The 42,934-nt window shown below is 35.5% G+C and carries 37 protein-coding genes (1 of these 37 running past the window's edge); 18 read left to right on the top strand and 19 right to left on the bottom strand.

Features of this window, described 5'->3' with window-relative positions; all coding sequences use genetic code 11:
* Positions 1-114: 114 nt before the first annotated feature.
* Positions 115-906 (top strand): hypothetical protein, encoded by a 792-nt coding sequence (locus E4661_RS13775; RefSeq protein WP_136468030.1) that lies wholly within the window; start codon positions 115-117, stop codon positions 904-906.
* A gap of 59 nt (positions 907-965) precedes the next feature.
* Here E4661_RS13775 and mobB read toward each other — a convergent pair whose 3' ends face one another.
* Complete coding sequence (mobB, locus tag E4661_RS13770) at positions 966-1,985, bottom strand: MobB family relaxase (protein WP_136468029.1); 1,020 nt, start codon at positions 1,983-1,985, stop codon at positions 966-968.
* A gap of 3 nt (positions 1,986-1,988) precedes the next feature.
* Complete coding sequence (locus E4661_RS13765) at positions 1,989-2,531, bottom strand: BfmA/BtgA family mobilization protein (RefSeq protein WP_136468028.1); 543 nt, start codon at positions 2,529-2,531, stop codon at positions 1,989-1,991.
* A gap of 407 nt (positions 2,532-2,938) precedes the next feature.
* Here E4661_RS13765 and E4661_RS19085 point away from each other — a divergent pair, with 407 nt between their 5' ends.
* Complete coding sequence (locus E4661_RS19085; protein ID WP_168796376.1) at positions 2,939-3,100, top strand: hypothetical protein; 162 nt, start codon at positions 2,939-2,941, stop codon at positions 3,098-3,100.
* 99 nt (positions 3,101-3,199) lie between these two features.
* Here E4661_RS19085 and E4661_RS13760 read toward each other — a convergent pair whose 3' ends face one another.
* Positions 3,200-3,487 (bottom strand): hypothetical protein, encoded by a 288-nt coding sequence (locus tag E4661_RS13760; protein WP_136468027.1) that lies wholly within the window; start codon positions 3,485-3,487, stop codon positions 3,200-3,202.
* Between the two features lie 118 nt (positions 3,488-3,605).
* On the opposite strand from E4661_RS13760, the gene E4661_RS13755 reads away from it, so the two are divergent.
* Positions 3,606-3,836, top strand: coding sequence for a helix-turn-helix domain-containing protein (locus tag E4661_RS13755; RefSeq protein WP_136468026.1), 231 nt, complete (start codon positions 3,606-3,608; stop codon positions 3,834-3,836).
* 56 nt (positions 3,837-3,892) lie between these two features.
* Here the strand turns inward: E4661_RS13755 and E4661_RS13750 are convergent, their stop codons facing one another.
* The 8 genes from E4661_RS13750 to E4661_RS13715 form a co-directional block, all read right to left on the bottom strand.
* Positions 3,893-5,092 carry a site-specific integrase gene (locus E4661_RS13750; RefSeq protein WP_136468025.1) on the bottom strand — a complete coding sequence of 400 codons (1,200 nt, stop codon included), beginning with the start codon at positions 5,090-5,092 and terminating at the stop codon, positions 3,893-3,895.
* 517 nt (positions 5,093-5,609) lie between these two features.
* On the bottom strand, positions 5,610-7,772 hold the full coding sequence (locus E4661_RS13745; protein ID WP_136468024.1) for a peptidase domain-containing ABC transporter: 2,163 nt from the start codon (positions 7,770-7,772) through the stop codon (positions 5,610-5,612).
* 5 nt (positions 7,773-7,777) lie between these two features.
* Positions 7,778-9,058 (bottom strand): HlyD family secretion protein, encoded by a 1,281-nt coding sequence (locus E4661_RS13740; protein WP_136468023.1) that lies wholly within the window; start codon positions 9,056-9,058, stop codon positions 7,778-7,780.
* A gap of 4 nt (positions 9,059-9,062) precedes the next feature.
* The gene (locus E4661_RS13735) at positions 9,063-10,667 is read right to left on the bottom strand and encodes a nucleotidyltransferase domain-containing protein (RefSeq protein WP_136468022.1); all 1,605 of its coding nucleotides are present in this window, start codon (positions 10,665-10,667) and stop codon (positions 9,063-9,065) included.
* A 37-nt stretch (positions 10,668-10,704) separates the two neighbouring features.
* Positions 10,705-12,309 carry a vitamin K epoxide reductase family protein gene (locus tag E4661_RS13730; RefSeq protein WP_136468021.1) on the bottom strand — a complete coding sequence of 535 codons (1,605 nt, stop codon included), beginning with the start codon at positions 12,307-12,309 and terminating at the stop codon, positions 10,705-10,707.
* Between the two features lie 112 nt (positions 12,310-12,421).
* Positions 12,422-13,189 carry a CPBP family intramembrane glutamic endopeptidase gene (locus E4661_RS13725; RefSeq protein WP_168796375.1) on the bottom strand — a complete coding sequence of 256 codons (768 nt, stop codon included), beginning with the start codon at positions 13,187-13,189 and terminating at the stop codon, positions 12,422-12,424.
* Between the two features lie 119 nt (positions 13,190-13,308).
* Positions 13,309-13,746 (bottom strand): hypothetical protein, encoded by a 438-nt coding sequence (locus E4661_RS13720; RefSeq protein ID WP_136468019.1) that lies wholly within the window; start codon positions 13,744-13,746, stop codon positions 13,309-13,311.
* A gap of 201 nt (positions 13,747-13,947) precedes the next feature.
* Positions 13,948-14,259 carry an HTH domain-containing protein gene (locus tag E4661_RS13715; protein WP_136468018.1) on the bottom strand — a complete coding sequence of 104 codons (312 nt, stop codon included), beginning with the start codon at positions 14,257-14,259 and terminating at the stop codon, positions 13,948-13,950.
* A gap of 503 nt (positions 14,260-14,762) precedes the next feature.
* Here E4661_RS13715 and E4661_RS13710 point away from each other — a divergent pair.
* Positions 14,763-15,575 (top strand): RteC domain-containing protein, encoded by an 813-nt coding sequence (locus E4661_RS13710; RefSeq protein ID WP_136468017.1) that lies wholly within the window; start codon positions 14,763-14,765, stop codon positions 15,573-15,575.
* Positions 15,576-15,803: 228 nt separating this feature from the next.
* On the opposite strand, the gene E4661_RS13705 is transcribed toward E4661_RS13710, so the two are convergent.
* The 5 genes from E4661_RS13705 to E4661_RS13690 all read right to left on the bottom strand — a co-directional run bounded on the left by E4661_RS13705 (position 15,804) and on the right by E4661_RS13690 (position 23,346).
* Complete coding sequence (locus E4661_RS13705) at positions 15,804-17,747, bottom strand: prolyl oligopeptidase family serine peptidase (protein WP_168796374.1); 1,944 nt, start codon at positions 17,745-17,747, stop codon at positions 15,804-15,806.
* Between the two features lie 212 nt (positions 17,748-17,959).
* On the bottom strand, positions 17,960-18,085 hold the full coding sequence (locus E4661_RS19580) for a hypothetical protein (protein WP_262709925.1): 126 nt from the start codon (positions 18,083-18,085) through the stop codon (positions 17,960-17,962).
* A 74-nt stretch (positions 18,086-18,159) separates the two neighbouring features.
* On the bottom strand, positions 18,160-19,860 hold the full coding sequence (locus E4661_RS13700) for a helix-turn-helix domain-containing protein (RefSeq protein WP_136468015.1): 1,701 nt from the start codon (positions 19,858-19,860) through the stop codon (positions 18,160-18,162).
* A 13-nt stretch (positions 19,861-19,873) separates the two neighbouring features.
* Positions 19,874-21,106 carry an HlyD family secretion protein gene (locus E4661_RS13695; RefSeq protein WP_168796373.1) on the bottom strand — a complete coding sequence of 411 codons (1,233 nt, stop codon included), beginning with the start codon at positions 21,104-21,106 and terminating at the stop codon, positions 19,874-19,876.
* Positions 21,107-21,159: 53 nt separating this feature from the next.
* Positions 21,160-23,346 (bottom strand): peptidase domain-containing ABC transporter, encoded by a 2,187-nt coding sequence (locus E4661_RS13690; RefSeq protein WP_136468013.1) that lies wholly within the window; start codon positions 23,344-23,346, stop codon positions 21,160-21,162.
* Between the two features lie 183 nt (positions 23,347-23,529).
* Here E4661_RS13690 and E4661_RS13685 point away from each other — a divergent pair, with 183 nt between their 5' ends.
* The 4 genes from E4661_RS13685 to E4661_RS13670 are packed head-to-tail and all read left to right on the top strand — an operon-like array spanning position 23,530 to position 26,286.
* On the top strand, positions 23,530-23,817 hold the full coding sequence (locus E4661_RS13685; protein WP_136468012.1) for a helix-turn-helix domain-containing protein: 288 nt from the start codon (positions 23,530-23,532) through the stop codon (positions 23,815-23,817).
* Positions 23,814-24,953, top strand: a complete 1,140-nt coding sequence (locus E4661_RS13680; protein WP_136468011.1) for a hypothetical protein — start codon at positions 23,814-23,816, stop codon at positions 24,951-24,953. The genes E4661_RS13685 and E4661_RS13680 overlap by 4 nt, the downstream gene beginning before the upstream one ends.
* Positions 24,953-25,975, top strand: a complete 1,023-nt coding sequence (locus tag E4661_RS13675) for an ORF6N domain-containing protein (RefSeq protein ID WP_136468010.1) — start codon at positions 24,953-24,955, stop codon at positions 25,973-25,975. Before E4661_RS13680 ends, E4661_RS13675 begins: the two co-directional genes overlap by 1 nt.
* Complete coding sequence (locus E4661_RS13670) at positions 25,975-26,286, top strand: hypothetical protein (protein ID WP_136468009.1); 312 nt, start codon at positions 25,975-25,977, stop codon at positions 26,284-26,286. The genes E4661_RS13675 and E4661_RS13670 overlap by 1 nt, the downstream gene beginning before the upstream one ends.
* A 114-nt stretch (positions 26,287-26,400) precedes the next feature.
* Here E4661_RS13670 and E4661_RS13665 read toward each other — a convergent pair whose 3' ends face one another.
* Together E4661_RS13665 and E4661_RS13660 are read right to left on the bottom strand one after the other, a co-directional pair.
* Positions 26,401-26,838 (bottom strand): hypothetical protein, encoded by a 438-nt coding sequence (locus E4661_RS13665; RefSeq protein WP_136468008.1) that lies wholly within the window; start codon positions 26,836-26,838, stop codon positions 26,401-26,403.
* Positions 26,839-26,973: 135 nt separating this feature from the next.
* Positions 26,974-27,603: an N-acetylmuramoyl-L-alanine amidase family protein gene (locus E4661_RS13660; RefSeq protein WP_240751484.1), complete on the bottom strand. Its 630-nt coding sequence runs from the start codon at positions 27,601-27,603 to the stop codon at positions 26,974-26,976.
* Positions 27,604-27,806: 203 nt separating this feature from the next.
* On the opposite strand from E4661_RS13660, the gene E4661_RS13655 reads away from it, so the two are divergent.
* From E4661_RS13655 to E4661_RS13615, 8 genes are all read left to right on the top strand, one after another.
* Complete coding sequence (locus E4661_RS13655; protein WP_136468007.1) at positions 27,807-28,094, top strand: hypothetical protein; 288 nt, start codon at positions 27,807-27,809, stop codon at positions 28,092-28,094.
* Between the two features lie 270 nt (positions 28,095-28,364).
* Positions 28,365-30,776, top strand: a complete 2,412-nt coding sequence (locus E4661_RS13645) for a TraG family conjugative transposon ATPase (RefSeq protein WP_136468005.1) — start codon at positions 28,365-28,367, stop codon at positions 30,774-30,776.
* A gap of 1 nt (position 30,777) precedes the next feature.
* The gene (locus tag E4661_RS13640; RefSeq protein WP_136468004.1) at positions 30,778-31,347 is read left to right on the top strand and encodes a conjugal transfer protein; all 570 of its coding nucleotides are present in this window, start codon (positions 30,778-30,780) and stop codon (positions 31,345-31,347) included.
* A gap of 3 nt (positions 31,348-31,350) precedes the next feature.
* Complete coding sequence (locus E4661_RS13635) at positions 31,351-32,190, top strand: hypothetical protein (protein WP_136468003.1); 840 nt, start codon at positions 31,351-31,353, stop codon at positions 32,188-32,190.
* On the top strand, positions 32,190-32,807 hold the full coding sequence (locus E4661_RS13630) for a conjugal transfer protein TraK (protein ID WP_136468002.1): 618 nt from the start codon (positions 32,190-32,192) through the stop codon (positions 32,805-32,807). The genes E4661_RS13635 and E4661_RS13630 overlap by 1 nt, the downstream gene beginning before the upstream one ends.
* On the top strand, positions 32,797-33,756 hold the full coding sequence (gene traM / locus E4661_RS13625) for a conjugative transposon protein TraM (RefSeq protein WP_136468001.1): 960 nt from the start codon (positions 32,797-32,799) through the stop codon (positions 33,754-33,756). The genes E4661_RS13630 and traM overlap by 11 nt, the downstream gene beginning before the upstream one ends.
* 12 nt (positions 33,757-33,768) lie before the next feature.
* Positions 33,769-34,572, top strand: coding sequence for a DUF4138 domain-containing protein (locus tag E4661_RS13620; protein ID WP_136468000.1), 804 nt, complete (start codon positions 33,769-33,771; stop codon positions 34,570-34,572).
* A gap of 476 nt (positions 34,573-35,048) precedes the next feature.
* The gene (locus tag E4661_RS13615; RefSeq protein WP_136467999.1) at positions 35,049-35,396 is read left to right on the top strand and encodes a hypothetical protein; all 348 of its coding nucleotides are present in this window, start codon (positions 35,049-35,051) and stop codon (positions 35,394-35,396) included.
* A 439-nt stretch (positions 35,397-35,835) separates the two neighbouring features.
* Here E4661_RS13615 and E4661_RS13610 read toward each other — a convergent pair whose 3' ends face one another.
* Positions 35,836-40,662: a RecQ family ATP-dependent DNA helicase gene (locus E4661_RS13610; protein ID WP_136467998.1), complete on the bottom strand. Its 4,827-nt coding sequence runs from the start codon at positions 40,660-40,662 to the stop codon at positions 35,836-35,838.
* 1,334 nt (positions 40,663-41,996) lie between these two features.
* Between E4661_RS13610 and E4661_RS13605 the strand changes: the two genes are divergently transcribed.
* Both E4661_RS13605 and E4661_RS13600 read left to right on the top strand, forming a co-directional pair.
* A complete protein-coding gene (locus tag E4661_RS13605) occupies positions 41,997-42,512 on the top strand; it encodes a single-stranded DNA-binding protein (RefSeq protein ID WP_136467997.1) in 516 nt (171 codons plus the stop codon).
* Between the two features lie 77 nt (positions 42,513-42,589).
* Positions 42,590-42,934: the 5' portion of a JAB domain-containing protein gene (locus E4661_RS13600; protein ID WP_136467996.1), read on the top strand. Its footprint extends 96 nt past the window's final position; only the first 345 of its 441 coding nucleotides appear in the window; its start codon is at positions 42,590-42,592; its stop codon lies beyond the right edge, outside the window.

Below are 42,934 nucleotides of genomic sequence, written 5' to 3'. Positions count from 1 at the left end.
CCTTTGCAGACTTTTGAGGATTCCATACTTTTAGCAAAAGAAAAGCTCATCGAATACAATGAGCTTAAAGGTTCTTTTCAAGTGTCAGATTAACCACAACTGTCAGGTTAAGTAGTGGCTAGTACATTTAAACTTATATCTAATAATTGGGATTTTGTTGCTTATACAACAGGAGGAGATGCCACAACAGTAACTTCTATTGAAGAGTTTTATAAATGGGCTAAAAACGCGAAATGGAACCCAAATGTTGCCCAAAAGCCAATTGGCTATAAATTAAAATATTTGAAAGATAATTCATCTGCTTACATTGTTAAGAATACAACATTTACCAAAAGAGAATGTCGCCCACAACAAGCGTATAGGTTAACTTTTTTAGGTATAGGTTATACACCTCATAATGGTGAAGATTGCTCAAGGATTTATTCGTACATATCTGCTAGTCTAAAAGAGGTTGATAATTCTGGAGGTGTAAGAAGAACTTACAATGCTAAAAACTCAGCAAACAACAAATTAGTGGAGTGGGGAAACTATAAAAGTAAAGAATGGCCAAAAAGACATCATGAAGCTGTTAGCAATAGCTTTAAAGTAACGGAATTCAATGAAGGTAAACTGCTCTCACAAAGAGAATCACTTACTTTTTATATAGACCCAAATTCTGAAAACAATAATTTACTAGAGCTAGACCTAAATCTATATTTTAAATCATGCCATAAGAATGATGGCATTTCTGGTTGGAATTGTAATGTAAGAATGCCCAATGATAAACCCACAAACAAATATTTTAAAATTAAAAGTGATTTATTTAATAACAGCTTTGATAAAAAGTCTGCATACTTTGATTCTGGTTATATAAATGGGTCTCAAAATCATAAATGGAAGGCATATTTTAAAATTGAAAAGCTATAGCAGTATCATTATACATAGACTGTAATAGTTAAGATTTAATTTGACAATTTTGATTACAATTATATTTCTATTCCGCCAGAACTTATTCCCTTTTCAATAACTCTTTTAAGCTTCTTAAATGCCTTGAATGCCAATTGTGCCTTATTGGTAGGAATGTTGGGAATATGAATCCCTGATTTGTGCAACAGTTTAAAGGCGACCTGCTTTTGTGATGTGGATAATCCTGCCATGATAGCAAAAAACTTCTTTGGGTCTTTTACAAATAGGTTTTTGCCCCGATAGCTCTCCACAAAATTTCGGTCATAGCCAAACTTCTTGTCAAAGGTCTTTTCTGCTGTTTTAAAGAACTTGTCTCTATCAAATCCCCGCTTTATATCCTTACCGTTCAGTTCCGTTTCTGATGCCTTGTACTTAGAACCAGGGGAAAGGCTGTAGGAATTGGTCATATCCCTTCTGCTTACTATGATATGGATATGGGTCTGGTGCCCTTCCTTTTTCATACCATTTACAATACGCTTACCGTTTTGTTGGTACGGGGCTTCCCTTTCCAATTTGGCTATCCTCAATTTCAATCTATCCACATTTCCTTTTTGCTCACCCCGTTCTATTTGCCGTATCTCATTTTTAAGTTCCAATATCTTATTGGCATAAGGTTGGTTTTCTTGTATTTTTTTGTCCGTTTCCTTATAAAATCGTTCGTGTTCAATCTTGGCATAATACTTAATATCATCAACGGTCTTTTTAGGTTCCCTGTTAAAAGAATCCGCATAGGCTTTCATAAGCTCTCGTGTGTATTCACGTAGTTTTTCAGGGTCGTTGCCAATTTGCTTTATTTCCCTTTGAGTGGGACTGACCACCATTGAATAAAATTTGGGGTCATCCTTCCCAAGTTTAGCGGTGTTACCATCTATCTCCCGTACCACTTCTTCAAGCTGTACGCTATCTTCGGTCTGGTTAAAAAAATACTCTTGTTCCTCTGGAGTCTTGCCCTCGTTTTCTTTTTCAAGATAGTTGGCCAAATTGCGAACACTACCCTTAAAGCCTCCTCCCTGATATTGTGCGGATATAGCGATGTACATAATTTATAGATTTCTTATTTCTCTTTTGAATTTTTCGATTTCTCCCTCGGTAAGCTCCAAACGGAAATAGTTTTTTCCGAAGCTGCTTTTTATAAGCTTTACATTGTCCAGAACATATCCAAAGTCTTTTTTTATTAAACCCATTTTATCTTCCAACCGTTCATAGCGAATTTTAGGTACTGTGGTCTCGATATGCACCTCATCCCCTAAAGGTTTACATTCAATCTTTTCAATCCATTTTACCATCTCGTCTTCCTCCTCTGATTGCCCCTCAAACAAGGACAATAGCATAGCATTAGTGGGCTTGGTCTGGTTCTTTTCTATGTCTTTGATAATGGCTATCATGGCTTCGGTACGTTTTCGGTTCTTTAGGATTTCCTGTACCATGCTTTTTCCAAACCTGTCATCTGGTAAAAACCCGTGCCACTCGAAAAAATCCATGACCATATCCAAAGTCCTAGAATAACTTTTACTTACCTTGATTGAAAAGCTTTTGAACCTTGATAGGGTCTTGTTTTTTATCCGTACCGTTTTAAATGCGTCCATATTGTGACAATTTTTTTCTGTGTTTTTAAGGGTTTCCAAAGGTTTTGTTACAATCATTTTATTACATCCAAATCCTCTAAAAACCTTAATCCCTTATAAACAAGGGCTTTGCGAAGCAAATAGATACGTAACGGGGCGTCAGCCCGTTACCCTCTTGCTCTACAAATTCTGCCCCGAAACCTCGGGGCAAAATTCTCCGACAACTGATTTTCTCATCAGTTGCTTTTTTTACGGAATCAAAAATTCCGTTATCTGTTTTCGATGGGTACGGTCATTAGGAAAGTCAAATCAATAATGGATTGACCGTACTTAAAACTGCTGAAATTCAGCTTTATAAATGTAGTCTATAATTTTCTGAAATCGAAATGACATTTGGTTTCAAATGAATCGTTTTGATACTAAAAAATATGGATTCCATAATTATCAATTGTTCCAACCTCAAATTGCTAATCGTGGATAAAAAAATCATTAAAAAAAATAATGATGGTGTAACGCTTGTTGAACTGGAAACAACTCGACCACCGGAAGAGTTGTTCTATTTCAACAATGCCCAATCAACCAACTTGTAAAATGCAGATATATTCTAATGACACTCATACTCAATCAATCTTCTACATTGGATTGGAAAATTAGTATGGTTAAATACACTTGGGCATTAAAATAATAAGTTATCCACCGTTGTCCTTTTTATGATCAGGTTGTTGTGCAGAACTTTGGCGAAGCTTTTCTCTGTATTTAAAACAAAGATTATGATGTAATTCACGGTAGGTTTCATAATCGACAACCCTATAGTCTTCCCATTCACCAGTATGTTTTTTTTCATCCCAATTCAGTGGTACATGTTCCATATGGAAATCCATGCATTTTGAATCCAATAACTTATTCAATGATTCATCATACAGCCTAAGAGCTTCATCATTAGCAAGGAACAAGAAAATATTATCACTTCTTGACATAAGTATATTCAATTTTAAACATAGAAAAATTACTACAATACAAAGTTAGCAATTGCAAGCAACAATACCGCCGTATACGGCGTAATTAATTTAATTGCTTTTGTGTTTCTTCCCAACTATGTCAAAAAACGAAAACATTGAGCGTAGAAAACGTATCGCAAAGCGTATCAAAGAATTGCGCTTAAAAGCCAATTATACAAGTCATGAAACTTTTGCAACCGATAACGGTTTGTCCAGAAGAAACTATTGGGCAATTGAAAATGGCAATGATTTTAAAATGTCCACACTTTTAAAACTCACCAAAATTTTTGATGTTTCACTGGAAGAGTTTTTTAAAGATTTAGACTAGCCCTCAAACTTTGGATAACTTGCTTTGGATTTTCTGTCCAATAAGATCATTGAATTTCACAAATACCTCTCTAATCGATGCATATCCTCGCTTACCTTTCTTTCTATAACCCTAGCATAAATTTGAGTGGTCGTTATCTTGGAGTGCCCCAACAGTTTTGAAACGGTCTCAATGGGTACACCATTACTTAAGGTAACCGTGGTGGCAAAGGTGTGCCTTGCTATATGGAAAGTGAGGTTTTTGTTGATATGGCATACATCAGCTATCTCCTTTAAATAGGAATTCAGTTTCTGGTTTGAAATCGGCGGGAATATTCTTTTAACCCCTCCTTTATTCGGATGGTCTTTATAGCTATTTACAATATCCAGAGCCTTTGGCAATAATGGAATCCTAACGGGAATACTTGTTTTTTGCCGATAGGAGCTTATCCATTGTTTCCCATCTATTCCAATACAGATACTATCTGTTGTAAGGTTCATCACATCGCCATAGGATAATCCCGTGTAACAACTGAACACAAACAAGTTCTTAATGAGTTGTAGCCTTTCAATAGTAAACTGCTTCTGCTCAATGGCCTGTAACTCATCTAATGTAAGGTATGCCCTTTCCTTTCGTACATACTTTGCCTTGAACTTTATAAATGGGTCTTTATCAAGCCATTCCATCTTATGGGCCAAATTTACAAGCTTCCTAAGCCGTTCTATGTGTTTCATGACGGTATTGTTGCCCATATCTTTTTGATGGCGTAAAAAACGCTCAAAATCTATGATGAACTTGTAATTGAGTTCTGAAAGGTATACATCTGTAGTCCTGTGTTTTTGTTTTAGAAAACGGAAGATATACTTATGGGTGGTGAAATAGTTCTTTTGTGTTCCCCATCGCAACGTATCCTTCATATGCTCTTTATGATATTCGATGATGTCGGATATGGCATACCTGTTTTCTCCGTTACCTAGAAAATGGGTCTTGATAAGTTGAGGGGAAACCAATTTGTTTGCACTCTTTAATTGTTGGTAACATTCAAAAAGTCGGGAATGTACCCCATCAAGATAGTTGTTCACTTGCTTGGCTTCAATTCCAAAACCTTTCAACCTGCTTTTTGTAGTGTCCCAATCTGTAACGGTCACTTTTCGTTTAAGGGAAATTTCGGCACGTCTACCGCTAACAGTTACACGTGCGTAAAGTGGGGCTTTGTTGTTCTTTTTATTGGCCAGTTTCAGCCAAAAAAGAACACTGAATGTGTGAATAGTCTGCATACTTTCATTTTTAAAAATTAAACATCTCAAAACGAAAGTCAAATCAAAGAAGCTCGGTTACCATTTTTAACCATTTTAGAACAAGGTAACCGAATAGGTAACTTATTTTACCATAACAATTCAAATTAAATGATTGCCTTAAAACGACAAAAACTTGGTAATCATACGATTACCAAGTTTTTGTCACTAATTGATTTTCTAAAAAGTCGGGGTGGCAGGATGACAACCTATCCTCCCTATCCCTTTAAAACCGAAGCTTTATCTGTTTTTAACAAATATTGTTCCCGATTTGTTTCCTTTTTAACTGGATTAACTTGTGTTAATATGATTTAAAGATACAAAAATCAAAGGCCAAAAGCAATGGGAAACATTAATAAATAAAGGTGGCTCCAAGTCTTTACAAATAGGTTTAGTTATCCGAAATAGAAAGGAACTCTGTTCAATTAGAAACACTGAAATCCATCTAGAGGATTTTGATAATGGAGTACCAGATCAAGTAAATGGATAGATTACAAGCTCAAAGTAACTGATTGTTAACCAGATTATAGTAGTGCCCTTTCTGACCAAGTAAATCTGTATGAGTACCTTCTTCAAGAACAACACCATTATCTAAAACTACAATTTTGTCAGCGTTCTTAATTGTACTAAGCCGGTGGGCTATTACCACAACAGTTTTATTTTTAGTCGCAGAAATTAAGTTGTTTATTATGATTCGCTCATTTTCTGAATCCAACGAATTTGTAGCCTCGTCGAAAAATATAAAAGAGGGATCTTTATATAAGGCCCTGGCGATCAGCAATCTCTGTTTTTGCCCTTGACTCAAGCCTTTTCCCTGATTACCTATCTTGGTTTGATAATTTAAAGCCTGACCTTCAATCCATTCTTTAATATTCGCTATATCAACAACTTCATGCAATCTCTTTATGTCCACTTTACCTTGTGTCTTAAGAATGATATTGTTGAGTATGGTGTCATCAAATATATAGTTGTCCTGCATTACCACACCACAATTCTCCCTCCAATAATAATCTCCAATAGATTGCAGGTCAATACCTCCAACTTTTATTTGACCTTCAGTTGGCGGATATAGTTTAAGTAATAATTTCAATAATGTTGTTTTACCGCTACCACTGGCCCCGACAATCGCTGTGGTAGATTTATGGGGGATTTTCAAATTGATCCCGTTTAAAACTTTATCGGAAAACTCTTTTTCATACTGAAAACTCACATTCTCAAATACCAATTCTCCGTTGTGTGGAATCCTTTGGCTTTTTAAAGAAGTTTCTTCCTCCTTGTTGTTGACCACCTCGCTTAATCGTTCCAGACTTATTTTAGCATCTTGATAAGAGTGCGTCATTTTTAGAAATACACCTAATGGTGCTTGAATTTGCCCCATAATAAATTGAATGGAAAGCATCATTCCGAAAGTAATTGAGCCTTCTATAACAGCGGTTGCAACCATAATACTGACCAAAATTCCAAATAGGGAATTGATTATCGTAGCACCAGTTGATTGAAACTGACCCAAAAGCAGAATCTTTTTACTTAGGCGATAGGCCTTAGATTGTACTTTTTCCCATTCCCATCGTTTTTCTTTCTGGATATTGTTAAGTATAATCTCTCTCGAACCATAAACCAGTTGTAATAGTTTGTTTTCACTTTCCGCACTTATCTCAAAACTCTCATAATCGAACTTCCTCCTTTTCTTTAAAAACAGTAAAATCCATCCTATATAGGCAAGATTCCCTAATAGAAAGACCAAGAATAACTTATAATCATAATAAGCGAGTATAAAAGAATAGATAATAAAGTTAAATACGGAAATGGCAATTGAAAAAAACATCTGGTTGATAAAACTTTCAATCCGTGAATTATCCCCTATTCTTTTTAATATATCGCCTGTACTTTTAAGCTCAAAAAAACTTAAAGGCATTGTCAGCAATTTTGCAACATAGCCAATTACAAAAGATAAACTAATTCTGATGCTTAGATGAAGGGATATCCAAGCCTGAATAAAACTAACAAATACCGTACCCGCAGTTAGCATAAACTGCGAGGCAAGAATCAAGTATATGAAATTTATGTTTTTGCCAAGTATTCCAATATCCACAACTGATTGTGTGATAAACGGCGATAATAAGCTGACCAAACTGGAAAAGATGATCGCAAAAAAAAGTTGGACCAACAAATTTTTATGAGGAATAAAATACTTGATGAAATATGAGAATGTGGCTCTTTCTTCTTCCTCATCGTCAACGTAGAATTTGGGTGTTGGATTTAGCAAAACAACGGTTCCCTTGCCATTCTCGGCACACCATTTGTCTTTAATCTCATGGTGGTTTAACTTTTTAAACCCCGCACCTGGATCGGCCAGATATACGTACTTTTTGTTTGCTTTGTAAAGTACCACCAGGTGATTGTTGTTCCATGTTATTATGCATGGTAAAGGAGCTTTTTTAGTTAAAGTCTCTAAATCCACTTCTGAAGTGAAGGTTTTCAATCCCAAGCTTTCAGAAGCATGGGTCAAACCCATCAGGGTAACCCCATCTTTAGTGATATAGCTCAGTTTTCTGATTTTTTCCAATGATATTTCCTTGCCATAATACTTGGCTATCATGCGCAAACAAGTCGGGCCACAATCCTTAACATCAAACTGTTGGTAAAATTTGAACCTAGGCATTGGATTTAATTTTTAAAAATGTTTTCAAATTGAAAGAACATTCGTTTCAAAAGACTTTGGTCTTTGGTAATTATGCTGGCCGTTGCATCTAATCTTTGCTTGAATTCAATTTTATTCTTGTAGTTTGTTTCCAATTTATTCGGGAGTTCAATGATAATATTATAGCTGTTATTCATAGGAATTTCTGAAATTCTATTTACCCTTCCATTAATGGTTCCATATTCATGATATGGAAATGCATTGAGCTTTATTATTGCATCTTGACCAACCTTTACTTTTCCGATATTTGTTGATGGAAACACACCTATGGCCTGGAGTTTATCTTCTTGAACAGGTATGATTGTAAATAACCTTTCCCCAACAGCCACAAAATCTCCTTTATTTAAATCACTAAAAAAAGATAGACGGCCTCTAATTGTGGAAACTATAAGGTATTGGGATTCCCATGACTTCAAGACACTTTTGAGTTCATTCAAAGCACCATAATATTCCAGTTTTAGTTTTTCCTCATACTCATTTTTTTGAATCTCCAATTCAATAATTTTTCCTTCAAGGTTATTTATTGATTGACTTTCCGAATGGTAATTTTTAAAATTATTTGTATGGTTCATTTGGAGTTGAAGAAGAGACTGTTTGTGATTTTCATATTCTAATTCTGAAATCACTCCTTTTTCAAATAGACTTTGGTATCGTTTAAACTTTTTTCTTTGATATTCATAGTTCTCTTTACTGCTGCCAACCAAAATCTCCGAATATTGAACTCCTTTATTGCTGCCAGCTATTGAGCTCTTAAGATTTTTAAGTCTCTTATCATAAGGTTTTTCGTTATTATAGTTTATTAGATTAAGTTTTGATAACTTATAACTATTATAAATCGATTGTATACCACCTAAACTATCTAACCATTGCCTATTGTCAGGAATACTATCTATCGATGAGGACAGCAAAAGTTCTTCTTGCAATAATTTGATCTGATGATAGGAGGCTGTATTTTCTAAAAGGAATATTGGATCACCAGGATTAATAATGTCATTTTCAGTTCGTCCGAAATCTATTTCAATAGTAGAATTGGATTTTGAGATTATGTCTATTGGTGGTTTTGGAGTCACGATACTAACATTTCCCTCTACCAAATCTGGATACTTTACAATCCAGGCAATCAATAGAATAATTAATAGACAGCATAAAATTGAACCTATACCGTACCGAACAAGCCAATTCGGCTTTCTTTCAATGATTTCATTAATATCCGAGCTTATCGTGTAGTTCAATGAGTCCTCTTCCAATCTCTTAATTTTTACTGAATTGATACAATTGGTTAAGAGCGAATGGGAAGTAGCTTTTATGTACTTCTTCAATTAAAAGTGAGCCCAGTATCGAATCCAAACAAACTTTTAACCTATACCAACCCTTTTTTTCAGAATGGGAAATGTTATTTCCAAAACCGGTCAAATGAAAAGGATGTATCGTCTCCTGGTCATAATCCAATTTGTGAAAACTATGGATGGTATCCTTTAAACTCTTATCGAGGAGGAAACCATCCACATTCTGTAATTCATTGAAAAAATTGGAAAAACTTTCCTTCTGAGAATGAAACGTTTTTGTAAATTCCTTATACTTTTTCTTTTTTGAAATCAAAAGTGCCTCAACATTTGAATGGGTTCCCATATCAAAACTTGAAGGAAACCAGCATTCAAATAAATAATTGTTGAATTCTATAAATTTTGTTGATAACGAAGCCATATAATGGTTCACTTCCAAAGCCATCAAAATGGATGTTGATTTACTAGCATTTTTCTGTAAAAGCAGCTTCTTGCACACCTGATGGATAAGATCTCTAAACGTAAAAGAAGAAAAGCATGGACTAAATATTAGTGAAATATCCAAATTAAGAGGACCATAATAACTTGTCGAGTTATCACTAATCTCAGCTAATCTTTTAGAAATAAAAGAGGTGTTTTTATTTAGTAAACCTTGATCCTGGAAGATGATTAGATATATTTGATTTATTAAACTCTCACCTTTGATCAAGTTATTCGGAACAAAGAACCAATACGTTTCAGGATTGCCAAGAAGCTTTAAAAGCTTATTTATTTGGCTCTTTAGTTTATCCATTGTAACAAAGATGTCATCATCTTGACCCAACACTTTCAGTACAAAATAATCTTCGTTTATGTAGTTTCCTGTAGCTCCTGATATGTTTAAAGTCTTTTGCGACCCGTATTTATACATTTGCTGTTTAATAGTTTCTACTATTAAACTCTTATCACCTAGACAAAAGAATTTTGAAATAGCTTCTTGAAGTTTAAAATTGAAATTGGGTTCAATTCTTTCGAGTTGCCTATAATTGATTTTGCTATTTCCCTTCCACAATCCATGGTAATAAAGAACAAAATCCATATACTTGGTAACCAGATTCAATATTATCAGATATGCCCCATCATTTGTTAAAGAGACTCCCTCCAAATCATCCAAGTAGTCCTGAACTTGAATTTTAAGTTTATGAAGAAAATCCATATTCCATTTTACCACTCCATTGTCAAATCTTTTTCTGCTAAGTGAAATTAATGAGCTGGCCACATCATCATGATCAATAACCACAACTCCTTTAGATAGCATTCCGGTGAAAATCCCATGCCCATCTTTATGGTCTAGAAGTACGATGTCATCTATTTTTTCAATAGGAATTACCATTACATCAAATAACCTGGATGAATAGATTATTCTCTCACTCTTAAACTTGTCTATATCTTTTTCCAGTATGATAATATCATAATCGGAATTTTCTGATTGTTTATTTGTTGCTTGGCTTCCCGATAATATTACATGCTTGGCCGAAGGGAAATAGTCGTTAATAAAATCAACACATATCTTATGAGTTTTTTGATTGAGCATACTTCTAATTTTAATATTATCGCTTGGCATGGCAACCTTACAAAAAGTACTTTAAATCTTGCACTGTATAACCCTTGGGTAAAATCAGGTTATTGAATGCCACTAGCGGTGTAATATCTAGTTTTTGATTTTCACACCAAGATCTATGCTGGGTTAGTATTTTCTCCGATTTTGGATTCCGGAGATTTTTGTTCCAGTATTTTTTTATCCACTTTTTTGGCGAGTCTGAGTAGTTTTTATAATAATCCCCAATCGCCTTAAGGAAATAATTTTTAGATTCATATAAATAGATATCCATCATTTTTAGGGCTATTTTATATGCGTTGCTATCATTATCAATGGGCACAAAAAATACTTCCCTGACATGTATGTCATTGAACCTTTCCATAATTTTTAATAGTGAATTATGAGCAGTTATACAGTGTTTACAGGTTGGGTTTATAATAATACAGATGTTCTTTTCGCTATTGTTCTTGCCATAGGAAATCATATTCCCTTCCAACGAATCATAGGAGATTGCTCTTTCATTTTTCCAGTACATTGAAAATACCCTTGGATCATATTTGAAAGTTCCAAGCACCTGAATTTTGTTTTTCACAGCATGAATTCCTTTTATTAAAGGGAGTACATAGCTGACACCAATCGCAGTTATAAGTAGAATACAGAGAGTATGGAAAAGCGCGGCAAGATTGACTGATATATCATCAAGTTGGGCCAAAAAAAGTATACTGTTCAGAAATAAATATGTCAATGCCGATTGTACAAACAAGCATAGCTTGCACCACTTTTTAGCTACTTTCCATTGGTAATAAATTGAGTAAAATGTATAAATGAAAGCTAATATGGAAAATATTGAGACAACGGTTAAAGAGGTTGTCGAAATCTTGAAAACGAGCAATATGCCTAAAAGTGACAAAAAGTAGGTAATGCCCACCTGACTCCATGAAACCAATCCATAAAAAGTTGCTCCTTTTGAATTCAATACCCCTGAGCAATTGATTTTTTTGTTTTTTAGGGAAGAGCAAATATTGTTTATATAGGTATTATTCTGATCAATTTCTAAAATGAGTATAAGGATGTTACACACAACACCGAACAAAATACCGACTGTGAATAAAATGCCAAAGAAATTAATGGGTGGTTGGAACAAATGAATACATAGAAGACCAAGAAACATAAGAGCTAAGGCTGGCACCCTAAATTTTGCAAATATTCTTTCAATGGTATTTATCGAATAATTCTCTTCTCTTACCTTGTCTGTTCCATCTGTGCTTGCCATTAAGATATATCCACTCCATTTCTTTAAAAACTCCTCTTTTGATTGTGTCTCGTATTGGTTGTTCCCAATAGCAAAAACAACGCGGCTATCAGTAACCGCTTTTACGACCAAAAGTAAGCCGTCATAATCCGTAAGGTGTACGATAAACGGAGCGGGTACAGTTTCTTTAATTTTTTCATATGAAGTTTTGAATATGACATTTTTGACCCCTAAATCATCAAGACCGTATCCGATTGAATCAATATACGGGAAGTATGGCTCTTGCTTAAGTTTATCAATTGTGGCATTGGTATACTTAATGCCAAGTTCATCCAATAGAATTCTGAACACCACAGGGGTGTTGTCATTAATCAATCGTTCCATAATAATTCATTATTTTATCAAAATCTCAAGTAAGCAAACAAGGATTCAGACATCTCTAAAGTATCCTTTTACACTGCATTTTTTTTGCAGTGTAAACATTTTATAAAGAAAATTAACTTGTTAAAACTTTAATCTTTTTTAAGGATAGATAAATTCCGATTACACAAGTGATATAGATAAGAATTCCTATAAGGAAGAATGAATTTGTTGATTGATACGTAGTTATTGCAGTTACACTTACAAATAGATTGTATAATCCATGAACTAAAATATTAAGCCAAAGTGACCTGGTCAAATGATATAGGTATGTATAAATGAGGCCAACAAAGAAATAAGCTAATAATCCTTCCAAATCCAAATGAGCTAAAGCAAATAGCAAGGATGTTATTATAATGCTAGTTGGCGCATTATATTTTACAAGTAGTTTTCTAAAAATAATACGCCTATACAAGACTTCTTCTAGTAACGGGGCTGTAAATATTGAAATAACTGTAAAAGTCCCTGTATAAAAATCAGAATCAAAAGGGTTCTTTAAAGCTAGGAATTTTAGTTCATTTTTTACTAAAGAATCCCAAAAAGGTTTATCAATTGAAACTTGTATTATATAAAGAAACAATACTAGAGCAAATGCGTTTAAGACAATATTAAGCTTGCATTTTTCAAATTTGAACTGTAAGTGTATATTGAACCATTTCAGTGTGAAAAGAATTCCTAGAACAAAAATCAACTGATGACTGACTAATAAAATTATGCCCTCTTGTTCATATGATAAGAAGTTAAATTGGGTTAATGCAAAAAGAACTAAAAGGTGCAATACTTGCATTGAAACATATAATCCGGCAAAATAGAATAAATCTTTATGTTTTTTAATTAAGTTCATTTTCATCTGAGGTTAGGAAGTTTAAAACAAAATTATAAACTAATTATCTTTTAAAATGTTAAGTCGTTCACAAGCAAAATGAACGACCTAACGTATTATTATTTTTTTAATCAAAAAAATTATCGACAGTTATCATTATAACTTTTCCAAACCTTATGTCTAAGCTCGGGACGATATTGTCCACCGCATCCAGACCGATGCAAATATTTATCTCTCAAATAAGTTCCCCATCCAGGTTGCACAACACCTCTGGGAGATTCAGCTTCTGAACAGGCAGCACATTGCTGATCAACCCACTCACCAGTTTTTGGACCTACTTGTGCTCCACCTCCACTACCACGATCGTCTCCAGGGCCACCGGATCCTCCAGTTGGAAAAGCAATACCGCCACCGCTATCGTTGTTGTTTCTTCTACTTCCAACAACCACTACTTCCCGCATATCATTACAGCCTCCAAATCCGTCATCACCGTATGGGCAATTTCCATAACGAGTCTTTTTTTCATTCAAATTAATTTCGGGTAAATCCAAAATAATTTCATCAAAAACTTTCTTCATTTTAATAAGTTTTAAATTTATATTTCCGGTATAATTTTGATTATACCTTGTTTTAATAATCATTTATTGCGCACCTAAATGATTTTATCTTCGCTAAGGTAATTGTGCCTACTGCATAAAGCTTGCAGTGTGAAATCGGATTCAATTATTATATTGAATATTACCGATTTTCATTGATCTATAGTGAAAGGAAATGATTTATCATCCGTAAAAAGAGGACTTAGTGTTTTTTTCAAAATAGCTGCCACCAAAAACTTCTGTAACTTCTTCGTCGCTTATAATCGATACTGAAATACTTACTTGCAATTGAAAATCATTAAGATAATAATATGTCTTTCTACTTCTATCATAACAGATATTGGCGTTGAAATCTTTTAGTTGTTCGATTAAGTTGTAAATAAGTCGTTCGCTGACTCCCATTTGATTTGCCAACTCATATGGAGATCCCGTATTTTCATTTTCAATTAAAAGATGTATTTGTTGTAGGCGCTCTAGGTTCTTAACAGTTTTCATGGGCTTAATTTTGAATCGTCCAAATATTATGTTGATTCCTTCAATTGTATTATCGGTGAATTTCAGAAGAAAGCAAATGCAGCCTCCTATATTAAGCCCACAGAGATGAATGATTATAATTCGATATTCTTGTAGGCTTATCGTGATAAATTTTTGGAGAAATCATGAAGTAAATTTGCTTTCTCTAGGCAAGTTTTGCAACTAAGGGTTATTGCGATTTATAAAATCCAGACTTGATTTATAAATTGCCCATATTTTTTGTCCTTTTTTGATTCCATTTGATATAACTGTTTGAATATGATTGTTCGTTAAGTGAGTTATATCTTGAATTGTAAATAAGGTTTCAAAATCAGCTCGATTTATAAAGTGCTTACATTCAATTTTTTATTTAGGCTCTACTTTTCTCATATTTGATTTGCACAAAACTTTAGAGAAGAAACGTAAACTTCGATATTCGGATACCTCAAAATCATCAGGCCTTCTTATGTGCTAATATTTAGGATATGGAAAGAAAAAAGCATGATGACTATCTGAAAAGCCAAATCATGGAAATTGAATCCAGACACATCAATATATTTGATGCTTGTAAGGAGATTATTCCTGTTTGTAGAAAGTATCTATTAACGCTAAGAGATAGGGTAGCTAGCGAAGGATTTCAAGATGAAAGTGAGGAAATATATTTCTTTAAGTTCACAAAACAAATTCCAATGATAAATCTTATCTATTATTCTGAGGTACAGGACTTTGAAACCTATTTTCCAATGAATAGTCCTAAGGAACAAAAAAGACTCATCAAAGAGAAATCCAGGGAGTTAAATCAGTTTTTTCGAATGCATTCGGAGCTTGTCAAATATGTTAGATTGGAACAAACCCATTTCGATAAACAATTCTTTACTAGAAATTGTGCTGATTTTCATTCTGGCCAGACCAAACCATTTTATATCCTTGATCCAGTCTTTAATACTTCTCACGATTATCTATTGGCAAAAATAAAGGCATTTCAACGTATATCGCTTTATTTTCAAAACAGATGCAAAAATAATGAAAAGACCATAAGAATGGATAATTTGCGATGGACTTCAACCAAGGTGTCTTTGACTGAATTGGTCTATGCTTTATATCATTCAGGGGCTGTAAATAATGGAAAAGCCGATATTAAGCAAATTGCAAATGCTTTTGAAAAAGTTTTCAATTTCAGTTTAGGAGATTTTTATCGTACGTATATTGAAATACGTTCGAGAAAAAAGGACAGAATGAAATTCTTAGATGAAATCAATTACATAATGTCCAGGAAAATGGAACAAGGAGACGCCTAGTTTCAGTTCTTCAATAGAAGACTTCACAACCAGCTAAAGTTCCACATCAAAGCAGATATATTGAAAGGTTCAAGGAAGAATCTTAAAGGTATGTCCCTTTAAAACATTATTTATTTAAACCACTAAACGAAAAGGGGTAAGTCTTCAGAACGGGTAAGATTTCTCAATGCATTGAAAAAATCTTTAATTTTTCATTTGAGAGTTGATAATTAATTTTAAGAATTAATCTTACTTAGAGAGCTCTTGGTTTAAAAAGAAAATTGCTTTTCCAAAATCTACTGTATAGTCATCATAATCATGACCTACACCAAAATTTACATTCAGCAAAATAGGTTTCGATTTATCTACTTGAATTGATTGAAGAATGGCTATATATTTGGAGGGCTCACTGATAGGAATTAACTCATCCTCATCTCCACACATTAAGTAGGTTGCAGGATAATCTGCCGTTTTATCTATGTTTAGAACAGGATCTAAAGCTAAGAGAGATTTAAAGCCTTCTTTTGTTTCCGTAGTTCCAAAATCATATGCATTATCATCCTCAGTATAATTGGGATTATCGGCTATTCTAATTGGGTTTAAGGTCAGATTAATTCCAGAAATTGCTTTAAATAAATCAGGTCTTTCATTTATTGCCATAGCTGCACTTATACCTCCGGCGCTTTCCACTAAGATACCTAATTTTTCATTATTAATAATCTGGGACTTAGTATATTCGGAACAGGCAATCAAATCTTTCCAAGAATTAATTTTTTTGTCCATTATGCCTTCTTCATACCACTTGTGGCCTTTTTCACCACCACCTCTTATGTGTGCTACCACTAATACATTATTCTGTGATACAAAATCTAAAAGCATTGAATCGTAATAAGCATCCAAAGAATAGCCATATGCTCCATACGCTAAAATGATTGCTTTAGAATCCCTTGATGGAGTATAATTTTTTGGCTTGACTACAGACATCGGAACAAGAGTCCCATCGTAACTTTCAACCTGAAGTACATCAACTTCTATGTCACTCAGTTCCTCTATATTTTTTCGTCCAAATTTCCCAATAATGTGGTAGTTGTTCATGCTTCCATTGACGATGGCTTCCGTTTTATTTATATTCCATCCTTCGTAAACTATACTGATTGAATCTGAAACTCCCCAAGAAGACTTGAAATTAATACTTCCTATAGGGTAATTCAATGGAATCTTGGAAATCTCAGACTTATTTTTCTTTAAAAACATTTCTTCTGTAATCCCATTTGATAAAGTATAAAAAATCCCTTGGGCACTAACCGAAAAATCATCAATAGATTTTCCCTCTTCAGCTTTGACAATAATATTGGGATTTTTTATGTCTAAATTATCAACGGGAGAACTGGCTAAAACTATTTGGCCATTTTTTACCTGCTTATAAAAAGCACTTGATTCATCAAATTCTGCATAATAGATGATACTGTCGTTTTTGTCGAATAATTTTTCCCAATCGAATTTTCCGACTTTAGCCAAAGAGGTAATATCAAGAGAGAAGCAATTATAGTGTTCAGATGCATCCGCTTCATAGACGAAGAGCTTATTGGGTTGCTTTGGGTATGTGTAAGAAACTGGTATGCCGTTGGGATTTACTTTATTTATATTTACTTTATCAGAATAGACAATCTTATTGCTATTATTTGCTATATTATGAATCCTGACATACGCATCATTAAAAGAATCTGATTCTGGGAATCCGGTATACGTGAAGCTATTGTTGGGTAACCACTGAACCCAATCCAATAAATCAGAGTGAAAATCCTTTAATCCAGTATTGACTAATTTTTGTTTGATTACATTATAAACGAAAATAGTTTCCTCTTGATTCTCAAAATGAGTTATCATTATGTATTTGCCATCTGGCGAGGGATTGTAATAACTTAGAGATATTTTTTCTTGGGATTTTGAAGGGTCGAAAACTACATTTTCCAAGTTTGTCCTTAAATCATATGAATAGAGGATTGAAATCGAGTCACTGTCTTTCGTGTAATAGTATAGTCCATTATCTGCCGTTTTCACCATTTGAGGTCGAGCACTCCCAACTGAATTTAATTTCTTGTGACGGTTAATAAAGTCAGAGAATTCATTTCTTTTAAAATATTTTTCGGATATGGAATCTTGTTTCCGTAACCAAAAGTTGTTTTCCTTCAAATCTTCAAAATTCTCAAGGTTGCTGAACTCATTCTGATAGTTCAAACCAAACTTTTCTACTTTTTCAGTTCTGTTGGTTATGGTTGGGTATTCATAGTTGTGTTCTCCACTTCTACAACAGATAAAGACGGTTAAGGCAAGTAAGTATACGATTTTTTCTCTCATAAATATAATTTACCCCGCAAGATAGCGGGGTTAATAAAAATAATATTTTAGTGGCGCATCTTTACCATTTTTTTCTTTTTAATGACAGGGCCACCACTTCCTCCTTTGATTAAATGTAAGCTTTCAATTTTTTTAGTTTTCAATTCATTTGCCACTTTACTTAAATTTTTCATGTCATTCAATTTTAATTAATATTCGGTTAAACTATTAAAGATATTGGGCAATTCATAAAATCAAAAAATGCATTTTATAAATTGCTTGTTTTTAATTCTTTCAAAAATTTTGCAGGAGATACATTTAATTTTTTGTGCATTACCCTTCTTAGTACGTCCACCGAATTAAACCCGTACATTTCAGCTATTTGAATTTGGGATTTATTTTCAACTTTTGAAGGGTTTTTTCTAAGGTCGTTTATCAAGTAAGTAATTCTAAGATCTTTTAAATAGTCGGGGAAACTCTGATTCTTATACTTATTTACCACTTGCGACAAATAGGTGTCGTTTGTCCATAATTTTTTGGCAAGTGTTTGTTGTGTAATTGAATTGTCTAGAAACCCATTTTCAGACTCCCAACTATTTAAATTATTGAGTACATCTTCCAATCTCTCATCAATTAAATTTACTTTATGGTTTGAAGCTTTTGGTACAACTCCCTTTCGAATCACTTCTTTTAACCTTCTTTTTGTTGCTCGAAATCTGTAGATAACAATTGCTAACGCTAATACTGTAATAATTAACAAAACCAGAGAAACCTTTGTGAAGTAGACCTTTTTCTTTATTTCTTTTTGGAGAACTTGTTTATCATTTAACAGCCTGCTCACACTGAAGTCATCGCTTGATAGAAATTGCAGCTTTATTTCATTTGAGTTTTCAATGCTGTCAACTATTTTTTTTCTTTTAACCAAGTTTTTTTGGAAAGGTTTATCCTCATTTTCTATAGCCCTTTCTAATAAATATTGATAAACATTTCCAAGGTTTTGAGTGTAAGCATATTTATTATCAAATAATCCATAAATGATCTTGAAAATCGAATCTTTTTTCTTTGAATTTCCCAAATAGCCCTCAGACATTCCTATGTAATATAGTCTCTCTGAATAGTCATGATTACTTTCTTCTAAATCGATTTCATACAGAATTTCTTTTGATTTAAAATAATTTCCCATATAATAATTAATCTGACCTTCTAAGGAATTAAAATCAATCTTCCAGCTTTCTTTATCAACAGATTTCTCTATAAAAGGCTGTGCCCTTTTCACATAATACAGAGATGAATCCGTATCTCCATATTCCAAATGATGAATTGCAATGTTATCGATACAGATTAAAAGTTGCTCAACAAAGTCGTCCCCAAAAGCATCTTCATTTTGCTCCATAAGTTTCAATGCTTGATTATTTAACAGGACAGCCTCATAATCTTTTGAGTATGTGCCCTTGACACTTCCCATCGCGTTAAGAAAGTTAACCGTCAAGACTATATCACTTATTCTCTTGGCCCTTTTATAGCCATTGATAAAAGCTCGCATTGAATTAATTGGATCTTCAACGTTATAATAAGCAACCCCTTTTGTATAGTATTGCTTTGCATAGAGGGGATGTTCTGAATTGTTGTCTACTAATTTTAAAACGCTGTCTGAAAAATGAACATTTTTTGGGTAGTCACTTACCAAGGATAGTAATCTGTATACTTTAATTTTTAATTTTTCACTATTAGATTCATTTAACCTATTGTGTAGCTCTTTTAAAATTATAGGATTGCAGAATCTTTCAGTAAAATACAAATTACTTTCGTCAAATTGCAGTAATCTCTCATTTTCAAATGATTGCAAAAGTTCAATCGTATTTTGACAGTTATCTTGGGCTATAGTAGACCCAAAACCCATGAGAAAAATGGCAAAAAAGAAAATCCTTCTCAAAAATTCAGAATTCATGGTTCTTACGATTATTCTCATTTAGATAATTCAATTACGTTTTTAAATCGTTCCATAAAGCTTTGAACTGATAAAATATCCTCTCAATCAAAGAGGACTCTCGCAAAATTATTTTTGCATTTCCAAACATTTCCTGTTTGAACTCTATTTCTTTTCCATAAGTTGTAACCAGTTCAGGAATACTAATGTATGCTGAATAGTACAGTTCGTCGCCTTTTTTTGGGGTTTCTGAAATACTTGCCATTTTACCCGTCAATAGACCCCACTCATGATAAGGATAATTATCAAGTTTGATTATAACATTTTGCCCTACTTCAATTTTTCCTGAATTCTTTATGGGAACCTTACATTTTCCTATTAGATGATTGTTGTTTTCCGGAACAATTGTCAGAATATGTTCGCCCTCCTCTACATGTTGGTAGTTATTCCAGATATCAAAAACAGTTACCCCACCAGTTATTGGACTTTTTATGGCATAGTCATTTTCCCACTGTTCTATGGATGCTCTTAATCGTTGTTTTGCTAACTGCAAATCAGATAAGTAGGACGAAGCATTACTTATATTCTTGTTTTGGGATTTTGAACTCATGTCATTCAACTTTAAAGTGTCAACATGCAATACCTCCAACTCTTCCTGAATTTTGTTTACATCATTTTGTACAATCAACAACTCTTGTTCAATACCATCAAATTCTTGTCTTGAAACTACCCCTTTTTCTAATAATGTCTTTTGCCTGTCTCTTTTCTTTTTTGACAACAAGTAATTCCGTTGAGCGACTTGTAGTTGCCTTTCTTTTATATTGATTTGTCTTTTTAATCTTGCAATTCTAGAGTTTAAATTGTCACTTTCATTTGTTTCTTCATTTAAATTCAGATATAACAAATAGGCTTGATAAGCCTTTAGGAATTCTTGGTAGGATTGATGGATTTCAACGTCCACTTCCAAAGTGCTAGGGTAATTCTGGAATAGATTGTCTAAAGTTGAAATAGATTGTTTATTGTCACTCAAACGCTTCTTAAGAAAATAAACATCTTCATATTTTGAAGAACTTTCGATTATCGCAAGGACATCTCCTTCTTCAACATTTTTGCCTGATTCAAAATTTTGAAAAACAAGTTTGCCACTTTTCTTGCAATACAAATCAACTGGAGGATAATCACTGGTTATCAGAATTTCTGCTTGTACAACTTCATTATATTTTAAAATAAATGACAAAAAAACCATCAGAACAAAAAATAAGAAAACCACCAATGAACCTCGTCTCATTGCCCAGTTTGGTGGACGGTTTATAAATGATTCAAAAAATAATGGTTGTTTTTTCATCCCTTGAATAGATCTAATTGATTTTGCACCAATTGCCAATACCCACCCTTTTTTTGAACAAGTTCGAGATGGGTACCTTGTTCTACAATACTTCCTCGATCCAACACGACAATGTTGTCGGCATTTTTTATAGTTGAGAGTCTATGGGCAATGATTACTACAGTTCTGTCTTTATAGAATGATTCAAGACTCTTTAAAATGTTCTTTTCATTCATCGTATCTAAAGAGCTGGTAGCTTCATCAAGAAAAAAGTATTTCGGGTTTTTATAAATTGCCCTTGCAATCAAAATGCGCTGTTTTTCTCCTCCGCTTAATCGAGTTCCATTTTCACCGATTTTGGTTTTTAATTTATGGGGCTGTTCATCTACAAACTCTTTCAACATTGAAAACTGAATAGCATTTTTAAGTCTCTTTATGTTCGTTTCGGCATTGGATTTAGATTCTGTTATATTTCTCTCAATGGTGTCGTCAAACAATTTTCCATCCTGTAAAACCACACCGCATATTTTTCGCCATTCATTTGGGTCAATAGACTCTAGATTTGTTTTTCCAAGACTAATCGTTCCATTGGTGGGCTTATAAAAGCTTAACAAAAGTTTGACCAAAGTGGATTTTCCTGATCCACTATGACCGACGATTGCTGTGACTTTTCCTTTTGGAATTTTAATCGAAATATTTTTTAAGGCCTCATTTGTCCCTGGTGGCCCATATCTAAATGAAACGTTTTCTAGAATAATGGCAGATTCAGAAATAGGTTCCGGAAAATCAATTTCCACTCCTTCTTTTTTCTCTCGTTGAACTTCAAAAAGTCTTCTAGTTGCTAATTCGGCTCTTTGAAAATCAAGCATAAACTCCATCATTTTAGAAAGTGGCACATTAAGTTGACCTATTATGAATTGAATCGCCAACATCGCTCCAAGCGTAAGTGTCCCCTCAATAACGGCATACGCAGACATAAAAATTATTAGGATATTTTTCAGTTCATTGATTAACTGACCGCCATTTATCTGAAGTTGATGCGTTTTTAAATTTTTTGAACTTACATCAAATAACTCCAGTTGATTTTCATACCATTCATTTTTTCTTCTTTCTTGTGAGCCGTTAATTTTTATGTCCTCTATATTGTAGATTAACTGTAGAATCTTGGACTGACTTTTGGCACTGGCACTGAAATGGGCTCTATCAAGTTGTTCTTTCTTTTTCATAAATGATAACGACCACATGAGATAAATGGAGGAGCCAATCAAAAAAACAAGGAATATTTTTAGACTATAATATGCTAGTACAATTCCTAAAAGGAAAATATTAAAAATGTCAAATAAAAATGCCAATGACCCATTGGTAAAGAATTCCTCTATTCTTTCGTTATCATTTATGCGTCTTACCAAATCTCCAATACCTCTCCGCGAAAAAAAGGAAACCGGTAGCTGAAGAAGCTTTGACAAATAGTCGGACATCATCCGTAAGTTTACCCGCATTGAAATATGCAGCAAAATCCAATCCCTTAAAATCTCAATGATTCCCTTAGAAATAATGAAAAACAATTGTCCGATAAGAATTATTTGAATGAAACCAAGGTCTTGGTTTTCTATTCCATAATCAACGATACTTTGAGTAAAAAAAGGTAAGGCAAGCTGCACAAAAGAAGAAAGCAACAAACCTATAAGTAGTTGCTTTAATAAACTCTTATAATTCAGGATGTACTTAAACAGGTATTTGAATTCATTTTTTGAATTACCTTCACTTCTAGTCTTATAAAAGCTCTTGGTAGGTTCTAGAAGCATGGCCACGCCTTCTTCATCCTGTGACAGCCAATGTTTTTTGAATTCAGAAAATGATATGGAATACTTGCCTTTCGCCGGATCCGAAACATATACTTTGGAATTTGAGATACGGTGTACCACAACAAAATGATTATTCTCCCAATGAACAATACAGGGCAATGGTACTTTCCGCTTCAAATCCTCCCAAGAAATCATTATTGAAAAAGTCTCTAAACCTACACTCTCAGCAGCAGATTTTATCCCAGCAAGTGATACGCCATCCCTGTCTATAAACGATTTGCTCCTTAACTCTTCTAAAGAGATTACTTTTCCATAATGTTTTGCAATTATTTTTAGACAGGTTGGCCCGCAATCCATCTTGTCTAATTGCCTATAATTGGGAAAAGAAGTACGAAACATAGTTAGTGCAACAAAGCCTAAATATAAACCTTACCCACATTATAATCCAAATACTACCATTATCCACTCATTACTTCGACATAAGGTCTAAAACGTTAAAATTTGACCCAACTGGGGTACAACTTGTGAATTTATCATTTCAAATCAATTCATATTTGCTCTGAACAACTAAAACTTAGGAATATGCCAGCAAATATTTTGACACAAGAAGATCTGGAGGAATTCAAGAAGTCACTTCTAGAAGAAATCAAGAAAATTCTGCTGAAGTACGACCGTATCACCTTGGATAGATGGATAAAATCCAATGTGGTCATGAACAAGTTAGGGATAAGCCCTGGAACCCTTCAAAACTTTAGGATCAATAAAACCATCCCTTTTTCCAAATTGGGAGGTATTATCTACTATGATGAAGAGGAAATCCATAAAATCCTTATGGAAAACAAGAATTTCTTTCTAAAGGATCGATCATGAAAATAGCTCTATTCAACATACAGAACATCTTCCACCGTCACATTGGTTTGGTAGAGCGATACGCCGATAAAAACAAGGTCCGATGGACTGAGGAGTTCGAAGCTTTGATGTTACAGCAACATCGTTCCCAAAAGGACTATGATAGGATGCGAGTACTTTCCCATTTTTTGGGATTTGACAAAGAAATGCACCCTCCCTGTTTTACTATTAAAAATACTATGGGACAGCTAATACTCAAAAGAGGAGTGGACAAGCAAATACCCAAAGCTTCCCATTTGACCAATTGGGAAGGGTGGGCAAAAGTCGATTCCATACCGATCAATAAAGTGGCCACACTTAACAAAGCCAAGGTCATCAAAAGGGTAGACCCAGATATTCTCGTTCTCATAGAGGTTGAGGACAGGGCCTCGCTTCTTGAGTTCAACGGTAATTTCCTGGTCTCAGAACAAATTTCTCCTTACAAGCAAATAGTTTTTCTAGGTACCAATGATCCATATAGGCGTGGTATCGGGGTACTGGCCAAAGAAGGATTCAATCTTGAGTCAATAAAGACCCATGTCAACGATTTTGACTGTAGCGGTAAACCAATATTTGATATGGATTTGCAGCAATACAAGTTTAAAACCATATATGGCCCAGACCTTGAGGTTCTTTGTACCCACTTTTCAAACAATACTGGCAATCCGGATTTTTTCGTAAATCGTCAAAGAATACAATCAGAGTATATTTCGAGCCTTTTTGCCAATCAACAAATCAATCCCGCTAAGCATTTAATATTGATGGGAACCTTGAATGCTCCAGCTTATAGCAATGCCATTGCTCCCATAATCAAACAAACTGGTTTAAAGGACGTTGCCAAACACCCCTATTTTATGGGTGACTTGGACAAGGGTAAAGATGCGGACTATTTCAGGTTGGGAGCCTATAAAATGGGCATTAATATCAAACAAAGGGATTATTTAATGTTGTCCAATGCCCTTTTCGATGCTGTTGAAGACTGTGGATTGGTCAGAAAAGGAATGTGGCACAAACAACAGCCACAGTGGAAAATGCTCAAATCGCTCAAAAATGAAACCCATGTTGCCAGTGAACATCCTTTGGTATGGTCAAAGCTCAACATACAAAATATGCTATAATGGAATTGCAGGAGATACAAGATCGCATCTACGAAATACGAGGACATAAAGTACTGTTGGATTTTGATTTAGCTCTGTTGTATGAAACACAGACCAAGCGTTTAAAAGAAGTTGTAGGACGTAATAGAAATCGTTTTCCCAATGATTTTATGTTTGAATTGACAAGGAATGAGTACAACGCTTTAAGGACGCAAATTGCGACCTTAGACACCCAAGGTCGGGGCAAGTATAGCAAATACACTCCTTTTGCCTTTACAGAGCAGGGCGTGGCAATGCTTGCAAGTGTCCTTAGAAATGACAAAGCCATTAAAGTGAACATACAGATTGTACGTGCTTTTGTCTTTCTTAGAAGGTATGCCCTATCCCACAATGAGCTGACCTTACAGTTAACGGCTTTGGAGAAAAAATACAACAAGCAGTTCAGTGATATTTTCGAGATATTGAATTGTAAGGTTCAGCCAAAAGTTATCTTGATTATATTGCTGACTACAATACTTTTCTATATTACAAATAGGAAAAATGATACAAAGAAAGTTTTGAACCCTGCCAATTTAGCTGTTTGGCTTGGTTTTTCACTACTTTCTACTTCCTTCTTTTTTCATGATATAATTACGGACAGGCAAGGAGAAACAAACCCCTTGATTCCCAACCTGGGGATTGAGAACCTTTTGGCAAATGAGGATAGTACAATCAAGGATTTTGGCAATTATAGGATTTTCCTTTTCTTTTTAATGTTGCATGTATCTCCTCATATTCCTTGGGTAGGTTCTTTTTTGGATGCTGTTTCAAAATTGTACCGACCTTTTATACTCGTACCTGTCATTTCCACTTTTTATACCGTTGTCCTTATTATTCTTGGAGCAAGAGAAACAGGGTACAACGAACCTGATATAAAACTTTATATAGCTATTGGTGTCGCTTTTTTAGTGGCGGTCAATTTCTTTTACAATAATGTTCAATTATCCAAATCGCCACAAAGGTCAAAGCCCCCCGAATCTTTTGAGCATAAAATCAACTTGTAATGTACAACAATGGAACTGAGTTTAGTTTTTTTAAAGCAGTAGGAGATAAATTAGGTGATGCTCTCCAACGTTTGAACAGTATTTTGTTTGGCGTCGTAGAGGCCAAACAAAATACCTTCAATTGGGATTATATTATTCTTGAATACAATGAGCGTTGTGCTGGTGGAGATTTGGACGAATTTTGCTCATGTTATGTAACCGGATACTCAATGATGTTTGATTTTTCCCATGATAAAGTAGCTCAAGAAGCTATGTATTTGGAATTGCGGGCACATCTTTTAGTAAAAAGGATAAAAGGAGAAGTAAAGTAATTGTATATACAGTCCATACTTTTAGCATTTAGGTAAAGAATAGAAAAAAATCAACTATTCTTTACCCTTACTATTTTAAGATTGCCAATAGCTTTTCCGAGTATTTTTATTAAATCAACCTATCAGCTCATAAGTGAATTTGCTTTTCGCATCACCTATTTTTTGACTTAGTTCCAATTTTATAGGCATTATTATACTAGGTATTCTTTCCAATCCCTGTAAATATTCACCAAGCTCCTTTTTATCTCTGAATATAGCTTCACCACTATTCTTATTGGACTCTTGTAAAAAATAATCTGAACCATTCCCTACCCAAGCAATTGAACTTAAGGGAATATCAAAGAAAACATCACACCGTATATCGATATGGTCGTGGTCTGATGAGCTAAAATCTTTTCCAATAGTTTTATGTAATAAATCACATTGAATAAGCAATGTATCCAAGAACTTACCATCTTTATCCGTTTTAATCGGTTTCAATACAGTTTTTAGTTGTTTAATGTTATCCAATTGTCTGAGTGGACTCGGCTTTGATTCAATTTTAAATTTCATAATCATTTATATTAAGTTTATTATTAATTACTCTATGAGAGTTGTTGTCTTATCCAAAAGAACAATTCTTTGCTTACCGCTATAATAATTTCTTTCAATGTTCTCACAAGGCTTAAAAATATTGCTGCCATAATCTTATAATTTAATTGCCATTAGAATAGCCAATGCCAATGCGTTAATAGTATTTTTTGACTCCAAATGTCCGGCTTCATCTGAATTGGATAAAAATCCCAGTTCCACCAAAATTGCGGGACAGGTTGCAACGGTTTCCCGTAGTACTTGAAAATTTGCTTGTTTTATACCCCTGCTTCGATAACCCAATTTTTCAGTAAGAACCTCATTTATTGAAACGGCAATATCATTTCCTTTTTTTTGATTTGTTTTTATTAAGGATGTACCACGATGTAGATATATCTCTATACCCGTTGCCCTTTTATTTTTGGCATGGTTACAGTGCAACGAAATAAATAGGTCTGGTTTTAATACTCTTGCAAGTTTGGCTCTATGGTTTAAGGAAATTAGAGTATCTGTATATCTGGTCAGATAGATTTCATAGACATCGTTTAACAATGCTTTGTTCAATTGTGCCATACTAAGGGCAAGGGCTAGTGTTATATCCTTTTCTTTTATCTGATTGGTTCCGATTGCGCCTAAGTCTGTTCCCCCATGTCCCGCATCTATGACAACTACCCTTTTTTCTTGCCCGATTGCACCATTTACCCATAGAATAAAGAGCATTAAACATGTAATAAATATCCGTTTCATAATGCTGTTTAGTTTAAAATTTCTGTTTATGCAATTTTCAAAGTTTAGGAACATTCGTTGATTATTCTTCAAAATTTAACGCCATAACCAGTTAATATTTGCGGATTTCAATCCTTTCAGCCTTATCGCTTATAGATTTCTCAAAAACAAATTTTTAACAGGTTTTCCGCTTTGTAATTCGGGAAGCCACAAAATCCAGTTTTATGAGAAAAACTATTAAACTAACGTGGGCTATGCTCCTGATGAGCCTACCCACATTTGCACAAATTGGAGGTATCGAAGATTCTGTCAATGATGTTTCCGATACCATTAGGGCTATTTTCCCTTTACTCTTAGGAGTAATCTTCCTTATAGGATTCCTGTTCAATGCGGGTCATTTTTTCGGGGAAAATGCAGACCTCAAAAAAGGGATTACCAGAGTACTTGTCTTTGTCCTTATTGCAGGAGCGGTAGTGGGCATCTTTACTTATCTCATTGGAATTGTAGTGTAATGAGAAAGTACGGGGTATATAAAAACATTCGCAGGAGGGCAATGATATGGGGGCTACCCATATCCCTCTTTGCAATGCTAATGCTCTCCATTTTGGCATCGCTACTGATTATCATTTTTTCATTCAGTTTTTTGGTGATTATAGGAGCCCTTCTTTGGAACGGGTCGCTTTATATCATACTTACCAAAATTGCCAGAAAGCCACTCACGCTAAACTTAGGTAGCGTTTTTCCAAAAATTATTAGCAACAAACGAAATAACATACTACAATATGTCAACTATTAATATTGCCACATATAATCCAATTATTGAAATAAGGGACAATCTGATTTTTGCCAACAATGGCAACATTGTAGCCTGTTACGACGTAGAACTTCCTGAAATTTATTCGCAGTCCGAAAAGGATTTTGAGGACTTGCACGGTGCTTGGTTCCAAGCGTTCAAGTCCTTACCCGTAGGTACGGTAATCCACAAACAGGACATCTACACAAAAAAGTCCTTTACTTCAGAATATTTGCCCACAGATACGTTTTTGGCAAAAGCTACCCATGACCATTTTAAGGGACGGGAATATATAGCCCATAAATGTTATCTGTTCGTCACTCTTGTTAAGAACAAAGCACTTAACAATCCTAGATATGTAAATCCATTTAGAAAGGTAAGCAAAGGGATTTACGGAGAATTGAATCAAAACGCCCATAGCTTTTTAGGGTCTGTAAATGATTCTATTACCTATATCAACAATAGTCGTAAAGTTCGATTATTGCCTTTACAGGAATCTGAAATATTAGAACTTTCCAATGACTTTTTCAACGGTTTCAATTTGGGCTACGATACCGATATGGTACTGGAAAAATCCAAAGTCACCATAGGCAACAATCATTTCGATGTATTGGCGGTCAATAGTGAATCCTGCTTTGGCGATAGTGTACAGACTAGTAAAATCAACGAACGCTTTACCTCGGATGATTTTGTTTTTCACCAGGGTTTTATTGATGGGCTTGGGTTGTCACTTGATGAAAACCATATCATCAACCAAATTATTTACTTGGATGATAAACAGAAATGGCGAAAGCTGCTTGACAAGAAAATTGAGGAACTGAAGAAGAGTTCAAATTTTGGCACACAGAACAAGGTCATTCTTAAAAAGATTGAGCATATACAAAATCAAATCAACAATGATGATAATGCACGAATCATAAGGGGGCATCTCAATATTATTTATTGGGATAGTAACATCAATAATTTAGAGCGTATAGGTTCTCGGATAAAATCAGAATTTAAAGAACTTGATATAGTACCATTTTATCCAAGAGCCGAACAGCGCAAGAATTATATCCTTAACAGTTACCCCTGTTTTTCATCCAATTTCTCCAATGAAGATGTATATGTAACAGATTTGAAACATGCTCTTTGCCTTTTTGTAAATAATACCAATTACAGAAGTGATGCAAAAGGTATCATCTTTAATGACAGGCAGAATAATATCCCCATTCTAAAGGATGTTTGGGACGAGGAAAAAAAGCATATCAAGGCTAAGAACTTTGCCATTTTTGCCCCGACAGGTGAAGGAAAATCATTTTTGGCGAACAATATTTTACGTCAATTTTTTGAAACTGGGGTTCGCTTGGTCATTATTGATTTAGGAGGCTCATATACAAAATTTGCTAGCCTCTATCCTGAACAATTTACGGTGCTACGATATGAAAGTGGTAAAACATTAGGAATCAACCCTTTTTATATTTCAGGAGAGAATGATTTTACTGCCGAAAGAATTGAGGACTTAACGGTTTTTCTACTTGAATTATTTGGAGAAGGAATAACAGATTCCAATAAAGGTAAACAAGTAGCACTTAAAAAAATATTAGTCCACTATTACAAAGAGGTACGGTTACGACATTCATTGCAGGGTTTCTTTGATTTTGTTTCCCACAAAAAAGATGCACTTCTTGAAGATTTACTCATACCTAAAAAAGTAATAGACCTCGATAACTTCTTATTAATCCTTTCTGAATATGTTGATGATGGCATTTATAGTTTTCTTTTTGAACAAAGGGAAGACCAATCCTATAGACTAGAGGACAAACGACTCATAGTATTTGAGTTAGACGAGGTAAAGGACAACAAGGAAATCCTTTCCGTTATGCTCAAACTTATCAAGACCGCTATCCAACGTACCATTTGGCAGAACAAAGAAGAAAAAGGGATTATCCTGTTTGATGAGTTTGCCAAACAATTGAAGTTTGAAAATGTACTTGAGTCGGTAGAATTCTACTATCAGGCAATCCGAAAGCAAAACGGGGCAGTCGGGGTTATTCTACAATCCATCAATCAATTGCCGAACAATTCCACTTCGGCAAGCATATTGGAAAATACACAGGTCATCTATAGCCTGAACAATGAAAAGGGTTATGACGAGCTTGTAAAACGATTGAACCTTTCTTCCCACGACCTTAATCAGCTTAAATCTATCAAGAACAACCTTTCCGGAAAGCGCAAGTACACCGAGATTTTTATAAAAATCGGAAAGGAGAGCAACATATTTCGATTGGAAGTTCCCAAAGAGGTTTTTGCTGCATACTTGACCGATGGAGCAGATAACCAAACCATTTTAAAGCTTTTCCATAAGCACGGAACTATGGAAAAAGCAATTCAGCAATTCATTCATTTAAAACAATATTAATATGAGAAAATTAATTTTTATGTGCCTATTGGCACTCGCAAGTTTTGGGCAAATAAAAGCCCAGGGAATGCCCGTTTATGATAACACCAATTTTATCACATTGGGCAAACAGATATTGGAATCGGCAAAACAGACCGCCGAACTGTTAAAGACCGTCGAATTTCTAAGAGAACAAAAAGAGCGTATCGAAAAGGTAAGCAATATCGTAAAACAGTTAAAGGCGGTTCGTGAACTTACCCGTAACAATCAACGTCTTTTTAATGTGGTTCGGGATGACTTACGGGACATTTTAAGTTCTCCCTATATCAAACCAGAAGAAATCACAAGGGTTTCGCAATCTTTTGATGTCATCATAGAAAACTCCTTGGAAGATTTGGAGTTTGTGGAGCAGATTCTGTCCAGTGATTTTCTGAAAATGACAGATGCAGAGCGTGCAAGCGTACTCAAAGAAAAGGAAACACGCTCCAAAGAAATGGTCGCCGAGATTGAGCGCAAGACAAAGCGGTACAACGACATCATTTCTTTTCGGAAAATGCAGGACAGGATAAACAACAGGGAAACCAATTTTTAAGCCATGCAACTTGCAATTCCACTTATAGCGGGTCTGGAATATGTGGATGCCGTGTTCCAGACCATAAAGGACAGCGACTTTTTGCAGTACACCATTGTAGGGATGAAAGCCCTTGCCATTCTTTTTTTTCTGATAAACATCTTGAAAAAATATAATGAAGGGGTTGCCAGTAGGGATGGTTATACATGGGGGCTTACTCCTACTGAACTAGTAAAGAATTTTGTGGTGGTCATACTGGTTATATTCTCCACAGAGGTCTTGGCAGTGTTCGATACCATTTTGGTAGCTATTGAAACAGGGTATCGTAATACCGCTCCTACCCTGCTCCCTTTGCAGTTACAGGATATTCCTTTGGAAGAAGATGCCGGAGTACTCAATGCTACGGTAAGGGGGATGACCTTATTATATGAGTTTCTTGCTTCTCCCCTGCTTGGGTTAAGGATGCTTGCATTTATAATAAGCGTATTTCTTTGGTTGATTGAACTTCTTATTTACCCTCTTTTCTTGGCAGAGCGGTTTTTCTTGCTTGGAATTATGCAAGCCTTTTTTCCATTGATTATAAGCCTTGCCGTATTTGAAAAATTCAGGTCAATGGCCTATACATTTTTCAAACTGTATGCAGCAGTTTATATGTTGGTTCCAGCATTCTTCTTGGTCAACATTTTTATAAATGAGCTATACGCCCAATTCACTAACAATTTTTGGGTCAATCTAATTGGGATAGAATTTGGAAGCTTGGTCTTTGCTCCAATCATTGAAATGGGAACAATAAGTTTCATTGTCTTTTTAAAGTTCAAGCTCTACAAAAGGGCAACCTCGTTCACTTTTAAATTATTTACATAATGAAAACACCCTATAAAAACATATACGAAGTATTAAGACTAAATCGGTTCATTGTTTTGACCATTGTTATAGCTTGTTCCCTTTCAACAGTGATTTCAAGCCTAGTTTCTGTCAAGATGTTCAACAAAGCCGTTAATGGGGCTTTTGCCATTGGAAGAAACGGCGAGGTAATGCCCTTAAAATGGATGGAGCAAATAGAAGGTTTACAGGTTGAAGCGTTGAACCATTTAGACCTGTTCCATTCTTATTTCTACGGAATTGATGCCACCAATTTTGAAAACAATATTGAAAAATCCCTTTGGCTTGGTGATGAGTCCGTGGACAACGTGTACCGTCAGAAAAAAGCCGATGGGGTTTATAACAGGTTGGTACAATATTCTTTGGTACAAAAGGTAATCGATATTGATTCACAAATTGACCTTACAGCAGAACCATACCCCTTTAAGACCGTGACCGTATTTCAAATCAACAGGGGGTCGATAATCGACACTTATGAATTGGTCACTACCGGTAAGCTGATTCACTTGGAAAAAAGAAACTTTCCCAAGAATACTAACGCACTTCTAATAACAGATTATTTCGAGAATTCATTAAAAAAAATAGATTATGAAAATTGATAAGAAAAAAACCACTTTCGCAGTGGTTATAGGCGCAGTGCTTATTTTCATTATCGCTTATTCGGTAATGACCTTTGGCGATAATGATTCACCTGAAGATGAACTTTTACAACCTTTAGTCCCTACTTTGGAGGCCGGACAAGAGCAATATTCATCCAGATTGGATGCCGTGAACGATTTAAAGGAAATCAGGCAGACCAACGCCCCAAGCATCTATGATGAAAAACTATTGGATTCAACAGGACTTTTTGACCCTGATTTGATTGAAAAAGAAAAAGCTCGTCTGGTAGATAGTATATACAATAACGGTAAGATAAATTACAGTATAGGAGAATACCGAAATAACGTAAAGGACAGTATTGTAAATGCCATAACACAGAAGCAAAAGAAACAAAAAGAGGTAAAGGATATTGCTCTCAAAGAGCAAAAACCCATTGTTGAACTTGAAATCAAAACAAAGGAGATAGGCTTACAGCAGCAATTGTTCTTTGCTTCTAATCCACTACCAGATACAAAAACAGAATCCCCTCTTAACATAAGAGTAACTACTGATATAAAAAAGGTCATCAAAGCAAATGACCGTTTGGAAATGCGTACTCTGGATGATGTTGTAATAGGCGACAAATTTATACCAAAGAATACACCTCTTTTCGGTATTGTCAGCTTTAAGCCGAACAGGGTGCTATTAAAAATAGAGAATATTGACGGTCATCCAGTTTCATTTAAGGCGTGTGATATTCGGGATGGTTTGGATGGTATCTATATTGAAAACAGTTTTAGGGAAGAATTAAAAAGGCAGCTCGTGGGTGATGCAATCGATGATATTAACGTACCCGGTGTTCCGCAGGTCAGGGGGATTAAAAAAATATTTCAACGTTCCAATCGTCTTGTAAAGTCAACAGTATATAAAAATTATAAACTCATTTTAAAAGTCGATAATCGACAATAAAAAATTTATATCATGAAAAAAAAATTGATAATAGTGTGTTTGGGATTGGTTTTCTCAGCTCATGCAAAAAAAAATGAACAATTGGACACTATTTACGCCAACGAGCGTATGACAATGGCACTTTTTTTCCCATCCAACATCAAACAAGGGTTAACAGGTTCGGACAATTTTGTTTTTACTTATAACAGGGAAAAACAGCAGAATTTAGGGCTTTTAAAAGCCATTAAGGGTACGGACAGTAATCTACTGGTCATTACAACTGATGGCAAGGTATATTCCTATATCCTGAAGTATTCGGAAAACCTGAAAAACCCAAATCGTTTTATCCATCAAGATGAGAGTATTGGAACTACCAAAAGAAAGGAGGTAATTAAAAACAATGTTTCAAAAAACAGTATTTCCGTTGATGATTCCCTGGATCAGCTTCACTCCTCTTGTGAATCATTATTGAACCTTCCGGAAAAATTAAACAAAAGAAAAATCGAAGGTAATGTAAAACTGAGCGTTAAGAACCAGTACTATCATGGTGACAACGTATATATCCAATTTGAAATCGAGAACAAATCGGAAATCCGTTTTAATTTTGATTACTTGAACATTTATAAAGTAAGCGGTAATAACATACGGAATGCATCTTATCAGGAAATTCCAATGAAGCCTATTTATATACATAATGTCCAGGACCAAATTTTACCGAACACAAAGGCAAGATTTGTCTATGTAGTTCCAAAGTTTGCCATTGATAAAAACGAAAAGATTATGGCTAGGCTGCAAGAACAAAATACGGTTAGGTCAGTTAATTTGGTTTGGAAATAGAAATAGTTAATCAAAGAGCCCTAGAAGTTTCTAGGGCTTTTTTTTTCAATGTGTGATATAGACACATTATTTGCCAGATAATAGCGGTATCCCTATCCATAGATAAATCTATAATATTTTTTGACAAGACAATGACATCGCTTAAGTTAAGCGATGTTCAGAAAGAGTTTAATTCAACACTCCATAATCCCTGACGAAATATAATCGTATTTTTGTGTACGTAATTCAAAATGATTTTATAAAGAAATAAAAGCAGATAAAATATAACAATAGCGTTATGCTATAATTCTCTTAGGGAAAACGACCATTTTTAAGACCGAGGATTATAAGCAGAACGCCCATCGTAAAGGGTGGGCTTCTCTTATTTGGTCGAAGGTGCTTGGTCGTACCTCTCTAGGAATAAGTTGAAGTACCGCCCTCACTGTTTTATACGGTAAGGGTATCTCACTAATACTAAGTTATCCAAAAATTGGTCGATGGAAGAAAATATTTATAGGGAAATTGAATCCAAAGGTCACGGCCCTAGGTATACCTATTTGATGGGTGATGAAACTTTGTTAGGCAAACTTCGTTCCGAAGTGGATAAAATACGAGAACAAAATACCTGTTCACATAGACCCTATGCTATGGATTTCTTGACTGCAACGCAAATGTACAGCCATGAAGTGGGCGATATCGATGAAAATGCTCTTGTACTTTCATATGTCCACCATAATTACCATAAAAAGAAAAATGACATGGTAAGTATGGAGGTCTGTTACCTTGAATTAAGGGAATATTTTTTGGACTTAAAAAATGAAGAACTCCCTCCATTTGATCAGTAAACACTATTGTGTTGCTAATAGACACACTTAAAACCTCTATATTTTTCTCTGGTTCCAAATAGATTGACTACATCCATTTATGTTAGAAAAAACAAGAATATCAAGATAATAATTTGTTGTATTTTCCTAATATATTAATAATGTTTTAGGTAATTCCAGCACAAATCATCTAATTAAATTTTTAATATGAAAGCAACCTTTTACGATTACGGGATAGGTCTCCATTTTATATAAACTACAGTTTAGGGCTTGAAGAAAAAAGGATGCCCATTTTATCAATCTGATAACTCCTAAATCAATCAACCTTGGAGCATCGAATGTAGGAGATTGAGCATAAAATCCTTGCATTTGAACTTTAATAAGCTCATAAACCCTAAAAAACCATCCGAATTATCGATGGCTATTTTTGTTCGATCTGAAATCAAAAAGTTTTTTTTGCCTAGGTTGTATTCGATTCCTTAATAAAGTATACCTCCGGGATTACAATCCTGACCTCCTCCTGTGTTTCCGCTTTAAGCCAATAAACGATAAAGTTCACTTTAACAATCTTCGGTTTATAGCCCCGCTCTTCCATTAACCGCATCTGCCTTATAAATTGCTGTGAAAACTTCAAAACGGATTGCCCGTTGGAATTCAAGCATCCGTCCCCATTAAAAATCAATTTATCTCCACTTGTCAATTGGGAAACCAAGTGCTGCCTGGTTATGAAGTAATCAAGCCATATATCCCTATACGTTAAGTGCATTGCCATTTCTTTTGGCGGCACATGAATGGTCCTGTCTTCCAGCCTTACCAAATTATCGGTGCTAATATGGTCAAGGTAACTTCCATTAAGATGGATGTTTAGGTTTCGTTTGGCCCTGGTCATTGCAACGTAGAGTTGGCGCTTTTTTTCTTCGGTCATTAGCTTGAAATTGTCGAGCATCAAGAATACATTGTCAAATTCCCTGCCCTTGGCCTTATGGATAGTCGAAACGAAAATAGTCTCCCCATTCTGGTTGTAGAAATCCTCCAGCTTGGATTCATTGATGAAAACCTCAAGGTCGGATTTGTACTTCTTTTTTGGGTTGGTCTCCTCAAAATCCCCTATGATGTTATTGCAGATGTCCAGTTTTGTACTGTTTCGAAATTTATCCCTGAGATTACGTTTGGCGTTTTCCCATTTATCATCCGTGATGATAAACACATCATCCCCCAAATCCAAATAGCTTAGGAAGAACCTGATTTCCACTAGATCATATAAACTGAAGCCGTCATTAGACTGAATCAATTTTGCCTGCATTCCATTTTTTAAAAGCAGTCCAGTAAGTTGCAATGCTTCGTCATTCGTTTTGGCAAGTACACAGGTGGTTCCCTTAAGTCCCGTACCACAAACATCATTTACAAGAGGGCTTATGAGGTTCTCACTTTGGTAGTGGATCACTTTTATGTTTCCATTATCTGTTTGCTTTGCAATGATCGGGGTGCTTTTCAATCGGTGACGAATCAATTTCACGAACTGGTTGGTAAAATCGACCAAGTTGTTTTTGCTTCTGAAGTTTTCGATGAGTTCATGCTTGATGGCCCTGTTTACCTGTATGAACTCTTCTAGGTATTTTGCACTCGCTCCCCTGAACTCATAGATATTCTGGTCGTCATCTCCAACCGCAATCACCCTCATATCCTCATTGCGTTCCATTAGGGTCTTTACAAGATTGAACTCGTCCTCATCCATGTCCTGAGCCTCGTCGATTACCAGAACGGTCTTTGTGATCCGACTGGGCTCTACTTCGTTGTTATTGATTTTCTCGATGGCCTTTTTCAAAATTTCGCAGGACTTTTCAAGATTCCCTATTTTTCCCAAAAGGTCAAAGCAGTAAGAATGGAAAGTCTTTATATCTATGTAATGAGTTGAACCGCCTATCAGCTTCTGTAATCTCTTTTTGAACTCTGTGGCAGCTGCCCTCGAAAAAGTGACCATGAGTAATTGTTCATGCCTTACATCTTCCATAAGGAGTAGGGATGCCAATTTATGCACCAACACCTTTGTTTTTCCACTGCCGGGGCCAGCGGCCACAACCATATATTGCGTTTCATTGTCCTTTATGATTTTCAATTGGGTCGGGGACAGCTCCCCAAAAAGTTGCCTGAACTTTCCAGGGGTCATTTTCAGCTTGAGTTCGTCAACCTTACTGCCCGGAAAATATCTTTTTAGGAAAGAGCTATAGTTCAATTGGAAATAATCCTCTACAAACTGAAGGGCGTCCCGATAATCCTCTATCATTTTCTTGGCATATTCCCCAACAATGTGGATTTGCTGTATCTTGTTTTCGTAAAACTGGTTGAGTTGTTGGTAATCATCTTTGGTATATCGCTTATAGTTGTCCTGTTCAATCCTTTCAATGGTCAGTCGGTTATAGACAACAAGAAAGCCCCCCTCAATCTTTATCGCACCAATGCGGGATAAGTAAAATAGGGCATCTTCAACCTCTTCAATGGATACTTTCTTCCCGAAGCTTGAAATGGATCTTTCAAAACCATCTTTCAATTCATGCACGGAGAACTCAACCATTATTTCTTCTTTTCCTGTCTCTACAGTGGGCAAGTTCAAATTCGTTTTTTCATAAAGAAACTCGATAAAGAACCTTGCCAATTCATGACGCTTTTCCAATTTTTCCTGTAATACTTCCTTCGAGTGGAGGGAAAACATTGTGACATGGTTCTTTGAATAGGTCAGATTTTTCCGTTTTACCCAGTTTTTAATGGCCCAAAAGTTGATAATCGTCTTAATCTTACTGGGTGAAGCATCAATACATCCATTTTCTTCAGCCTCCTCATTCATTTCTTTTATGTGGAGGATCTTTTCCTGTTCTTCAATCAAGGGAAGTAGAAACCTTTCCAATTTGTTAAACTGGTCCACTGTTCTAAGGGAGCGGTTCTTGTTTTCCCTTTTTCTTATAAAAGCGGTCAGGTCTTTTGCATCTGCCAGGATATTTTCCTCACGAAGCAGGGTGACAATGTTTATCACTTCTTCCTTGGCAATTCCCAAATGGTCACTGATGTAATCGACCCTTGACTCAGCGGTTTCCTCATTTGATTGTTTTCTGCTTTTACTTGAAAGGAGCTTTTTTATAATCCGGATACCTTTTTCCTTTTGCTTTCCTTCAAATCTGTTAGAAGCATTGATTTTATCGATAGCCTCTTGGGCGCTCTTGGAGAGGATACTATTGGCAAAGACCCTGGGCATATTCTGTCCCCGTTTCAGGTACCCTGCATTTTCCAACGCCGCTATGGCAGTCGTAACCCTTGTCTCAATTTGCAGTACATTGTCATCCCAGCCGGCTTTCCGCGCTATTTCAAGGGCAGAATTGGAGACCGTTGACCGAAATCTTGTGATTTCCTTGATGGCCTTCCAAACCTGTTGGATTTCCTTGATGGAGAGCTTGGTCTGGTTCAAAAGGACGAAGTGTTTGCCCAAGTCCTCCTCATTGAACAACACATAGCAATCCGCAACAATATTTTCGTCCCTTCCGGCCCTTCCAGCTTCTTGGATATAGTTTTCAAGGGAATCGGATATTTCATAATGGACCACCAATCCAATATCCTTTTTGTCAACTCCCATGCCGAAGGCCGATGTTGCGACCATTATTGGGACTTCCCCGGAAATGAATGCGTTTTGGTTAGTGGTTTTCTCCTGTATGTCCATTTTGCCATGGTACGGTCTTGCATTAAAACCATCTTCGGTCAAGCGTTCCGCAAGCAAATAGGCCTTTCTGGTCCTTGAAACATAGATAATGGTCGGACAATTTTTCGTCTCGATCAAATCCCTCACCGTTTGGTATTTTTCTTCCTCGTCGGCCTTTTCAAGGACCATGTACTGAAGATTGGTTCGCGATGTCCTGGAAGCGAACACTTCCAACTCAAGTGAAAGCTTTTCCCGAAAATAATCCCGGATGTCCTCGATCACTTTTTGTTTTGCGGTGGCGGTAAAACAGGAAACAGGTATGCCATCCAAAAGATTTTTCTTTTCCTGGATCATTTTGATAAAATCTCCAATGTATAGGTAATCCACCCTGAAATCCTGTCCCCAGGATGAAAAACAATGCGCTTCATCAACGACAAAACGGACTATTTTCCTTCCCAGAATTAACCGTTCTATGGTCTTTGAGCGCAAGGATTCAGGAGAAATATAAAGAATGGATGAGGAACCGTCTTCAACCCGTTCAAAGGATTTAGCCCTTTCGATAGGGTCAAGCATGCCATTTATGGTTACGGCCTCCGTAATACCGTTCTTTTCAAGGTTATCCACTTGGTCCTTCATCAGGGATTGCAAAGGGGAGATAACAATGGTCAATCCCTTGGAGTTTTCACCGCTCATCAGTGCAGGTACTTGAAAAGTAACGGATTTTCCTCCTCCAGTTGGAAAGACCGCAAGAATGGATTTATTGTTTACGGCGGCCTTTACAGCTTTTTCCTGTAATGGTTCACCGCCATAAGTTCTATAAGAACCAAAACCAAAGAACCGCTTTAGCCCCTTGTGTATATCCAATGCACTGTTACAATAAGGGCACCCAGTAATACAAGGTTTGTTCCTTAAAAGGAACATGATACGCTCAACGTCAGGATAGTTCTTCAATACCCAGGGAGGTGTAATTGACCTTACCTTTTTATGTTGGATGAATGAGTTTATCAGTGATAGGGCATAGGCCAGTTCAATAGGATGCTCCGAAACCAGTTTTTTCAAGTCCACACCCTCACAGATTTCCTTTCCAAACTTATTCTGGATCAGACCTTCTATGTTCAGATTGTCGCTCGTATAACCGATGAAATGAAAAAATGAATGGAATTCCCTATGGGGGTTCAGTAATAAAAAAAGAATTTGTTGAAAGGTCTTGTCGGTTTGCTTAAAGGCGGCGACTTCATCATGGAACAGATCTTTTGCTTTGATGGAGTCGTTCAGGGGATTGTTCAGATCCTCCGATTGTAACTTGTCATCCTTAATTAATCTATGGTATGGTTTAGTCGGAAACAGAAGAGGGGAAAGATAAAGCGTGTCAATTACATTGGATGGGTCTATTCCAGCCTCGTTCAGGGATTTGCCAATATACTTTATATCGTGATTAAAAATATTGTGCCCACATACGAACTGGGTTCCGTTGAGAAATTGTTTGAACTCAGCTATGGAAGTTTTATGGAAGGAACTGCCATCTCCCTTGACACTTCCGATGTCAAGGATCTTTTGGCTTTTCGGCTCAATTTCTGTATCAACGAATGCAATTGAATTCATAAATTAATAAACAAGAAAATAATATCTTCCTGGTATTCTTGTTTTTCCTAATAGTGCTGTAGCCTTACCCTTTCTGAAATCATATGCTTTTTAGGACAGCTCTAAATTCAACAATTTTTGATTAATAATGTTTGTTTCGGGAAAGAATTCTTCTCCGAAGTGGTTTCTGTATTCCCTCGGTGGCATGTACCTCAGTGCCGAGTGCGGGTTCTCTATATTGTAATCTTTCAACCATTTTTTGGTCTATCTTCTTATTTGGTGCAGGTCATTGAACCAATATACATCAGGTACGCCCTCACGATAATGCCTGTTCAACCGTTCCATGAATACATTTCAAGGGCTTTCCGGTTGTATGAACATGATTTCCAATCTCTTGTTTTTATGGAAGGCTTCAAAAAGACTTTTGGACGGTTTAGGTTTTATAGAAAAGTATGTCCCCATGGACTACATATTGCCGAAACTGAAATTGAATTTTCAACAAAACAAATACAAATTATAATTGTCACATGGTAATGCCATGACTTCACAAATTATCCGATAAACTCTTTGAAAAAGCGTTTTCCTGCCTAGGAAAAATTGGACAAAAAACTTTTCAAATCAGTCTAAGCAATTGCATAAAGTCAATTTCAAAAAAGGTTTCTCCAGTACCCTAAAACTGGTGTTTCCCTTTTCAAAAATAAAAGGCTTTGAAAATTAGATGTTTTAATAGGAAGCGTCAAACTTCTGATTTTCTTAACGTAATTATCGGCAAAAAACCTCTTTGGATTTTGCTTTATAATTTCTAAAAATCAAAACTTTGACTTATACATTTAAGGGGTCTGATAATAAAAAATGCCTTTATTATTTTTCGGCGCAAGCGAAAAATAGGCATGGAATAAGCAATTCTAGTTTAACCACATCAGTCTAGTGAGCTTAACTTTCCGTACACTCACGTCGCCAAATGAGTTTAAAAGAATTTCTAACTCCCTTATGGAACTTGTCAAGACCACCGGCAAGTTTTAATAAAAAATAGGGTTTCTACTTCCTTGAAAATCCAAGGATTTTTCTACGTCGCAAACACTCCCGATTTTCTCTTAAAAGTCTTGACAAAACCCACATTGTTTATTGTGCTACGCACGCAAGAATCAAACAAACACCCCCTTAAATGAAACTTGGATTACATCTAATAAAAAAGAACAAATAAGATGAAATTTTGCAAAACCCGTAAATCAGAAGCCATGCAAAAGTTAAAAGAACAGGGAACAAAAGCACATCAAATTATAATTAGTAAATCAATTTTTAAAAGCCTTTTGGATAAGGCAAAATCTAATATTAATCTTTTAAATTTTTAAGTCATGAGTACATTAAGAAACAAAGTACAGTTAATCGGAAACATTGGGAACGACCCAAAAATTATGAACCTTGAAAACGGTATCAAAGTAGCTCGTTTTTCAATGGCGACAAATGAGTATTACAGAAATGCACAGGACGAAAAGGTGCAATCTACACAATGGCATTTTGTAGTTGCATGGGACAAAAAGGCGGATATTATTGAGCAGTACACCCATAAGGGTAAAGAAATTGCCATTGAGGGCAAACTTATCTCAAGAAGCTACACTAATGAAATGGGTGTTAAATGCTACGTCACCGAAATTGTAGCAAGTGAGGTTTTATTGTTGGGTTCTAAAAGTGAAAGTACCACTATAAACGAAATTCCAGCACAGACGGAAGAGGGAAAAGAGCAGGATAATATTTTGGTGGAAACCACCACCCAAGAAAACAAAGACGAACCCAAAGGGAAAAAAAGCCACAGCGGAGAACTAGAAGTAATAGTAAAAAGGAAGGACAACGCGCAGCTTAAAACAGTGTGACTTTGAAAATAAAGAGGGCACGCCACGTTACGCCTTGCCCTCTTTTTCATTAGTCTAAATGCTAAAAATTTTTCTTAATGAAACATCAAAATAGCAAAATATCGACAAACAAAAAAACGCAGAAGCTGGGGCGACAGATAACCTCTTCATTGGATGCCTACGAAGTACTTTGGGAGGATTGGGAAACTGATGATATTGAAACTCAGGAATCATTTAAATTGGTCTTGCTCAACAATGCCAACAGGGTAAAGGAAATCATCGAAATTTCAAGAGGTGGGATTACAGGTACATTGGTAGATTTAAGGGTGTTGTTTTACAAGGTAATCAAAGCGCTATCCGTTCACGTTATCTTGGCGCATAATCATCCGTCGGGAAACCTTAACCCAAGCACCCAAGACAAACAGTTGACCCAACGAATTAAA

The sequence above is a fragment of the Flagellimonas onchidii genome (assembly GCF_004804315.1).
In the GTDB taxonomy this organism is placed as follows: Bacteria; Bacteroidota; Bacteroidia; order Flavobacteriales; family Flavobacteriaceae; genus Flagellimonas; species Flagellimonas onchidii.
Note: the sequence above shows the minus strand (reverse complement) of the source record. Positions and strands in the feature narration are given on the sequence as shown.

Excerpts from the sequence above, each read along its gene's own strand:
- mobB (WP_136468029.1), bottom strand. The coding sequence starts at position 1,985 with ATGTACATCGCTATATCCGCACAATATCAGGGAGGAGGCTTTAAGGGT.
- E4661_RS13765 (WP_136468028.1), bottom strand. The coding sequence starts at position 2,531 with ATGGACGCATTTAAAACGGTACGGATAAAAAACAAGACCCTATCAAGG.
- E4661_RS19085 (WP_168796376.1), top strand. The coding sequence starts at position 2,939 with ATGGATTCCATAATTATCAATTGTTCCAACCTCAAATTGCTAATCGTG.
- E4661_RS13760 (WP_136468027.1), bottom strand. The coding sequence starts at position 3,487 with ATGTCAAGAAGTGATAATATTTTCTTGTTCCTTGCTAATGATGAAGCT.
- E4661_RS13755 (WP_136468026.1), top strand. The coding sequence starts at position 3,606 with ATGTCAAAAAACGAAAACATTGAGCGTAGAAAACGTATCGCAAAGCGT.
- E4661_RS13750 (WP_136468025.1), bottom strand. The coding sequence starts at position 5,092 with ATGCAGACTATTCACACATTCAGTGTTCTTTTTTGGCTGAAACTGGCC.
- E4661_RS13745 (WP_136468024.1), bottom strand. The coding sequence starts at position 7,772 with ATGCCTAGGTTCAAATTTTACCAACAGTTTGATGTTAAGGATTGTGGC.
- E4661_RS13735 (WP_136468022.1), bottom strand. The coding sequence starts at position 10,667 with ATGCTCAATCAAAAAACTCATAAGATATGTGTTGATTTTATTAACGAC.
- E4661_RS13730 (WP_136468021.1), bottom strand. The coding sequence starts at position 12,309 with ATGGAACGATTGATTAATGACAACACCCCTGTGGTGTTCAGAATTCTA.
- E4661_RS13725 (WP_168796375.1), bottom strand. The coding sequence starts at position 13,189 with ATGAACTTAATTAAAAAACATAAAGATTTATTCTATTTTGCCGGATTA.
- E4661_RS13720 (WP_136468019.1), bottom strand. The coding sequence starts at position 13,746 with ATGAAGAAAGTTTTTGATGAAATTATTTTGGATTTACCCGAAATTAAT.
- E4661_RS13715 (WP_136468018.1), bottom strand. The coding sequence starts at position 14,259 with ATGAAAACTGTTAAGAACCTAGAGCGCCTACAACAAATACATCTTTTA.
- E4661_RS13710 (WP_136468017.1), top strand. The coding sequence starts at position 14,763 with ATGGAAAGAAAAAAGCATGATGACTATCTGAAAAGCCAAATCATGGAA.
- E4661_RS19580 (WP_262709925.1), bottom strand. The coding sequence starts at position 18,085 with ATGAAAAATTTAAGTAAAGTGGCAAATGAATTGAAAACTAAAAAAATT.
- E4661_RS13700 (WP_136468015.1), bottom strand. The coding sequence starts at position 19,860 with ATGAGAATAATCGTAAGAACCATGAATTCTGAATTTTTGAGAAGGATT.
- E4661_RS13695 (WP_168796373.1), bottom strand. The coding sequence starts at position 21,106 with ATGAGACGAGGTTCATTGGTGGTTTTCTTATTTTTTGTTCTGATGGTT.
- E4661_RS13690 (WP_136468013.1), bottom strand. The coding sequence starts at position 23,346 with ATGTTTCGTACTTCTTTTCCCAATTATAGGCAATTAGACAAGATGGAT.
- E4661_RS13685 (WP_136468012.1), top strand. The coding sequence starts at position 23,530 with ATGCCAGCAAATATTTTGACACAAGAAGATCTGGAGGAATTCAAGAAG.
- E4661_RS13680 (WP_136468011.1), top strand. The coding sequence starts at position 23,814 with ATGAAAATAGCTCTATTCAACATACAGAACATCTTCCACCGTCACATT.
- E4661_RS13675 (WP_136468010.1), top strand. The coding sequence starts at position 24,953 with ATGGAATTGCAGGAGATACAAGATCGCATCTACGAAATACGAGGACAT.
- E4661_RS13670 (WP_136468009.1), top strand. The coding sequence starts at position 25,975 with ATGTACAACAATGGAACTGAGTTTAGTTTTTTTAAAGCAGTAGGAGAT.
- E4661_RS13665 (WP_136468008.1), bottom strand. The coding sequence starts at position 26,838 with ATGAAATTTAAAATTGAATCAAAGCCGAGTCCACTCAGACAATTGGAT.
- E4661_RS13660 (WP_240751484.1), bottom strand. The coding sequence starts at position 27,603 with ATGAAACGGATATTTATTACATGTTTAATGCTCTTTATTCTATGGGTA.
- E4661_RS13655 (WP_136468007.1), top strand. The coding sequence starts at position 27,807 with ATGAGAAAAACTATTAAACTAACGTGGGCTATGCTCCTGATGAGCCTA.
- E4661_RS13645 (WP_136468005.1), top strand. The coding sequence starts at position 28,365 with ATGTCAACTATTAATATTGCCACATATAATCCAATTATTGAAATAAGG.
- E4661_RS13640 (WP_136468004.1), top strand. The coding sequence starts at position 30,778 with ATGAGAAAATTAATTTTTATGTGCCTATTGGCACTCGCAAGTTTTGGG.
- E4661_RS13635 (WP_136468003.1), top strand. The coding sequence starts at position 31,351 with ATGCAACTTGCAATTCCACTTATAGCGGGTCTGGAATATGTGGATGCC.
- E4661_RS13630 (WP_136468002.1), top strand. The coding sequence starts at position 32,190 with ATGAAAACACCCTATAAAAACATATACGAAGTATTAAGACTAAATCGG.
- traM (WP_136468001.1), top strand. The coding sequence starts at position 32,797 with ATGAAAATTGATAAGAAAAAAACCACTTTCGCAGTGGTTATAGGCGCA.
- E4661_RS13620 (WP_136468000.1), top strand. The coding sequence starts at position 33,769 with ATGAAAAAAAAATTGATAATAGTGTGTTTGGGATTGGTTTTCTCAGCT.
- E4661_RS13615 (WP_136467999.1), top strand. The coding sequence starts at position 35,049 with ATGGAAGAAAATATTTATAGGGAAATTGAATCCAAAGGTCACGGCCCT.
- E4661_RS13610 (WP_136467998.1), bottom strand. The coding sequence starts at position 40,662 with ATGAATTCAATTGCATTCGTTGATACAGAAATTGAGCCGAAAAGCCAA.
- E4661_RS13605 (WP_136467997.1), top strand. The coding sequence starts at position 41,997 with ATGAGTACATTAAGAAACAAAGTACAGTTAATCGGAAACATTGGGAAC.